Source organism: Streptomyces tyrfis (genome assembly GCF_037034285.1).
GTDB lineage: Bacteria > Actinomycetota > Actinomycetes > Streptomycetales > Streptomycetaceae > Streptomyces.
The window spans coordinates 1-47,360 of record NZ_JBAGJZ010000059.1 but is presented as its reverse complement, the minus strand read 5'-3'; the positions used below and the strand labels follow the sequence as shown (position 1 = coordinate 47,360).

At 70.9% G+C, this 47,360-nt stretch carries 40 protein-coding genes, 1 tRNA gene, 1 pseudogene and 1 riboswitch; of the genes and pseudogenes, 18 read left to right on the top strand and 24 right to left on the bottom strand.

What is annotated here, in order from left to right:
• Positions 1 to 402: 402 nt before the first annotated feature.
• Positions 403 to 1,533: a Gfo/Idh/MocA family protein gene (locus WA762_RS31530; protein WP_335940356.1), complete on the top strand. Its 1,131-nt coding sequence runs from the start codon at positions 403 to 405 to the stop codon at positions 1,531 to 1,533.
• Between the two features lie 198 nt (positions 1,534 to 1,731).
• Here WA762_RS31530 and WA762_RS31525 read toward each other — a convergent pair whose 3' ends face one another.
• The 6 genes from WA762_RS31525 to WA762_RS31500 all read right to left on the bottom strand — a co-directional run bounded on the left by WA762_RS31525 (position 1,732) and on the right by WA762_RS31500 (position 7,052).
• Positions 1,732 to 2,586 (bottom strand): fumarylacetoacetate hydrolase family protein, encoded by an 855-nt coding sequence (locus tag WA762_RS31525; protein WP_335940354.1) that lies wholly within the window; start codon positions 2,584 to 2,586, stop codon positions 1,732 to 1,734.
• 198 nt (positions 2,587 to 2,784) lie between these two features.
• Entirely contained in the window at positions 2,785 to 3,567 is a 783-nt protein-coding gene (locus WA762_RS31520; protein WP_335940352.1) for a YidC/Oxa1 family membrane protein insertase, read from the bottom strand.
• A 166-nt stretch (positions 3,568 to 3,733) separates the two neighbouring features.
• The gene (locus WA762_RS31515) at positions 3,734 to 4,087 is read right to left on the bottom strand and encodes a DUF6412 domain-containing protein (RefSeq protein WP_335940350.1); all 354 of its coding nucleotides are present in this window, start codon (positions 4,085 to 4,087) and stop codon (positions 3,734 to 3,736) included.
• Between the two features lie 163 nt (positions 4,088 to 4,250).
• A complete protein-coding gene (locus WA762_RS31510) occupies positions 4,251 to 5,852 on the bottom strand; it encodes a sodium:solute symporter family protein (RefSeq protein ID WP_335940361.1) in 1,602 nt (533 codons plus the stop codon).
• Positions 5,849 to 6,046: a DUF3311 domain-containing protein gene (locus WA762_RS31505; RefSeq protein ID WP_335940348.1), complete on the bottom strand. Its 198-nt coding sequence runs from the start codon at positions 6,044 to 6,046 to the stop codon at positions 5,849 to 5,851. The genes WA762_RS31510 and WA762_RS31505 overlap by 4 nt, the downstream gene beginning before the upstream one ends.
• A 202-nt stretch (positions 6,047 to 6,248) precedes the next feature.
• Complete coding sequence (locus WA762_RS31500; protein WP_443080724.1) at positions 6,249 to 7,052, bottom strand: class E sortase; 804 nt, start codon at positions 7,050 to 7,052, stop codon at positions 6,249 to 6,251.
• Positions 7,053 to 7,130: 78 nt separating this feature from the next.
• Between WA762_RS31500 and WA762_RS31495 the strand changes: the two genes are divergently transcribed.
• The 3 genes from WA762_RS31495 (at position 7,131) to WA762_RS31485 (ending at position 12,112) form a co-directional block, all read left to right on the top strand.
• Entirely contained in the window at positions 7,131 to 8,132 is a 1,002-nt protein-coding gene (locus WA762_RS31495; RefSeq protein ID WP_335940344.1) for an SEC-C domain-containing protein, read from the top strand.
• 213 nt (positions 8,133 to 8,345) lie between these two features.
• Positions 8,346 to 8,879: a GNAT family N-acetyltransferase gene (locus tag WA762_RS31490; protein ID WP_335940342.1), complete on the top strand. Its 534-nt coding sequence runs from the start codon at positions 8,346 to 8,348 to the stop codon at positions 8,877 to 8,879.
• 92 nt (positions 8,880 to 8,971) lie between these two features.
• Positions 8,972 to 12,112: a DEAD/DEAH box helicase gene (locus WA762_RS31485; RefSeq protein ID WP_335940340.1), complete on the top strand. Its 3,141-nt coding sequence runs from the start codon at positions 8,972 to 8,974 to the stop codon at positions 12,110 to 12,112.
• Between the two features lie 39 nt (positions 12,113 to 12,151).
• Here the strand turns inward: WA762_RS31485 and WA762_RS31480 are convergent, their stop codons facing one another.
• From WA762_RS31480 to WA762_RS31470, 3 genes and pseudogenes are all read right to left on the bottom strand, one after another.
• Complete coding sequence (locus WA762_RS31480; RefSeq protein ID WP_335940338.1) at positions 12,152 to 13,075, bottom strand: YDG/SRA domain-containing protein; 924 nt, start codon at positions 13,073 to 13,075, stop codon at positions 12,152 to 12,154.
• A 646-nt stretch (positions 13,076 to 13,721) separates the two neighbouring features.
• Positions 13,722 to 15,161, bottom strand: a pseudogene (locus WA762_RS31475) (NF041680 family putative transposase); the annotation flags it as partial.
• 956 nt (positions 15,162 to 16,117) lie between these two features.
• Positions 16,118 to 16,900 carry an LPXTG cell wall anchor domain-containing protein gene (locus tag WA762_RS31470; RefSeq protein ID WP_335940336.1) on the bottom strand — a complete coding sequence of 261 codons (783 nt, stop codon included), beginning with the start codon at positions 16,898 to 16,900 and terminating at the stop codon, positions 16,118 to 16,120.
• Positions 16,901 to 17,140: 240 nt separating this feature from the next.
• Here WA762_RS31470 and WA762_RS31465 point away from each other — a divergent pair, with 240 nt between their 5' ends.
• The 5 genes from WA762_RS31465 (at position 17,141) to WA762_RS31445 (ending at position 23,554) form a co-directional block, all read left to right on the top strand.
• On the top strand, positions 17,141 to 17,452 hold the full coding sequence (locus WA762_RS31465) for an ArsR/SmtB family transcription factor (protein WP_335940334.1): 312 nt from the start codon (positions 17,141 to 17,143) through the stop codon (positions 17,450 to 17,452).
• 130 nt (positions 17,453 to 17,582) lie between these two features.
• Positions 17,583 to 18,794 carry an MFS transporter gene (locus tag WA762_RS31460; protein ID WP_335940332.1) on the top strand — a complete coding sequence of 404 codons (1,212 nt, stop codon included), beginning with the start codon at positions 17,583 to 17,585 and terminating at the stop codon, positions 18,792 to 18,794.
• Between the two features lie 308 nt (positions 18,795 to 19,102).
• Positions 19,103 to 20,287, top strand: coding sequence for a hypothetical protein (locus WA762_RS31455; protein WP_335940330.1), 1,185 nt, complete (start codon positions 19,103 to 19,105; stop codon positions 20,285 to 20,287).
• Between the two features lie 444 nt (positions 20,288 to 20,731).
• Positions 20,732 to 22,693, top strand: coding sequence for an NHL repeat-containing protein (locus tag WA762_RS31450; RefSeq protein WP_335940328.1), 1,962 nt, complete (start codon positions 20,732 to 20,734; stop codon positions 22,691 to 22,693).
• Positions 22,694 to 22,921: 228 nt separating this feature from the next.
• Positions 22,922 to 23,554 (top strand): hypothetical protein, encoded by a 633-nt coding sequence (locus tag WA762_RS31445; RefSeq protein WP_335940326.1) that lies wholly within the window; start codon positions 22,922 to 22,924, stop codon positions 23,552 to 23,554.
• A 104-nt stretch (positions 23,555 to 23,658) separates the two neighbouring features.
• Here the strand turns inward: WA762_RS31445 and WA762_RS31440 are convergent, their stop codons facing one another.
• On the bottom strand, positions 23,659 to 24,294 hold the full coding sequence (locus WA762_RS31440; RefSeq protein WP_335940323.1) for a TetR/AcrR family transcriptional regulator: 636 nt from the start codon (positions 24,292 to 24,294) through the stop codon (positions 23,659 to 23,661).
• A 66-nt stretch (positions 24,295 to 24,360) separates the two neighbouring features.
• Positions 24,361 to 25,890 carry an MFS transporter gene (locus WA762_RS31435; RefSeq protein WP_335940321.1) on the bottom strand — a complete coding sequence of 510 codons (1,530 nt, stop codon included), beginning with the start codon at positions 25,888 to 25,890 and terminating at the stop codon, positions 24,361 to 24,363.
• Between the two features lie 201 nt (positions 25,891 to 26,091).
• Between WA762_RS31435 and WA762_RS31430 the strand changes: the two genes are divergently transcribed.
• Positions 26,092 to 26,442: a hypothetical protein gene (locus tag WA762_RS31430; RefSeq protein WP_335940319.1), complete on the top strand. Its 351-nt coding sequence runs from the start codon at positions 26,092 to 26,094 to the stop codon at positions 26,440 to 26,442.
• A 243-nt stretch (positions 26,443 to 26,685) separates the two neighbouring features.
• Here the strand turns inward: WA762_RS31430 and WA762_RS31425 are convergent, their stop codons facing one another.
• On the bottom strand, positions 26,686 to 28,068 hold the full coding sequence (locus WA762_RS31425) for a DUF445 domain-containing protein (RefSeq protein WP_335940318.1): 1,383 nt from the start codon (positions 28,066 to 28,068) through the stop codon (positions 26,686 to 26,688).
• A gap of 145 nt (positions 28,069 to 28,213) precedes the next feature.
• Between WA762_RS31425 and WA762_RS31420 the strand changes: the two genes are divergently transcribed.
• Positions 28,214 to 29,479 (top strand): SGNH/GDSL hydrolase family protein, encoded by a 1,266-nt coding sequence (locus tag WA762_RS31420; RefSeq protein WP_335940316.1) that lies wholly within the window; start codon positions 28,214 to 28,216, stop codon positions 29,477 to 29,479.
• A gap of 142 nt (positions 29,480 to 29,621) precedes the next feature.
• Here WA762_RS31420 and WA762_RS31415 read toward each other — a convergent pair whose 3' ends face one another.
• The 4 genes from WA762_RS31415 to WA762_RS31400 all read right to left on the bottom strand — a co-directional run bounded on the left by WA762_RS31415 (position 29,622) and on the right by WA762_RS31400 (position 33,555).
• Positions 29,622 to 30,329, bottom strand: a complete 708-nt coding sequence (locus tag WA762_RS31415; protein ID WP_335940360.1) for a DUF1707 SHOCT-like domain-containing protein — start codon at positions 30,327 to 30,329, stop codon at positions 29,622 to 29,624.
• Between the two features lie 237 nt (positions 30,330 to 30,566).
• Entirely contained in the window at positions 30,567 to 31,703 is a 1,137-nt protein-coding gene (locus WA762_RS31410; RefSeq protein ID WP_335940315.1) for an ABC transporter ATP-binding protein, read from the bottom strand.
• 108 nt (positions 31,704 to 31,811) lie between these two features.
• The gene (locus WA762_RS31405; RefSeq protein WP_335940358.1) at positions 31,812 to 32,657 is read right to left on the bottom strand and encodes an ABC transporter permease; all 846 of its coding nucleotides are present in this window, start codon (positions 32,655 to 32,657) and stop codon (positions 31,812 to 31,814) included.
• Positions 32,658 to 32,754: 97 nt separating this feature from the next.
• Positions 32,755 to 33,555: an ABC transporter permease gene (locus WA762_RS31400; RefSeq protein WP_335940313.1), complete on the bottom strand. Its 801-nt coding sequence runs from the start codon at positions 33,553 to 33,555 to the stop codon at positions 32,755 to 32,757.
• A gap of 170 nt (positions 33,556 to 33,725) precedes the next feature.
• Here WA762_RS31400 and WA762_RS31395 point away from each other — a divergent pair, with 170 nt between their 5' ends.
• Complete coding sequence (locus WA762_RS31395; protein ID WP_335940312.1) at positions 33,726 to 36,194, top strand: transglycosylase domain-containing protein; 2,469 nt, start codon at positions 33,726 to 33,728, stop codon at positions 36,192 to 36,194.
• Here WA762_RS31395 and WA762_RS31390 read toward each other — a convergent pair.
• The 3 genes from WA762_RS31390 to WA762_RS31380 all read right to left on the bottom strand — a co-directional run bounded on the left by WA762_RS31390 (position 36,188) and on the right by WA762_RS31380 (position 37,503).
• Complete coding sequence (locus WA762_RS31390) at positions 36,188 to 36,508, bottom strand: DMT family transporter (RefSeq protein ID WP_335940310.1); 321 nt, start codon at positions 36,506 to 36,508, stop codon at positions 36,188 to 36,190. The genes WA762_RS31395 and WA762_RS31390 overlap by 7 nt on opposite strands.
• Positions 36,509 to 36,547: 39 nt before the next feature.
• Positions 36,548 to 36,618, bottom strand: a riboswitch (guanidine-III (ykkC-III) riboswitch).
• A gap of 162 nt (positions 36,619 to 36,780) precedes the next feature.
• Complete coding sequence (locus WA762_RS31385; protein ID WP_335940308.1) at positions 36,781 to 37,119, bottom strand: GroES family chaperonin; 339 nt, start codon at positions 37,117 to 37,119, stop codon at positions 36,781 to 36,783.
• 63 nt (positions 37,120 to 37,182) lie between these two features.
• Positions 37,183 to 37,503 (bottom strand): DUF3618 domain-containing protein, encoded by a 321-nt coding sequence (locus WA762_RS31380; RefSeq protein WP_335940306.1) that lies wholly within the window; start codon positions 37,501 to 37,503, stop codon positions 37,183 to 37,185.
• Positions 37,504 to 37,631: 128 nt separating this feature from the next.
• Here WA762_RS31380 and bcp point away from each other — a divergent pair, with 128 nt between their 5' ends.
• The 3 genes from bcp (at position 37,632) to WA762_RS31365 (ending at position 40,054) form a co-directional block, all read left to right on the top strand.
• A complete protein-coding gene (gene bcp / locus WA762_RS31375; protein WP_335940304.1) occupies positions 37,632 to 38,099 on the top strand; it encodes a thioredoxin-dependent thiol peroxidase in 468 nt (155 codons plus the stop codon).
• A gap of 225 nt (positions 38,100 to 38,324) precedes the next feature.
• Positions 38,325 to 39,821 (top strand): glycine betaine/L-proline transporter ProP, encoded by a 1,497-nt coding sequence (proP, locus tag WA762_RS31370; protein ID WP_335940302.1) that lies wholly within the window; start codon positions 38,325 to 38,327, stop codon positions 39,819 to 39,821.
• A 150-nt stretch (positions 39,822 to 39,971) separates the two neighbouring features.
• Positions 39,972 to 40,054: transfer RNA gene (locus WA762_RS31365), tRNA-Leu, on the top strand.
• 56 nt (positions 40,055 to 40,110) lie between these two features.
• Here WA762_RS31365 and rdgB read toward each other — a convergent pair.
• The 4 genes from rdgB to WA762_RS31345 all read right to left on the bottom strand — a co-directional run bounded on the left by rdgB (position 40,111) and on the right by WA762_RS31345 (position 42,701).
• Positions 40,111 to 40,713, bottom strand: coding sequence for an RdgB/HAM1 family non-canonical purine NTP pyrophosphatase (gene rdgB / locus WA762_RS31360; protein ID WP_335940300.1), 603 nt, complete (start codon positions 40,711 to 40,713; stop codon positions 40,111 to 40,113).
• A 34-nt stretch (positions 40,714 to 40,747) separates the two neighbouring features.
• Positions 40,748 to 41,149, bottom strand: coding sequence for a hypothetical protein (locus WA762_RS31355; RefSeq protein ID WP_335940298.1), 402 nt, complete (start codon positions 41,147 to 41,149; stop codon positions 40,748 to 40,750).
• Between the two features lie 242 nt (positions 41,150 to 41,391).
• Positions 41,392 to 42,129 carry a ribonuclease PH gene (gene rph, locus WA762_RS31350; protein ID WP_335940296.1) on the bottom strand — a complete coding sequence of 246 codons (738 nt, stop codon included), beginning with the start codon at positions 42,127 to 42,129 and terminating at the stop codon, positions 41,392 to 41,394.
• 338 nt (positions 42,130 to 42,467) lie between these two features.
• A complete protein-coding gene (locus tag WA762_RS31345; RefSeq protein WP_014046255.1) occupies positions 42,468 to 42,701 on the bottom strand; it encodes a PTS sugar transporter subunit IIB in 234 nt (77 codons plus the stop codon).
• Positions 42,702 to 42,924: 223 nt separating this feature from the next.
• Here WA762_RS31345 and WA762_RS31340 point away from each other — a divergent pair, with 223 nt between their 5' ends.
• Together WA762_RS31340 and WA762_RS31335 are read left to right on the top strand one after the other, a co-directional pair.
• A complete protein-coding gene (locus WA762_RS31340; protein WP_335940290.1) occupies positions 42,925 to 44,235 on the top strand; it encodes a PTS transporter subunit EIIC in 1,311 nt (436 codons plus the stop codon).
• Positions 44,236 to 44,497: 262 nt separating this feature from the next.
• Positions 44,498 to 45,763 (top strand): PTS transporter subunit EIIC, encoded by a 1,266-nt coding sequence (locus tag WA762_RS31335; RefSeq protein ID WP_335940288.1) that lies wholly within the window; start codon positions 44,498 to 44,500, stop codon positions 45,761 to 45,763.
• A gap of 54 nt (positions 45,764 to 45,817) precedes the next feature.
• On the opposite strand, the gene WA762_RS31330 is transcribed toward WA762_RS31335, so the two are convergent.
• Positions 45,818 to 46,567, bottom strand: a complete 750-nt coding sequence (locus WA762_RS31330; protein WP_335940287.1) for an MBL fold metallo-hydrolase — start codon at positions 46,565 to 46,567, stop codon at positions 45,818 to 45,820.
• Between the two features lie 178 nt (positions 46,568 to 46,745).
• On the opposite strand from WA762_RS31330, the gene WA762_RS31325 reads away from it, so the two are divergent.
• The gene (locus WA762_RS31325) at positions 46,746 to 47,258 is read left to right on the top strand and encodes a type II toxin-antitoxin system PemK/MazF family toxin (RefSeq protein ID WP_335940285.1); all 513 of its coding nucleotides are present in this window, start codon (positions 46,746 to 46,748) and stop codon (positions 47,256 to 47,258) included.
• Positions 47,259 to 47,360 lie beyond the last annotated feature (102 nt).

The following is a 47,360-nucleotide window of genomic DNA, read 5'->3' as shown; positions in this document are numbered from 1 at the left end:
CGCCGCGCGCCGGGGGGGGCGCGCGGCGGCCGGGCGAGCGTTGAAGACCTTGGCAGGGCCCGGAGCGGCGGCCGACGCGTACACCTACAAGGCGCCGGAGATGTGCGCGTCGACTGCCGCGGGGCCCGGCCAAGATCCTCAGCACCCGCCCGGCCTGAGTGCCGGAGTTCACCGGTTCTGGACACGCGACACTGCCACGCACGCGCGAGGCGGCCGGTGCCGACGTGCCGGGACGCCGCCCGGCCGGACGCCGTGAACCGCTCGTTCGGCCCAGCGCCGCCCGCCCCGCCCCGTACACCGCCGTCCCCCACCGTCCTCCGTCATCCCCGTGGACCGACCGATGCCCGCCGCGCACCCGCCCGGCTCTCGCGCATCGGCGACGGCGTTGCTTAAGTGGCGTGCATGACTGGCAACGCGACTCACAAGACGCCTGGGGCGTACGAGACCTCCCGGTCCGCCCTGCGCGTCGGACTCGTCGGCTACGGTCTGGCGGGCTCCGTGTTCCACGCCCCGCTGATCGCGGCGACCGACGGCCTCGTCCTGGACACGATCGTCACCTCGGACGAGGAGCGGCGGGGGCGGGCGCGCGCGGAGTTCCCCGATGTGCGGTTCGCCGCGTCGCCGCAGGAGCTGTGGGCGCGGGCCGACGAACTCGACCTGGTCGTGCTCGCCTCCCCGAACCGGACCCATGTCCCGCTCGCCGCCGAGGCGATCGAGGCCGGTCTGCCGGTCGTCGTGGACAAGCCGATCGCCGGCACGGCCGCCGAGGCGCGGGAGCTCGCGGCGCTCGCGCGGGAGCGCGGCCTGCTGCTCTCGGTCTTCCAGAACCGCCGCTGGGACAACGACTTCCGCACCATCGCCCGGCTTCTCGCGGACGGCGAACTCGGCGCCGTCCAGCGTTTCGAGTCCCGTTTCGAGCGGTGGCGTCCGCAGCTGAAGGGCGGCTGGCGGGAGTCGGGCGATCCCCGGGAGATCGGCGGGCTGCTGTACGACCTTGGCAGCCATGTCGTCGACCAGGCGCTGGTGCTGTTCGGGCCGGTGGTGCGGGTCTACGCGGAGTCCGACGTACGCCGTCCGGGGGCCGCCGCCGACGACGACACGTTCCTCGCGCTCACCCATGCGAACGGGGTCCGCTCGCATCTGTACGTCAGCGCCACCGCCGCCCAGCTCGGTCCGCGTTTTCGGGTGCTCGGCTCGACCGCCGGCTATGTGAAGTACGGCCTGGACCCGCAGGAGGCCGACCTGCGCGCGGGCCTGCGCCCGGCGAACGGCAGTCCCTGGGGCGAGGAGCCGGAGGCGCTGTGGGGCAGGATCGGTTCGGGCGAATCCCCGGCGACGGGCGGCGGCGCCCCGGTCCCCACCGTGCCGGGCGACTACCGCGCGTACTACGCGGCGGTCCACAAGGCGCTGCGCGGCAGGGGCGACAACCCGGTGACCGCCCTCCAGGCCGCCGCGGCCCTGGACGTGCTGGAGGCCGCCCGCCGCTCGGCCCGTGAAGGCGTCGTCGTGCCCCTGCCCGTGCCGCCCGCCTGACCGGCCCGTGGGCGGGGTCGGGTTCGGGTTCGGGTTCGGGCGAGCGGGCGGCGGGGCGCCGGAGGCAACGGGAAGGGGCGAGGAGGGACGAGGCGCCCATGGTGACGTCCCGCCCCTCTGGAGCCCGCGGCGGATCAGTGGTGCCCCGCCGCGCCCGACACTCCGCGGCGGATCAACGGCCACCGCGGGCCCGCACCGCTACGCGTCCTTCAGCTCCTGCCGTTGCCGGCCCAGTCCCTCGATCTCCAGCTCCACGACGTCCCCCGCCCGCAGATACGGCCTGGGCTCGGGTTGCCCGAGGGCGACCCCGGCGGGCGTCCCGGTGTTGATCACGTCGCCCGGGTGGAGCGTCATGAAGTGGCTGATGTAGCGGACCACCTCGCCCACCGGGAAGATCTGGTCGGCCGTCGTGCCGTCCTGCTTCAGCTCGCCGTTGACCCGCAGCCGCAGCCGCAGCGCCTGCGGGTCGGGGATCTCGTCGGCGGTCACCAGCCACGGCCCCAGTGGGTTGAACGTCTCGCAGTTCTTGCCCTTGTCCCAGGTGCCGCCGCGCTCCAGCTGGAACTCCCGCTCGGAGACGTCGTGCGACACCGCGTACCCGGCGACATGGGCGAGCCCTTCCGCCGCGGACTCCAGGCACCGGGCGGTGCGCCCGATGACGACGGCGAGTTCGGCCTCCCAGTCGGTCTTCACACTGCCGCGCGGCACCAGGACCGTGTCGTCGGGGCCGACGACGGTGTCCGGCGCCTTGAGGAACAGGATCGGCTCGGCGGGGATCTCCGCGCCGGTCTCGGCGGCGTGGTCGTGGTAGTTCAGCCCGACGCACACGATCTTGCCGATGCGGGCGAGCGGCGGCCCGGTCCGCAGGCCCTCGGCGTCGAGCACGGGCAGCCCACCGGCCGCGGCGGCCCGTACCCGGGCCCGCGCGGACGGGTCGGCGAGCAGCGCGCCGTCGATGTCGTCGACGACTCCGGACAGGTCACGCAGGGTTCCGTCCTCGTCCAGCAGGGCCGGGCGTTCCGCACCGGCCGTGCCCACACGAAGCAGCTTCAACGGTCTCTCCCCTGGGTCGAGATCGGGCCCGACGGATGGGTTGCGGCCATCGTGGGCTCGGCCCGATCGTCCAAGGCGACCGACCGCCCCGCAAGACCCCGTTCACACCCCGGACCGGGGTGTCGCGTGCACACCCCGGACCGGTGTGTCCGCGTCCACACCCTGGGCCAGTGTGTCCGCCGCCGCGCCCCGGGCCGGTCATGCCGCGCCGGACACGTCGGCCGCACCCGGCGCGACGGCGGTGGGCAGGTCGCGGTAGAGAACGGCCCGCTCGACCGCGGTCCAGGTGGTGCTGGTGACGACGTAGAGAGCGGCGGCGAGCGGCACGACGGCCACGGTGAAGAGGGTGGCGAACGACAGCAGCGGCATCAGCCTGGTCATGGCGCCCATGCCCGGAACCGGCTGCCCGTCGGGCCCGGTCGTCGGAGCGACGGGGTTGGCGGCCATCTGCCGCTTCGTCCGCCGGTAGTTGAACGCGGCCACGACGGCGACGATCGCGAACAGCCCGATGTACACCAGGCCCTGCGCCCCGAACGGCCCGCCGTGCGACAGCGCGTCGTGCCAGCGCCCGCCGAGGGGGGCGTCGAACAGCTGGTGGCCGAGCAGTTCGTTGGGGCCGTCGCCGATGCTCCGGCTGGAGAACAGGTGGTAGAGGAGGAAGAAGGCGGGCATCTGGAGCAGGCTCGGCAGACAGCCGGACAGCGGCGAGACCTGCTCCTCCCGGTGCAGGTCCATGAGCGCCTTCTGCATGCGCTCGGGGTCCTTGCCGTGCTTGCGGCGCAGTTCGGCGATCTGCGGCTGGAGCCTGGTGCGGGCCTTCTGCCCGCGCGCCGCGGCCCGCGACAGGGGATGCACGGCGAGCCGTACGAGGGCGGTGAACAGCACGATGGCGGCGGCGGTGGAAGCGGTCTGGAAGAACGGGTGCAGCACATCGGCCAGCGCGCCGACCAGGGCGGCGAACGCGGACATGATGACGGACATCGGTGAGCCCTCCGAGGGTTCTCGTCGTGCCGGGAGTGAGAAACGAAGTCGGCATGACGAACCGCGAGGGGACCCCGCCCCGCCCGCCCGGCCCCCGTGTGACAGAGACGGAGGAGCGACAGGAGAACGAGCGAGCAGGCGATACGAAACGAACGGAAGAAAGCCCCTACACGGCCGTCGGCAGGGCGCGGCCGGGGGCTCGGGGCCGTCTGCGCCCCTTGGCGTCCGGATCCCGCTGGGGCAGGAACGCGGTGCGTTGCTCCCGGTCCCGTATCGCCGTACGGACGCGGGTGCGGGGGACGGGGACGGCGCAACGGGCGCTGATGACCGAGGCGACGACGAGCGCCGACCCCGCTGCGGCGGTGGCGGCGAGCGCGACGGCGGCGGAGAGGCCGCCGCCCTCGACGAGCAGGAGCCCGGCGAAGAACTCGGCGACGAGGAAGAGCAACAGGGCCGCAGGGCGGGGCAGCCGGGCGAGCACCCCGCGCGGGCGGCCGGCGTCGCCGTTCACACCGCTCATCGGCCCCTCCCCCCGTCGTCCCTCGTCGTCTCGTCGCGGTCGCACCGTTCGCGCTCTTCGCGCTCTTCGCGCACCCGTGCGTGTCACTCTCCTGCCGTTATACACGACGGGCCCGACAGAGCCCCCCGCCTCCCGGCGCATCCGTTCCCGGGCGCCGAGGAGATCAGGCCGGGTCCGCGCCCCCGCGGCCCGGCACCGCGACGGCCTCCCCATCCCCGGAGACGTACCCAGAGACGTCCCCGGAGACGTCCCCGGAAGGCAGGGGTTCCCGCTCCGGAGCGCCGACCTCGTCCCGCGCGAGCACCACGTCGTCCGGCCGGTCGTCGCGCTCGCGCGGACCCGCGTACGTCACGGCCAGCGCGACCACCAGGTTGGCGGCCAGCGCCACGATGCCCGCGTTCACCCCCCACACCGGATCGTTCTCCGTGAACACGAACCCGCACACCGTGCCCACGCCGACGACCAGCCCGCTCAGCGCTCCCAGCAGCGTCAGCCGCCGCCACACCAGCCCCAGCAGCACCATCGGCAGCAGCTGGGCCATGCCCTCGTAGGAGATGAGGGAGAGCCGCACCAGGGTGTTGGGCGCGGTGTAGGTGAGCACCAGCGCCAGCGTCCCCGCTGCCACGACCACCACCTGCGCGGCGGTCTTCTGCCGCCGTTCCCACCGAGGCACCAGGGAGAGCACGCTGCGCCCCCACATCGTGCCGATGACCAGCATGAACACGGCCATCGGCACGATCGACGACAGCGCCGCGGCGACGCCGACGAGCCCGACCACCCAGGCCGGCAGCGAGTCCACGACCAGCTTGAAGAGCGCCAGGTTGGACTCGGCGCCGACGAGCCCCGGCACCACGAAGAGGGCGGCCATGCCCAGCAGCATCGGCACGAACAGCAGCACGTTGTACGCGGGCAGCAGCATCGCGTTGCGGCGCAGCACATCGGCGTTCCTCGCGCCCAGGTACCCGGCGACGGTGGTCGGGAAGATCACCACAGTGAGGGAGTTGAGGAACGAGGTGGTGATGAACCACGCCTGCCCGAGCCCGCTGTCCCCGTGCCCGGGGAAGGTCAGCCACTCGCTCTTCTCGGCGACGATCCGGTCGAGGAAGGGCCCGTACCCGTCGAAGTAGTGCAGCGGCACGTAGACGGCGAGGAACCCGAGGGTGGCGATCACGAGGACGTCCTTGAGCACCGACACCCAGGCGCTGCCGCGCAGCCCGCTCACCACCACGAAGCCCGTGGTGACGGCGAAGGCGATGAAGTAGGCCCAGTTCAGGCTGATGGCACCGTAGGAGATGGTGGAGACGACCACTCCCATGCCGGTGATCTGGAGCTGGATGTACGGCAGCAGGAAGACGGTCGCGAGGACGGCGACCAGCACGCCGAGCCAGGGGCGGCCGAACCGGTGCGCCACCATGTCGGTGATCCCGACGAGCCCGTGCCTGCGCGCGTACGCCCAGAGCGTCGGCCCGACGACGTAGCCGAGGGCGTAGCCGCACGACATGTACGCCACCACGTAGAGCACGGGCGCGCCGTAGTTGTACCCCCATCCGGCGGCGCCCAGATAACTGAAGCTGGTGTAGCCCTCGCCGGCCATCAGCACCCAGATGAAAACGGTCCCGAGGCTGCGCCCGCCCACGGACCACTCCGCGAGCCCGCCGCCGTCCGCGCCGCGCCCCTTCCGGCGACCGCGCCCCGCGAGCAGCCCGAGGGCGACGGTGAGGACCATGAAGACCCCGAGGACACTGGTCGCGACCGCGGCGTTCACCGACGGTCCCCCCGCCTGGTCAGCCATGCGGCGACGGGGGTCAGCAGGGTCGCCCCGAGCAGCCACACGAAGAGGAACGGCAGCCCGAGAACCACCGGCTCGACCCGGTTCACCCACGGCAGCGCCCCCAGGTACAGCACATAGGGGACCAGCAACCACAACAACTGCGGACGTCGTCTCAGCACGTCGGACAACCCTACGGCCAGTTCAGCGATCTGTAAGGGGCGCGATGCACACGACGCGAGGGGCTTCAGATCGAGGGGCTTCGCGTGAAGCGGTTCGCGTCGTCGGCTCACGTCATCTGAAGCGGCTCACGTCATCGGCTCACGTCGTCGGCCCGCGTGATCGGCCCCTTCCCCGGCTCCGTGGAGCGGGCACGGCGGCGGCGCGCCCCGTTCACCGCGCCCGGAACCCGGTGAGCCGGCCCCACACGACGAGCCGGTACCGGGAGGTGAACTCGGGCGTGCAGGTGGTGAGCGTGACATAGGAACCGGCGGCGGTGTACCCGGCGCCCGGCTTCACCTCGCTGCGCGGGACGGCCGCGATGACGCCGGCGTCGCGGGCGGTGGTCCGCGCGAGCGTCCGGTCCACGGTGTACGTGTACACGGCGTCCCGGGTCTCGACGCCGATCAGGTCCCCCTGACGCAGCCGGTTGAGGTACCGGAAGGGCTCGCCGTGCGTGTTGCGGTGCCCGGCGAGCGCGAAGTTGCCGGTCTCGCCGGGCTGCGCGGTGTGCGGGTAGTGGCCGACGTACCCCTTGTCGAGGACGTCGTGCTTGCCGACACCCTGGGCGACGGGGGCGGCGAGCCCGATCCGGGGAATCCGGATGACGGCGTACGCCTGGTCCCGCCGGGGTGCGGCGCGGCCCTCGGAGCCGGGGCCCTCGCCGCTTCCCGTACCGGCCCCGCTCCCCGCCCCCGCCGTTCCCTCCCCCTGCCGCGCTCCCCCTCCCCGTTGTGTTCCCCCTCCCCCTTGCGGGGCCTCTTCCCGCCAGGTCCTCCGCAGGGCCCGTACCTCGTCCTCCGCGTCGGCGCGGGCCTGCCGGTTGGTCCACCACAACTGATGAACAACGAGCAACAACAGGACGACGCCGAGTGTCACCACCGCCTCGGCCACCGTCCACAGACCGCGCGCGACGGCCCTGCGTCCGCGCACGTCACGCTGCACCACCACCGGTATCCGCTTCCGCACGGCCCGCACGATAGGGCCCGTCCCCGTAACTCTCCAGGGCCGGAACAACTCTCCGTGCACGAGGCGCACGGCAGTACGGTGTGATTCATGCGCCCCGACACGCCTGCCGAGCACACCACCGAAGCCGAACGTCTGCTGCGCACCGCGGAGCGGTACCCCGAGGACCGTGAGCCGCTCCTCCTCCGGGCCGCGGCCCATCTGGAACTCGCCGGCGACCGCGCCCGTGCCACCACCCTCTACGAAAGCCTGCTCGGCTCCCCCGCCCTCGACCGCCCGCACCTGGTCAAGGCGCTGAACGCGGCCAATCTGTGGGAGTACGGCCACGAGGCGGAGGCCCGGGCGATCCTCGACGGAGTCCGTGCGGCGAACCCGCTGGACCCGGCGCCCTGGGAGGTCGCGGCGGAGACGTTCGAGTCCCACGACGAGCTGGAGACGGCCCACGACTGGTTCACGAACGCGCTGACGCTTCTGCTGACGCCGGGCGAGGAGGTCCCGTACGCCACCCGGTCGCTGCTGGTCGGCCGCCACCGCGTGCGCAGGCTGATGGGCTCCGACCACGACGCCTGGGACGAGCTGGCGGACACCCTCCACACGGCCTCCGTTCCGCTGGACGAGCTGCACGACCCGAAGCGGCTGTGGGCCCTGGGCTCCTCGGACCCGGGCGAGCTCCGGGCCGAGATCACCCGTCTCCGCGCCGAGCTGGGCACCTACCGCACCGCGCTGTCCCGCCCGTTCCCGGTGGCGCTGCTGCACTGGCCGGCTCCCGAACTCGACGAGCTCCTCGCCGCGTACCCGACACTGCGCACCGAGTACCCCTCCCACGCCGACCACCTGGCCCGCCTGGAGGCCGCCCTCCGCGACCTCCACCAGGCCGGCACCCCGAACCTGGGCATCGTGACGGGCACGGTCCCGTCGTACGAGGCGTTCGCCGCGTCCGAGGCCGCCTCCCCGGCCGACCCGGACCTCCTCCCCCAGTACGCCACCACCCTCGCCGCCCGCGGCCGCGCCGTCCCCTGGCCCCCGGCCCGCAACGCCCCCTGCTGGTGCGGCTCCGACCTCCCCTACCGGAAGTGCCACGGGACCGGGTGACGGAACGCTCCGGGCCCCGCCGCCCACCGCGACGGAGCCCGGAGCCCCCCGTTCCCAACGACTCCCGAGGACTCCCGACGATCCCGAACGACTCCCGAGAATCCCGGACAGCTCCCGAGGATCCCGGACGACTCCGGACGGCTCCAGGCGACTCCCGAGGATTTCGAAGGTTTTCTGAAGGCTCCCGGGCTGCGGGCCGCGTACCCTCCGCCCATGCCCGAACTCCAGCGCCTCCGCCCCGACCACGCCCCCGCCCTGCTCGCCTTCGAACGCGAGAACCGCGCCTACTTCGCCGCCTCGGTCCCCGATCGCGGCGACGACTACTTCACCCACTTCGAAGCCCGCCACGCCGCCCTGCTCGCCGAACAGGCCACCGGAACCTGCCACTTCCACGTCCTGGTCGACACCGATCCCCACGGCGAGGGCCAGGGCCAGGGCCGGATCCTGGGCCGCTTCAACCTGGTCGACGCGACGGACGGCTCCGCCGAACTCGGCTACCGCGTCGCCGAGAAGGCCACCGGCCGCGGCCTGGCCACCACCGCTCTCCGCCACCTGTGCGCCCTGGCCGCCGAGGAGTACGGCCTGACCACCCTGCGGGCCACGACCACCCTCGACAACCCCGCCTCCCGGACCGTCCTCACCCGCGCCGGCTTCACCCCGACCGGCGGGGAACTCCAGCTGGACGGACGACCGGGGCTGGGGTATGTGCGCGACTTGGATAGGGGCTCCCGGGCCAGGAATCGATAGCAAAAGCCCCCGGAGGACAGACAGCATCCATTGCCTGTCAGTCCCCCTTGATACAACTGCATGCAAAGCAGCGAGATGAGGGGGACTCGGTCATGCCCAACGACTTTGCAGACGACGCAGCTCCGGTTGCTGGGCTTTACGAGACGCTGATCACCCATCGTCTCGAAGAACGGATGAAGCAGCTCGACTCGACAACTTGGCGATCCATCGAAGGGGTGGTCGGCGCTGAGTCCGCGCCTCACGTGCTGTCACGGCACATCGGAAACGTCGTACGACAAGCCCTTCAGAGGCTCTCGCCTGCGGAGCAAGTGGTCGCCACTAACCGCATCCTGGATTCGCTCAACGCCATCGAAGGCGCGAATGAGTGGGTTGACCTCGTCACCGAAGGTCCCAGACAGTTGCTTGCGGTGGCAGAGCGCGAAGCCTCTGGCGTCTACTCGATCCGACCGGCGACTCCCCTCTCCGAGACGGCTCTCATCACCAACTCGCCCGACGATCCAAGCCTAGGGTTCGAGTTGCGCGCCGAGCTGGCCACAGCAGATCGCGTTGACCTGCTCTGCGCGTTCGTGAAGTGGCACGGACTACGAGTCCTGGAACAGTCACTCTTCTCCGCGCGCGATCGGGGCGTGCCCATCCGCGTACTGACAACGACCTACATAGGGGCCACGGAGCGTCGAGCACTGGATCGCCTGATTCAGGATTTCGGAGCCGAGGTAAAGGTCAATTACGAACTCCGCTCAACACGACTGCATGCCAAAGCTTGGCTCTTCCGTCGTGAAAGCGGCTTCGACACGGCATATGTAGGCAGCTCCAACCTGTCGCGGGCTGCGCTTCTCGATGGGCTCGAATGGAACGTTCGACTTTCATCCGTTGCCACACCGTCCGTTCTCCGCAAGTTCGAGGCGACCTTCGACGCGTACTGGAGTGAGCGCTCCTTCGAACCGTACAACCCCGAAAACGACGCACAGCGACTCGATGACGCACTGTCCCAGGCAAGCGGATCCAACCGGAATGCTGGCACCACCATCACCCTCTCTGGTCTTGAGGTACGCCCCTATCCGCATCAGCGCGACATGTTGGAACGACTCGAAGTGGAACGCACTGTTCACGGCCGAAACCGCAACCTCCTTGTTGCGGCGACTGGCACAGGAAAGACGGTGATGGCCGCACTGGACTTCAAGCGTCTGCGCCAGAAATTTGACCGCGATCCTCGACTGCTCTTCGTCGCGCATCGCAAAGAGATCCTGGAACAGTCTCTACGTGTCTACCAGAACGTTCTGATTGACGCGAACTTCGGTGAGCTCTTCGTCGATGGAGAAATCCCCGACAGCTGGACGCATGTATTCGCTAGCGTTCAATCGCTCAACTCGCGCACGCTGGACCACCTCACTCCAGAGCATTTCGATGTGATCGTAATCGATGAATTTCATCACGGCACGTCTCCCACGTACCGCAAGATTCTGGATCACTTCGACCCGAAGGAACTGCTAGGACTCACCGCCACCCCTGAACGCATGGACGGACTCAACATCCAGGACGAGTTCTTTGACGGTCGGATCGCAGCAGAAATGCGCCTCTGGGAGGCCCTGGAGAACGATCTACTCAGCCCCTTCCATTACTTCGGTGTCACTGACAACACTGACATGAGCGCCATCACTTGGAAGCGGGGGGCATACGACACCACAGCCCTCAGCAACCTCTTCACTGGCAATGATGCGCGAGCCAGGCTTGTCGTGCAGGCGGTGAGGGACAAGGTTGCGGACCCAGGCTCAATGCGTGCGCTGGGCTTCTGCGTGTCGGTTGCACACGCAGCCTTCATGGCCGACTTCTTCCGTCGAGTGGGCCTCAACGCCGTTGCCCTATCGGGTGATACCGCACGCCGTGAACGCAAAGATGCCCTGGATCAGCTCAAAGCAGGCACGCTCCAGATCATCTTCTCTGTCGACCTGTTCAATGAGGGGCTCGATATCCCGGATGTCGACACCCTGCTCCTGCTGCGCCCCACCTCCAGCGCCACCGTCTTCCTCCAACAACTAGGACGAGGCCTGCGCCGAACCGAGGACAAAGCCGTTCTCACCGTCCTCGACTTCATCGGCCAGCATCGCAAGGAGTTCCGATTCGAGGAGCAGTTCCGAGCGCTGACCAACCTCACTCGCAATCGCCTACTCGCCAACATCGAGCAGGACTTCCCTCAGTTGCCGTCGGGCTGCCAGATCATCCTTGAGTCAAAGGCCAAGGAACTGATCATTGATAACATTCGAAGCCAGATCAGCGTCAATGTCACCCAACTCGCTCGCGAGGTTGCCGCATATGCCGAACCTCGTCTCGCTGGTTACCTGAAGGAAAGCGGTCGAGAGCTCAAGGAGCTCTATCGAGGCAACGGAAACTCTTGGACCGGGCTACTCCGCCGAGCGAAGCTGCTTCCCGAGACGGGACCCGAAGGGGAAGGGCCGTTGCTCAAGCGCATCTCGGCTTTTCTTCATGTCGACGACCCAGCCCGAGTCGCCGCGTACAGCCGGCTCCTCTCCGATGACGTCCCCGCATACGACAAGCTTAGCGAGCAAGAGCAAGCGTACGCCCGCATGTTCTTCTTCTCCTTGTGGCCGCTGGGTGGCGGCTTCAGCAGTTACCAGGAGGGATTCGAAACCCTTCGCCCACAACATGCCTTCCGCGACGAACTTCGCCAGGTCCTTGCCCACGTTCTGGAGCAGGCCGACCACATCCCCGTCCCGCTACTCGGCAAGCACGCAGACCTGCCCCTGACGGTTCACGCCTCATACAGCCGAGAAGAGATCCTCCCCGCCCTAGGACAGTCCTACATCCAAGGCTTTATGCCGGGACACTTCCGCGAAGGGGTGAAGTGGTGCGAGAACATCCAAACCGACGCCCTGCTCATCACTCTCGAAAAGAACGAGAAGGACTTTTCTCCTGAGACTCGCTATAAGGACTACGCACTGAACGAGTCTTTGTTCCACTGGGAATCCCAGAATCAGACGTCAGAGACTTCCTCTACCGGCATGCGATACCAGACCCACAAAGAGGGGGGCAGCCATGTCCTCCTCTTCGTTCGCCGCTATAAGAAGACGGACATCGGCAGCCCCCAGCCGTGGATTCTTCTCGGCCCCGCCGACTACGTAAAACACGAGGGCAGCAAGCCCATGGGAGTCGTATGGAAGCTCCACCATGAGATGCCAGCTGATGTGTGGACCTACTCAGCAATCGCTGCCAGCTAAGGCTGCTTCCTGCCTTCGCTTCACCAGACCGGGAGGCAGTTAGACTCCGCCTGAACGATCTGCCCACCGAGAGCGATTCTGGTGCACACACGCGGGGTCGATCTGGTGCTCGGGAGCCACATAAAGCTCTCCGAGCACCCGGCGACTGAGGGCGTCTACGATCTTGAGGTCGTCAGTGATGAGGCGCGCTCCGTTATCAAAGAGCACGTGGCAGTTCGGACATAGACACAGAATGTTGCTACGAACGTCACGACCACCGTGCGGCCTGCCAAGTGCGTGTATGTGCGCACCCTCGCTGTACCGTGCACCATTGGCGTCCACCACAACCGGGACGCGGCACATCTGACAGGTGTTGTTGTAGAGGGCCTTTATGGCGCGGGCCTCCGGGGTGTTCCGCACCCGGCGCTGGGTACTGACGTACCTTGCCACCACTTGTTGATTCGAGGCTTCCTCTTCATCCACTACCGCACAACTCTCCTCGCCAGAATCCCACCGCTCCCCAGTTGCAACCTTCGCAAGACGGAACTGCCACATGACGTGCCTGCGAGGAGTTAGCACACTCCAGTAAGCCTCTACGAGATACAGGCCTCGATATCGATACCCTTCAGTCGCCTTGCGGCGCTTGATCCCCAGACCACGTACGTATCGGATGGGCAGACCCTCCCGATAGTTGATCAACATTCCCTCGTTGACGCCCGTCAGGGACTGATCCTCCGTGATGTGGCCATCATTGTCCGGCGACCCACCTTGCGCCGTATAGATGATGACGTCGCCCAGGTCCTGATCACCGGCATAGCCGCCGCTGGCAACAATCGAGTCGACGCCTTCATGCGATGTTCCCGAGATCCCTTGCCCTCGAAACCGGTGCACATCTGCCGCATACAGGTCATCATGCGTTCGAAACCACTGCCCCTCGTTCACATCGGGAGGAGGACCAAAATAGATGGGCTTCGATCGCGACATACGAACATGCTGTCGAACACCGGCGCTCGATCAAGCTTTCGGGTCGATCATGGCCGCTTCCCATCGGTGCGTGACTCAAAGGCGACCACGTCGCCAGCACCTCTCAGCGGGATGAGCGCCGGCACGAGCACCCAGCCCGCCACCGTGCCCACCGAGGGCAGCCGCTGCACGCTGCGCGCGGCCACCGCCCACGCTCGCGCTCGCGCCCGCGCCCGCGCTACTGAGAGTTCAGTTTCGCACCGCCGGGCGGGAGCCATGACTCACTCCAGCACTCACGGTCAGCTCGTTCTTTATGGTCCGAGCCGTTTTGAGAGTGGGTTACCCGACCCGATCAGACGCTGAGTAGGGTTGTGGCCATGGCCAAGGGGATGGGGCGGCGGCCCAAGGTGGACCTGGACAGCGGCGTCGAGGACGTGACGCTGTCCATCCTGGAGTGGCTTGGCGAGCAGGGGGTCGGTGCCATGATTCGGGTCGACGCGGAGCGCATGCGCGACGGTCAGCCGGCGTGGACATTTGCCGCTTCTGGTGGACCGCTGGACGGTGGGATGAGGGCCGACGGGGCCTCGGTCGCCGAGTGCATGGGCAGGGCACTGCTTCGATTGCGCGAGGCCGGGCTGGCCGTTCCATTCTGAAGTCGTGATCCGCCTCTGAGCTGATCGCGTTCGGTGATGCTTTCGGGGCGTCTGGTGGTCTTGCCCACGTCGTAGCGGGTGGCAGGGTGCCGGTTCTTCGAGCCGAGTGGCCTGCCGGGGCCCGGCCGGTTGGGTTTGGGTGCACGCGCCGGGCAGGACAGGTTCGGGCGCAGGTTTCTGAACCCCCGGCGGACCCGGGCGGGGGTGAGCCGGCCGGGTTCGGCCGGTTTCTCCCAGGGACGGCGGAGGTCCGCGGCCAGCGGCCGGGCGAGGCGTAGTTGCGTGTGTGCCGCGACGATGAGCCATGCCCACCGGTCCGCCGCCTCGGGGGTGCGGAGCTTCGGGCGGGTCCAGCCCAGCGTCTGCTTGATCATCCGGAAGGTGTGTTCCAGGTCGAATCTGCGTAGGAACGCCTGCCAGCGCAGGTCGACGCACTCGCCCGGCAGGCCGGTGGCAGACGTCCACAGCCAGACGGGGAGCGGATCGTGGCCGCCGGGTAGGCGGTCGACCTCCAGGCGGATCAACGTGCCCTCGATGACGGGCAGTTCGCCGGTATGGTCGATCCACGCGGAGCGGGTGGTCAGACGAGGATGGATACGGTCCCAGGCCGTCGCGCGAACGGTGCCGTAGCGGTCGGTGACCTGCACGGTCGCGGCGTCGGGCTCGCCCCAGGTGTCGGCTTTGGCGAAGCGGAACTCCTTGCCGTGCTTGGGCGGGCGTCCGCCCTGCGGCGGTGAGATCCACGGCACCGGGACCGGCTTGCGCATCACACGGTCCGTGCGCATCCGCCCCAGGACCTCCACTGGTAGTCCTTCCAGCAGATAGGCCATGCGCGGGGCGTCATAGCCGGCGTCGAAGACGATCAGAATGTCTCGGTCACCCGCCTGCCAGCGGCCCATGTCGATGAGGTCCTCGACCACACGGCGGACCTGGGCAGCGGTGACCTCGGCGACATCGTCGGCTGGCCCCAGCCGCAGCGCGTCCAGGATCTGACACCACGAGGTCCGGCCTGACTCCAGCGCGGCAACGAACGAGTACGGCCAGCCGGGCACGAACTGGTCCGAGGAGCGTCCGCTGCGGCCGTAGACGTGGCAGAACAAACGATCCGCACTGGTCAGCGCGTCCGGCCGGAGCCAGTGGGTGACATCCACCGCCAGGACCAGACGCCCGTCGGCAGCCTCGGGCTGCGGCAGCCCAGCCAGCACCTGCCGCAGCCGCGGCACATCCACGTGCCCGTGGTTCAGCGCGTCGTACATCGCGCCGTGCCCACGCCGGTGTTCGGCCGTCAGCGTCAGATCCACCGGCGTGGTCACCGGGCCGTCCGCGCACAGCACCGCGTCGGTCAGCTCGAACAGCGTGTCCCCGCGCACGGTCAGACAGTCGAAGAAGTCGTCCCGGAAGTGTGACGCCACCGCGAACGCTTCGCGCCGGACATCGTGATGCAGCACACTCATTCCCCCACGGCCTTCGTACTGGTCAAGTGCCTCTTTGGTCGGAGCACAGGATCAGGCGGAGGCCGTGTTCACGTCCCTGGAATCCCCGTATGAGCGACCGCGTTCGGGGCATCGTTCGAGGTCAGACCATAAAGAACAAGCGGGGAAGAAAGACACCCCGCCGACCGAGGTGCACTTCACGCCGCACCAGCCGCCTGGTCCGCGAACTGCGTTTGAACACAATCGAGCGCCGGGCCCGGATCGTAACCCGTGGGCGTGGAACCAGCAGAAAAGATCAACGATAGGTCCGATCGCAGCCCCTCCCTCAAGGCCAGACTCAGTCGTTCAGGATGGGCATCCCACCTTCGGGCACCTGCGCGCACAGGTATTGGACACCGATCTGCCTGCCGCGCTCCTGAGCCAAGCCTGCGGGGAGCTGCGATGGATCACGAACGGGCAACATTGGTTTGGGCAAGCTCGTCGCACAGCGGCGGTAAGGGCTGTCCCGTAATCCGTATCCGTGGTGGATCAGCGCGCGGCGTCGGATGTGGTGCATCGCAAGGCGGAGGGGTGCCCGCATACGGGACGTATGTGGGCGTTCCGACAACGCGGCGAGGTGCCGCAGCCGTCGTCGCGCGCCCGTCAGGGATTACGGCACAGCCCTTAGCAGCACCGAGTGTGTCGGGTGTCGAGGCGGCCGGTCTTGCACGCATCATTGGCGTACGCGATTGGAAGCGCCCAGCAGGATCCCGCGTCACCGTCCGGAGGAGCACCTGGACCGAGTTCGTTCAGCTCCTGCAACAGCCTGAGTGAAGGAGACTTCCCAGGCAGTTGAAGGTGGTCAACGCTTCACGGCGCAGGCATTCGGCGCCGCCCCCGTGAACACCGCAAAGCCCGTGGCCGGCATGGAGCCGACCACGGGCAGAGGGTGAGAAAACAGGCTCGGCAACCACGTGGCGCGGGGCCACGCAGGCGCGTCAGTGCTGCTGCTGGGCCTTGCGGCGGCGGATCACCAGGAAGCCGCCGGCCGCGACGAGCGCGGCGGCCGCCGCGGACAGCAGGCCGACCGGCGCGCCGGTGCCGGTCTCGGCGAGGTCGCCCTCGGCCCCGGCCCCGGCGGACGGGTTGGCGGAGGGCTTCGCGGCGGAGTCCTCGGCGTCGGACGGGGTGGGCGACGCGGACGGCTGCGTCGAGCCGGACGGGGTGGACGGAGTGGACGGGGTGGGCGACGCGGGCGAGGCCTCGGGGCCCGGCGCACCGGGGACACCGGGCTCGTTGCCGCCGGGCTCATTGCTGCCCGGCTCATTGCCGCCGGGCTCGTTGCCGCCCGGCTTGTTGCCGCCGGGCTTGCCTTCGCCGCAGTCGACCCAGAAGACCTTCTGCTTGGCCTTGCCGTGCTCGCCGTCGAAGTTCCAGAACAGCTTGTAGTGGCCGTCGGACAGGGCCTGGTCCTGCGAACGGCCGTGGCCCTTGGCGTCGAGCGCCAGGGACCCGGTCTTCACGACCTCGCCCTTGACCTTGGCGGTGGGGGGCCATGCCTCGATCCGCCAGTCGACGGCCTGGCCGGCGTCGAACCCGAAGGCGTCGAGGTAGAAGGTGCACACGTGAGGCTCGTTCTTGCGGAGCTCCTCACCCGTGGCGGCATCGTGGATCTTCACGGTGCCGTTGTCACCGGGGGCGGTGGCGTACGCCGTGGGGGCAAGCAGCAGGGCGGCCGTCGCGGCGGCCGTGAGCGTGCATGCGGAAGGAAGTGTGCGCATGGGAAATCCAACGGTTGAAAGAGATGGCTACCGGTGGTGGGGGGCTGCTCAGCCTCCTTCGGCAGAACACGCCCGTCAACGACCTTCTGGACGCATTTGCCGCATGCGATGCCATTCGTTCGACCAGTCCGCCATAACGATTGAGGGCACCCCGCGTGATCGGCCCCAGTATTTGACCGTCCTCCCACATATCGAGAAAGATGGATACGATCGATGAGGCGTACGGAGAGGCGAACAGCGATGGACCCCCTGACCGTGCACAAGGCGCTCGCGAACCCCGCGCGCCTGCGGTTCATGCAGTGGCTGAAGGAGCCGGAGAAGTACTTCGACGAGGCTTCGTATCGGCAGCAGGGGCTGGGCTTCCACATCGGGGTGTGCGTCGGGGACATCCAGAAGCGCGCCGGGCTGGCGCAGTCGGTGGTGTCCGGGTATCTGCAGACGCTCAAGGACGCGGGGCTGCTCACCTCGGAGCGCATCGGCAAGTGGACGTACTACCGGCGCGACGAGGCCGTGATCGCGGAGTTCGCCGCGCACGTCCGGGACTCCCTGTAGGGATCGCCGCCGGGCCCTGACCCCGGGCGCGAGTCCGGCCGGGGGGCGGCAGGTCGCTCAGGGGGCGCGGAGTGGAGTCGTGATCCGCGAACGGATATATCTAGTTTTCTCGATTTGACGAAAGGTAGCGATGAAGAGGACTTCTCTCACCGTGCTGGTGCTGGCCCTGGGCGTGTTCGGGATCATCACCACGGAGATGGGCATGGTCGGGGTGCTGCCCCAGGTGTCGGCCGAGCTGGGCGTCGGGCCGTCCGCGGCGGGGTGGCTGGTGGGGGTGTTCGCCCTGGTCATCGCGGTGTCGGGGCCGTTCACGACGCTGCTCGCCTCCGGCATCGACCGCAGGACGGTGCTCGCCGCGGCGATCGCGGTGTTCGCCGTGTCGAACGCCGCGTACGCGCTCACCACGCAGTACGAGGTGATGCTGGCCTTCCGTGTCCTTCCCGCGCTGTTCCATCCGGTGTTCTTCGCCGTCGCGCTCGCGACCGCCGCGCGGCTGGTGCCGGCCGGGGACGCGACCCGGGCCACGACGACCGTGTTCGGCGGGGTCACCGTCGGGTTCGCCTTCGGCGTGCCGCTGAGTTCGTATCTGGCCGAGCATGTGTCGCTCGCGTCGGCGTTCTGGTTCGCCGCGCTCGTCAATCTGGTCGCGTTCCTCGGCATCCTGCGGTTCGTGCCGGCCATGCCCGTCGGCCGGCGCCTTTCGTACGGGGCCCAGTTGGGCATCCTCGGGCGCTCGCGGACGTGGTTGACGATCGTGTCGGTCGTCCTGGTCTTCGCCGCCATGTTCTCCGTCTACGGCTACTTCGCCGAGTACCTGGGCCGGGTCACGCACATGGACGGCACCTGGGTCAGCGCCATGCTGATGGCGTTCGGCGTCGTGATGATCGTCGGCAACTTCGCCTTCGGCGGTCTGCTGCGGCGCAGCCTCGTGGGCACCGCGGTCGCCTATCCGGTGTTGTGCCTGCTGGTCTATGTGCTCGTGTACGCCGTCGGACCGCTGTTCGCGCCCATGGTCGTGGCCGTGCTCGTCTGGGGCGCGGTGCATTCGGGCGGGCTCGTGGTGAGCCAGAGCTGGCTGGGACGGGATTCCGCCGACGCCCCGGAGTTCGGCAACAGCCTCTTCATCTCGTTCTCGAACCTCGGCATCACCGTCGGAACCGCCGTCGGGGGGTGGGTGCTGAGCGACTACGGTCCCCGTCGGCTCCCCTGGGCCGGGGTCGCGTTCGCGGTGGCCGCCCTGCTGGTCATGGCGCTGCGGCTGAGCCTGGACCGGGCCGGTGCGCGCCAGGAGTCGATACAGGAGGCCGACGGCGTACGGGAGTTGGGGGACGCTCGGGGGTGAGGTGGTCGTGTCGCCCCACGGTGAGGGCCGTTGGGCGACTGCCGGGCTCGGCGGCCCGCGTCACAACACAACGTGACGCGGGCCGCCGGGCCCGTACGGCGTCCGGGCGAGCGCGCCGCATGCGGCCGAACGAGTGGCTCATCGCCGGGTACGAGGCGCGCGGCGGCTAATTTCAGGAGACTGTCCGTCAACGCGAAGGGGGGCGACTGGCAGTTCGCACCGAACATCGATTTCCGGCCACAACACAACGCCCCTTACGCTGCACCACATCAGTCACCAACGGTCGGCCGGGAGAGAAGGGCGACAACATGACCTCCGAGACCAGCACTCTGGGCTCCATCGATGCCACAACCACACTGCTGCAGGCGGAACTTCCCCGCCTGGAACAGCGCAAGCAAGTCCTGGAGAAGGAACTTGAGGCCGTCACCGAGCGCCTGGATTCGGTGCGGACCGCGCTGACGGCGCTGCGTGCGCTGTCCACCACCGCCGTCGCGGCCTCGGACGCGGAGTCGCGTGCCGGCGAGCCGGAAGCCGCCGAGGAGCAGGCGAGCCCGGAGACCCCGGAGAACCCGGAGAGCTCGAAGGGCGCGGCGAGCACGACGAGCACGGAGAGCGTGCGGCCGGAAGGCGCGGAGAGCGGGGCGAGCGTCGTCGGCTCGCTGATTCCGCAGCAGGCTCAGGGATCCGTCGACTCCGCCGCCCCGGCCCCGGCCCCCGCCCCGGCTCCGCACGAGAAGGCGGAGGCCGCGCAGGAGCAGGCCGATGCCCCGGTCGAGCGGGTCGCGGACGCGCAGGAGGAGACGCCGGAAGCGACGGAGAAGGCGGAAGCCGCGCCGGAGAAGACGGAGACGGAGGCGGCGCCGGAGAAGGCGGCGTCCGCGCGCCGTACCGCTCGTAAGGCGGCCGCGCCCAAGGGCCGCAAGCAGGCGGCGGCCAAGCCGAAGACCGAGCGCGCGGGGGCGGCCGGAAAGTCCACCGGCTCCAAGGCCGCCAAGGCGGTGAAGACCGCCAAGGCGGTGAAGACCGCCAAGCCGGCGAAGGCCACCAGCGCGACGGGGGCCACCAGGGCGACGGGGGCGGCCAAGGCCACCAAGTCGGCCGCGGTCACGAAGGCCGCGGATTCCGCGCGGGCCGGCAGTTCCGCGAAGGACAACGGTTCCGTGAAGGGCAGCAGTTCCGCGAAGAGCAACGGTCCCGCGAAGAACAGCGGCTCGGCCAAGGACGCCAGGCCCGCGCGGGCCAAGGCGTCGAAGAAGACGGCTCCGGCCGCCTCGCCGGCGGTCGACGAGAGCGGCAGCCTCACCGAGTTGGTCATCAAGGTGCTGTCCGAGTCCGGCGGCGCGCCCGTACGAGCGCGTGAGGTCACCGAGGCCCTGGGCCGCGAGCTCACACCGGGCGGCATCAACACCGTGCGCAGCACCCTGGACCGGCTCGTCGCCACCTCCCGGGCCCACCGCGCCGGCCGCGGCCTCTACCAGGCGCCCGCCGGCTGACGCCTTCCGCAAGGGAGGAGCAGAAGAAAGGCGGTCGTCACCCGCCCCGTCGCGATGCGTGGACGGCACTCCGCGGACGAAGCTCCGCAGCGCGTGCTCCGCAGTACGCCTTCGCGGCCGGCGCTCCGCGCTCCGTGGTACGGGCCTCGTGCCCCGTGGCACGCGACCGCGTCGGGGCGGGTGACGTCGCCTCCGAAACCGCGTCAGGCATCGCGCGAGCGGGGGGCACCCCCCTGGTGCCGTGGCCGGAATCGGACGTCGGACGTCGGACGTCGGACGTCGGACGTGAGACCGGTTCGTCGAGGGCGCTCGTCGTGTTGTCGGTGGCATGACTTATCCTTCGCTCACTCGCCACACGCGCAGCACGGATCGCACACATATCGGTCGTCGTCGACCGGCTGCTCGCAGTGGCCCCACACTCGTTCCGGGGGGTTCGAAACGACCGTGCGCATACGCGCTCTCCCGGCCGCCATCGCACTGGCGGTCCTCTGCAGCTCGGCGGTGCTCACCGCCGCACCGGCGTCCGCCGACTCCACCAGGCCCGTCGCGATCTCCGACGTCGAGGACACCGTCGTCGACGGCCTCCACCAGCGGCTGTACTTCAGCGACCGGTACGCGAACAAGATCGTCGTCACGGACCACACCGGCAGGGTCGTCACCGCCATCACCGGCCTGGCCGGGGTCCGCGACCTCGAACTGAGCCCGGACTCGGGCACGTTGTACGCGGCGGTCCAGGACGCGGACCGGATCGTCGCCATCGACACCGCGACGCTCACGCGGACCGCCGAGTACCCGACCGGCGAGAAGACCCGCCCCTCCCGTCTCGCCTACGCCGACGGCAGGCTGTGGTTCGGGTACGGCGAGCAGTGGGCCGCCGGGCTCGGTTCGGTCGACGTGACCGCCGAGACCCCCGCGGTGACGCTGGACCTGGCGGCCGGTCATCGCTTCTCGGGCCCGCCCGACCTCTACGCGAGCCCTAACAACCCGGGCACCCTGCTCGCCCTCGATCCCCACATCAGCTCCGCCCCGATCGTCGTCTACGACATCTCCTCGGGCACCCCGGCGATCCGGGTGTCCGCCCAGAAGGGCGGCTTCTACCACGACGCCGCGCTCACCCCCGACGGTCGCTCGGTCGTCGTGGCCGGGCCCGGTTCACGGGCGCTCACCGAGTACCGGCTCTCGGACCTGGAAGAGGTACGCACCTACCCCGTACGCGACCAGCCGGAGACGGTCAGCGTCGCTCCGGACGGCACGGTCGCGGCGACCGTGCTCGACACCGGCGACCTCGGCGACACATACGTCTTCCCCCGGGGCGGCGACGGGCCCGCCAGCGTCCGCAACCTGTCACACGCGTGGATGCCCTGGCCCGGACACGCGATGAACTGGTCGGCCGACGGCGCGAAGTTGTTCGTGCTGACCGGGTACGGCAGCGACACCCGGTTCCACGTCGTCGACGAGCCCCGCAAGTACGTCGGCACGCTCACGGTCGACGCCCCCGCCACCGCCGCCCGCGCGAAGCCGCTCACCGTCAAGGGCTCGCTCACCACCGGCCTGCCGCTGCCCGCCGGGACCCCGCTGGCCGTCACCCGCACCGACATGGAGTCGCCGAAGGGTAAGTCGCTCGGCACCAAGCCCCTCGGCGCGAAGGGCGCGTTCTCCTTCACGGACACCCCGCCGGCCGGCGGCAAGGTCACGTACAAGGTGACGTACGCCGGTGACGCCGCGCACACCCCGGTGACCGCCTCGGACACCGTGGACGTCTCCCGCGCCACGCCCGCGCTGACGTTGAACAACAACGGCAAGGCGTACGACTACGGCAAGTCCGTCGCGTTCACGGCGCACCTCGGCACGACGTACAAGAACCGCGACGTCGAGATCTGGGCCGACCCGTTCGGCGCGGACAAGCCGAAGAAGCTGGTGAAGTCCGGCAAGGTCAACTCCAGCGGCAACCTGTCGGTCACCCTGAGCATGACCCGGGACACCGCGGTCACCGCCGTGTTCAAGGGCGACTCCCGCTATGCCGCGCGGTCGGTCAAGTCCACGGCGTACGCCCGGGTGAAGGTCTCGACGGCGCTGTCCAAGCACTACAAAACGGGCAGGATCGGCTCCGTGAAGTACCACTACTTCCGCAAGAACACCGACGTCATCGCCACGACGACGATGAGCTACGTCAAGGGCCGCAAGCAGCGGCTCCAGCTCCAGGTGTACTACCGGGGCAAGTGGTACGACGGCGGCACCGAGTACTTCAGGCTCGGCGGCAACGGGAAGTCGGCCGTCAACCTGGGGCACTCCGGCAAGTCGGGCGTCCGTGCCCGGGTTCGCTCCTCGTACATCGACCCCGGTTCCGGAGACTCCGTGAACACGACGACGCACGGGGCCTGGAAGTACTTCGTCTTCACGGGCTGACGGGCGCCGGCTCCATCGGCCCGGACGGCGCCGCCCGGCGGGCGGGCAGCCGTCAGGGGCGGCTTCCGAAGCCGTCGCGTTCTCCCTGCGGGCCGCCGCCCTTCGCCGGGGCGGCGGCCGTCCTGTCCGGATACAGCTCATAAAACCTGGACTCGCGGCGGGAAAACATGAGTCCATGGGATCCGCGCGGGCCGGGTCGGCGTGTCGGGGAAGCGGAGGAGGTCGTCCATGTCCAGGCGTCGCATACGGGTTCCGAGTGGCCGGCTGTGCGCGGGCGTGGTGGTCGGGGTCGCTGTCGGGCTGCTGACGCTGTGGCTGCTCATGCTCCTCGGGCGCGCCCTCTACACCAGGAGCGGCGCGTGGGGGTTCCTCCTGATCGCGGGGGCCGGCATCGTCGTGGGCTGTGCCGTCGCGTTCGCGCGCAGGGGCGCCGAGATCGGGGCCTCGTGGGGACTGCTCGCCGCGATCGCGGCCATGTTCTTCTGCGCGACGCACATGGAGTACCTCTCCTCCAACGCCCTGCACGACCGGGGCCGCGAGGTCTACGGCCTCATACAGAAGGAGACCGGCTCCGCCATGCCCAACCCGAGAGACGGCAGCCCCGGCGTGTACTCCTACGCCGTCTCCTGCCCGGGAATCCCCCCACAGCTTGATCTGTCCATCACGGGAAGAGAGTTGGAGGTCGGCAAGGTGTACCTGATGACCATCGACCCGCAGAGCAGAGTGCGCCCCGCCCTCGGCCCGAGGCCCGGAACGGACGTCGTTCACCTCGTCTGGCAGATCATCTGCGCGGTCTTCATCATGTTCTTCTGGCTCGCCGCCGTCGTCGTGGGCTTCGATCCGGACGAAGTCGCCTGGTGACGCGCATGGGCACGGACGGCGGGCCGTGGACGGTCACCCCGGTCGGCCACCCGGTCGCCCAGTCGCCCAGTCGCCCGGTCGCCCCCAGCCGGTCGCCCGGTCGGTCACCCGGTCGCCCCGGCGGAGTCGGCCGTCCGGCCCGTGATCAGCGCCTGCAGCGCCGGTGCGTAGAGGTCCGCGAGGTGTTCGGGGGTGGCCCGGGAGCCGGCGCCGTCGCGGTGGAGACTGAGGGTGGCGCCGAGGCCGAGGAGGTGACCGGCGATCAGCTCCGCGCGCAGCGCGGACTCGGGACCGTGCAGGCGTGCGGTCAGGACGTCGGTGACCTGTTCGTGGAAGCGGTCGCGCAGCAGGGAGCGTTCGTCGCGGTTGCCGAGTGAGAAGACGACCCGCAGCAGGGGGTCGGACTGCTGCTCCCGGCGACGGTTCACCAGCGTCACCACCAGGTGCCGGCCCAGTACGCCGAGCGGCGCGTCGAAGAGCTCCGCGGCGGCGGGCCCGAAGTCGGCGACCGTGTTGAAGAGCTCCTCCTTGCGGCCGAAGTGCTTGACGACCAGGGACGGGCTCACTCCGGCGTCGGCCGCGATCCCCCTGATGGTCACATCGGCGTACGGGCGCTGGGTGAACGCCCGGCGGGCGGCCCGCAGGATCGCGTCCCGCCCCGTGCCCGGATCGGCGGAGGCGGGAGCGGAGGCCGGGGCCGGTGCTGGTGCCGCGGCGGCGGCGGCCTGGCCGCTGATCATGCGTCCTCCTGGATCTCACCGGCCCTGCGGGGCCCGCGGTTCACTGGTCCTGCCGGGCCCTCGGTCTCACTGGCCCGACCGGGCCCGCCGGTCCTCCTGGGCCGTAGGGCCCGGCGTCGGCCGCGCCGCGTGCGCCCGGGTGGCCGGGGCCTCGGCGCTCCCCTCGACCGTACCCGTCGTGACGCCGCGGCCGCCCGGCAGGCACAGGGTGACCAGCAGCGCCGCGAGGGCCGCGCCCGCCGCGATCAGGAAGACGAGCTGGTACGCGTGGAGCGTCGGGGCCGCCCGGCCTGCCACCCGGAACGTGAGGCCGGAGAGGACCGCGGCCACCGTCGCGCTGCAGCAGGCCTGCCCGATCGACCGCATCAGGGTGTTGAGACCGTTGGCCGCGCCCGTCTCGCCGACCGGGACACCGCGCATGACCAGCGCGGGCAGCGCCGAGTACGCGAGAGCCGTACCCGAGGCGACGACCGTCGCCCCGGCGATGATCAGCCAGAGGCTGTGGCTGGTGAAGTACCGCACCACATAGCCGGCCGCGATCACCGCGCCGGCCAGCGCCAGGCTGACCTTCGGGCCGTACTTCCCGGAGATCCGGGCCGAGACCGGGGAGAGCGCCACCATCATCACGCCGCCCGGCAGCAGGCACAGCCCGCTGACGACGAGCGAGGCGCCGAGCCCGTATCCCGTCTCCTTCGGCTCCTGCACCATCTGGGCGGTGACCAGGGAGTTCGCGTAGAAGGCGAAGCCGATCAGCAGGGCCGCGACGTTGGTGAGCAGCACGGCCGGGCGGGCGGAGAGCCGCAGGTCGACCATCGGGGCCGGGACGCGGAGCTCGTACGCGCCCCAGGCGAGCGCCACCACGACGGCGGCCGCCAGCAGACCGACCGTCCGGGCCGAGGTCCAGCCCCAGCCGGCGCCCTGGGTGACGGCGAGCAGCAGGCAGACCAGGGCGGCGGACAGGCCCAGCCCGCCGACGGCGTCGAAGCGCCCCCGGGTGCGGACCGGGGACTCCGGCACGCAGCGGAGCACCAGCAGGATGTCGAGGGCCCCGATCGCCCCGGAGACCCAGAACATGGTGTGCCAGTCGAAGTTCTCCACGACGAGCGCGGCGACCGGCAGACCGATCGCCGCGCCGATGCCGAGCGTGGAACTCATCAGCGCCACGGCGGACAGCACCCGCTCGGGCGGGAGTTCGTCGCGCAGGATGCTGATGCCCAGCGGGGCGACGGCGAGCGCCGCGCCCTGCAGGGCGCGGCCGGCGATCAGGACGCCGATGTGGGAGCTGACCGCGCACAGCACCGAGCCCAGCACCAGGACCAGGAGCGAGGCGACGAGCACCCGCCGTTTGCCGTACATGTCGCCGACCCGGCCCAGGACGGGCGTGAAGACGGCGCCGGTGAGCAGAGTGACGGTGACCAGCCAGCTGGCGGCGGCCGGGGTGGCGCCGGTGAGGCGCGGGATGTGCGGCAACAGCGGCACGACGATCGTCTGCATGACCGCGACCACCACGCCGCAGAAGGCCAGCACGCCGACGGCGAGACGGGGGTGGGGGGCGGGGTTCCTGGTGGTGCTCGGGGCGGATATGTCCGCGGGCATGGCTCTCCGTACGGTGCGTCGGCGACGGGTGTGCGTGCTGGGCCGCATGCCGCCCCACGACAGGGGTGCACGCCTGTTCACCCCCTTCAGGGTAAACGCCTGTGCACCCCCTCGGCGACGGGGAGTACGGGGATCGCGTTAGCCTCGGAGTGCCGGGCCGCCGGGCCCGGACAGACGGAAGAGAAGGCGAGGGTGGCTGCGATGGCGAAGGTTCCGGCAGCGGCGGTGGCGGCGAGCGGACTGGTCGGCGGGTACGCGGTCGCCCGGTGGACGGGGAAGCGCCCGCTGGGCGGGGTCGCTCTCGCCGTGGCGGGCGGCATCGCCGCGTACGAGTGGAACCGGCAGGCCGGACCGCGCGCGGCGGCCGCGCTGACCGGCGCGTATGTCGCCGCGTTCATCGGTTCGCACCCGCTGGCCAAGAGGATCGGCGCCTGGCCGTCCGTCTTCGCCGTGGCGGGCGGGATGGCCGCGGCGTCGTGCGCGGTCACCAGCTGCTCCGGCTCCGCCTGCGCCGGACGGGGCCGGTGCGGCCAGGGTACGGGCACGGACTGACCGGACGCGGGGTGGCGAGCGGGGCGTGAGCGAGGGGTGAGCGGGGCGCGACGGCGGGCGGAAGCGGAGTGACGCCCGGCGTCCGGCGCCCTGGGACCATGACCCGCCACACCTGGCGGCCGACGCCCCGGGACCATGACCTGCCACGCCCGGCGGCCGACGCCCCGGAGCCGTGAGTGGCCCGCGACGCCCGGTGCCCTGCGCGGGCTCGCGCCCCGCCCCGCCCGGGTCCGCCGCCGTCGGCTATGCCCCCAGCGCCCAGGTCACCGTGTGGATCAGGAGCCCGGCCAGCGCGCCGACCACCGTGCCGTTGATCCGGATGAACTGCAGGTCGCGGCCGATGTGCGCCTCGATCTTCTTCGAGGTCTGGTCCGCGTCCCAGCTCGCGACCGTGTCGCTGATGAGCGAGGTGATCTCCGCGCGGTACGTCGTGACCACGTACACCGCCGCGTCCTCCAGCCAGCCCTCCAGCTTGGCCTGCATCCGGCCGTCCGTCGCCAGCCGCGCGCCGAACGCCAGCAGTGAGGCCCGCGCCCGCACCCGCAGCTGGCTCCGCTCGTCCTCCGCCGCCGCGATGACCATCGAGCGCACCGCCGACCAGGCGGACGCGATGACCTCCTGGACCTCCTCGCGCCCCAGGATCTCCGACTTGAGCCGCTCCACCCGGGCCCGGGTCTCCGGGTCCGTCCGGAGGTCGGCCGCGAAGTCGGCGAGGAAGGTGTCGATGGAGGCGCGCGCCGGGTGCCCCGGCATGTCGCGCATCTCCGTGACGAAACGCAGCAGCTCCTTGTAGACCCGCTCCCCCACGCGCTTGTCGACGAACCTCGGCGTCCAGCCCGGGGCCCCGCCCTGCACCGCCTCCATCACCGAGTCGCCGTGCAGCACCAGCCAGTCGTGGGCGCGCACGCAGATCAGGTCCACCATCCTGCGATGGCCGCCGTCGGCGACGACCTTCTCCAGCATCCGGCCCAGCCCGGGCGCGATCTCCACCGCGTCGGCCCGCCGGGTGATCGCCTCGCCCACCACGGCCTGCACATCGGAGTCCCGCAGCACCGTCAACGCGCCGCGCAGCGCGGTCGCCATTTCGGCGGTGACCCGGTCGGCGTGGGCGGGCTCGGCCAGCCAGGACCCGAGCCGGCCGCCGATGGCGAGGGCGTGTATACGGCCGCGCACCACGTCGCCGGAGAGGAAGTTCTCACCGACGAAGGACCCCAGGGACTGTCCGAGCTGGTCCTTCTTGGTGGGGATGATGGCGGTGTGCGGGATCGGCAGGCCGAGCGGGCGCTTGAACAGGGCCGTGACCGCGAACCAGTCGGCCAGCGCGCCCACCATGCCCGCCTCGGCGGCCGCCGCGACGAAGCCCGGCCAGCCGCCCACCCCGGCGTTCCCCGCCCAGGTGGCGAGCGCGTACACGAGCGCGACCAGCAGCAGCAGGCCCGTGGCGGTGGCCTTCATCCGGCGCACCCCGCGCCGCTTCTCCTCGTCCGCCGCCGTGTACGCGAACGCGGCGAGCGGGGCGGGCCGGCCACCGGGCCCGGGACGGGCCTCGCCCGTCCTCCGCTCCGGGGCGCGCTCCGGCCGCCCCGGTCCCGGTTCGCCGAGGCCGGTCCTGTCCATCCGTTCCATCGCTCCACCCGTCCGCGTACGCCTCACCCCCCTGGTGTTCCGTACGCATTGTGCCTACCTGTCCTACTCCTGCGGCGCACGTCGAGTTCCCGGCGCCTGCCCCATCATGGGACCAGTCCGACCAGCACGAGGAGAAACCCCGTCCATGCCCAGGCGTCAGGGATACGGCCTGCTCACCGCCCTCGTGGCGGCCACCGCCGCGCTCGCCGCCGGGGCGGCATCCGCCGGCTCCCCGTTCTTCTCCGCGCCCCCGCCGCGCCCCGGACACGGCTCCGGCGCGGGCGCCGCGGCCCCGGCGGCCGTGCCCGCCGACGCCGACGGCTCCTGGTTCGGGACCTGGTCGGCGGCACCCGTGGCCGGGGCGACCGGGGCCCGGCGCGGCGGGGCCCGGTCGTCGCGTACCGTCCACAACGTCGTGCACACCAGCGTCGGCGGGGACGCGGCGCGCATCACCCTGTCCAATCTCTTCGGGACGCGTCCGCTGCTCGTGGACCGCGCGGCGGTCGACGCCCGGCCGGTGACGTTCCACGGCGCCGCCTCCGTGGCGATCGCCGCGGGCGGGCAGGTCGTCAGCGACCCGGTCGCCGTCCCGGTCGCCGCCGACTCCGATCTCGTCGTCACCGTGCGCGCGCCGACCGCCGAGGGTCCCGTGACCGCGCACCCGCGCAGCCACCAGACGTCGTACGTGGAGGAGGACGGCCGGCGCGTCCGGCGCACCGGCGACTGGCTCCACCTCACCGCCGTCGACGTGCACAACGCGACCGCGGCCGGGACGATCGCGGTGATCGGCGACTCCCTGACCGCCGGCACCGGCTCCACGACGGACGCGAACAGCCGCTGGCCCGATGTGCTCGCCGACCGGCTGCACGGCCGGTACGGGGTGGTCAACGCGGGCATCGCGGGCAACCGCCTGCTGCGCGACGGCACCGGCGTACGGGCGACCGCCCGGTTCGACCGCGACGTCCTCGGCGTCGCCGGGGTGCGCACCGTCGTCGTCGCCCTCGGCATCAACGACGTGCAGAAGTACCCGCAGGAGGCCGACCCCCGGCGGATCGCGGACGCCCTGCGTTCCCTGACCCTGCGCGCCCACGCGCGCGGACTGCGGGTCGTCGGGGCCACGCTGATGCCGTACGGCGGGTACCCCACCTGGACGCCCGCGCGGGACGCCGTACGGGAACGCGTCAACCGGCTCATCCGGGCGGGCGGGATCTTCGACGCGGTCGTCGACTTCGACGCGGCGGCCCGCGATCCGCACGACCCGGCCCGGCTCCGCCCCGGCTACGACTCCGGCGACCACCTCCACCTGAACGACGCCGGCTACCGGCGGCTGGGCTCGTCGGCGACCTGGCCGGATCCGGCGGCCATGACGGCGACGCCGGAACACCGGCAGCCCGTCGGCGGCCGGTTCTGACACGCGGCACTCGGCGCGCGGCACGGCACGCGGCACTCGGCACAGGGCACAGGGCGCACGACCAAAGTGCTCACGTCCACGGCCGAGGGTGCTTACGGGACGTCCCCGCTCACGGACGTCCCCGCACGCGGGACGCCCCGTCTCACCGGGCGTCCCGCTCCTCGCCCTTCTCCAGCCGCCCGCGCTCGCGCCCGCTCCCCTCCTCCAGCCTCCGCGCCCGCTCCGCCTCCTTGAGCCGCTGTCTCTCCGCCTTGCTCCGCTTGCGCTCCACGCCGACGCCGCCCATCAGCGCGAACCCGGTGATCCGCACCCGGGGCGAGTCCGGCGAGGGAACGCCCTCGTCCTTCGTGCTCTCCCCGAAACCGCCCATGATGCCGACGCCTCTGACCTCGACGTTCAGCTCGGGCGGAACCGTCACATGCATGCCGCCCATGATCGTGAAGCAGCGGATGACCACTTCACGGTCCTCGAAGTTGGCCTCGCGCAGGTCGATTTCACCGCCGCCCCACATCGCGAAGCCGGTGAACTTCCGGCCCACCGTCCAGTTGCCCCGACGACTGAACCCGCCCCAGAACGCGAACGCGCCGCCCGACGTGGCCGGCTTGCCGATCCGGTCCGCCCAGCGCAGCCCCGAACCGGTCCGCGCGGGAGCCGATGCGGGGCCCACCGGGTCCAACTGCGTTCCGGGCCCGGGGAGGTCACGGACGAGCGGTTCCAACTCCCTGTGTGTACGCGCCTTGTAGGCCGCTTCGAGCCGCTGCTCGAACTCGTCCATCTCCAGCCGTCCCTCGGCCAACGCCTCGCGCAGGGTCTCGGCGATGCGCTCCCGCTCGGCATCGGAGGCGCGCATTTCAGGAAGGTCACTTGTCATACCGCGAAGCCTATTGAACGGGGTCGCCCCTCGTCACCGCTCGCCCCACCGACGGCCGCCGCCGCCCCACCGACGGCCGCCGACCGCCCGAAGCGCAGCGCGCCGCCTCCCCGCGCGTCCCGCCGCGCCCCCTCCCGCCGCGCCTCCCCCGCCCCTGCGCCTCCCCCGACCCCGCGCGCCCCCTCCCGACCGGCGCGCCTCGACCCGCGCGTCCCGCTACGCGCCGTCGGCCGACGCGTACATCTTGGCGATCACCGCCTCGATGTCGGGCTCCCGCACCGACAGATCGACCAGCGGATAGTCCGCGGCGATCCGGGCGACCAGCGGCGCGGCCGACTCCGAGGCCGGGAAGGCCAGCCACTGGCGGGGCCCCTCCACCTTGACCGTACGGACGGACGGCGCCGACTCCAGCCGGATGGGCGGGAGCGGGCGCTCCAGGTCGACCACCAGCGTCCGCTCGCTCCGCCCCACCTCGTGCAGCCCGGCGAGCGGTCCGTCATACATCAGCCGGCCGTGGTCGATCACCATCACACGCTTGCAGAGCTGCTCGATGTCCGTGAGGTCGTGGGTGGTCAGCAGCACCGTCGTGCCGCGTTCGGCGTTCAAGTCCCGCAGGAATCCACGGACCTTGGCCTTGGAGATCACGTCGAGCCCGATCGTCGGCTCGTCCAGGTACAGCACCTCGGGATCGTGCAGCAGCGCTGCGGCGATGTCGCCGCGCATCCGCTGTCCCAGCGACAGCTGCCGCACGGGAACGTCCAACAGCTCGCCCAGTTCGAGGAGTTCGACGCACCGCTCCAGATTCTCCCGGTAACGGGCGTCGGGGATCCGGTACATCCGGTGCATCAGCCGGTACGAGTCGCGCAGCGGCAGGTCCCACCACAGCGTGGTGCGCTGCCCGAACACCACGCCGATCCGCTGCGCCAGCCTCGTACGCTCCCGGGACGGGTCGATGCCCGCGACCCGCAGTCGGCCGCCGCTCGGTGTGAGGATGCCGGTCAGCATCTTGATCGTGGTCGACTTCCCGGCGCCGTTGGGGCCGATGTATCCGACCATCTCGCCGCGCGGCACCCGGAAACTGATCGAGTCGACCGCCCGCACCCGCCGGCGCTCCGCGCGCAGGAACCCGGTCCTGCGCCGCACGTCGAAGACCTTCTCCACGTTGTCCAGCACGATGAAGTCGGCGTCGGGGCCCACGCCGGAATCCACGCCGGGCCCCGCATCGGAGACCGTGTCGGCGGCGGTCCGGACACGCTCCCCCGGGCGGGCGCCGGTCCCGGCCTCCACCGCTCCTCCCGCGGCCCCTGTCCTCGCCGCCGCCGCAGCGCCGTCCGTCTGTGCGTCCATGTCCATCTCCGAAGTCCTCCGCCCGCTCCGTACGTCTCGCCCCGCCCCCGCCCCGTCCGGCCCGCCCTGCGGGCCCCGCGCCGTACCCTCGGTCGCCCGGCCCCGGTCGCCCGGTCAGTTGCCCGTGCTGCGGTACGCGCGCAGGCCCTTGCGCCAGGCCAGGCCCGCGCCCACCCAGCACAGGGCGGCCACCGCCGGGGGCAGGAACGCCACCCACTCCGGCAGCCTCAGCGGATACTCCCGGCCCAGCACGTACAGCGCGGGCAGCCAGTTCACGAACGCCAGCGGCACCACGAACGTCACCCCGCGCACCAGATCCTTCGCGAAGATCGACGGCGGGTACTGGAGCAGTGTGTTCCCGCCGTACGTGAAGGAGTTCTGCACCTCGGAGGCGTCCTGCGCGACGAACTGGAACGCCGCCCCGGCCACGAACACCGCCCCGTAGATCGCCGCCCCGCTCAGCAGCATCAGCGGGATCATCGCCGCCTTCAGCGGGGTCCAGGCGATGTCCAGCGTCACCAGCGCGTACCCGAGGACCAGCACGCCCTGGCTGGTCCGCCCCAGCCTGTGCAGCGCGAACCGGTCCGCCGCCACCTGGGCCAGCACCGGCGCCGGCCGCACCAGCAGCGTGTCCAGCGTGCCGTCGCGCACCCGCCGCCCCAGCCGGCCCATCGAGCCCATCACCATGTCCGTGATGCCGAACGCGGTGCCCGAGGCCCCGTACAGCAGGGCGATCTCCGGCAGCGAATAGCCGCCCAGCGCGTCGACGTGCGCGAACATCAGCACGATCGCGACGAAGTCGAAGGCCGTCGCGGTGAAGTTCCCGAACGCCGTCATCACGAACGAGGCCCGGTACGCCATCGTCGAGCGCAGCCACATCATCGCGATCAGCCCGTAGGCCCGGACGCCCTCGACGAGCCGGGACCGCTCGGCGAACACCGCCTCCGGCCAGTCCGCCACCGCCGTCCTCCCGGGTGCCGCGACCGTTCCCTCCGCCACCACCGCCCCCTTCCCGTCCCGGCCCGCCGGCCCGGCCGTGTCCGGTGTCCCGTGCGCCTCAGCCACCCTGGACCACCACCCTCCGCGTCGCCGCCGACTGCAGCAGCCGCCCCGTCAGCAGCAGCGCCAACGCCCAGCCGCCCTGGAACGCGTACGCCTCCACCAGCCCCCATCCCGTGTGCCTGCCGAGGAACACATCGGCCGGCACCTGGAGCAACGAGGACCAGGGCATCAGCCGCGCCGCCTCGCCCAGGATCCCCGGGAACAGCGTCAGCGGCAGCAGCATCCCGGAGAAGAACAGTCCGGCCAGGGACGTCACCAGCGACACCCCCGCCCCGTCCATCAGCCAGAACGCCGAGAGCGCCACCAGATAGCGGATCGCGAAACTGACCACCACTCCCAGCGCCACCGAGACGAGGAAGGCCGCCCACACCCCCACCGAGCCGGGCAGGGCCAGCTCGAAGGCGAGCGAACCGATCACCATCGGCACCACGCCACGCCCCAGCAGATGAAACGCGGCCCGCCCCAAGTCGCTCGCCAGCCACCAGAGCTGAAGGTCGACCGGGCGGTAGAGGTCGACCGCCACATCACCCGTGCGGATGCGTTCGATCAGCTCGTCCTCGAAACCGCCGCCCATCATCGAGCAGGTCATCAGCAGCGCCTGCCCCAGCCACACATAGGCGAGCGCCTGCGGCATGTCGTAGCCGCCGAGGTGCGGGCGCGCGTCCCACAGCGCCACATACGCGTAGGTCATGATGAAGCCGAAGACGGTGTTGGTGAACACTCCCGCCGCCGTCGCGATCCGGTACGTGGCGTAACGGCGGAAGCCTCCCGCCGCCACCATCGCGTACAACCGCACAGCACCGCTCCCGTCACCCGGCTGCCGAACCACCGTCAGTCGCCAAAGCGCATGACGCTAGTCCGGTCCCGGCGACCGCCGCCACCGCTTTTCCGTAGTCGATCCGGTGCTTATGTCCAAGAAAAGTGCACTATGGGGGAAGTGACCGCTGCCGAGGAGTCTGCACCGACATGAGCGACGAGCCACAGCAGCCGGGCGGAGGGCGCCGCCCCGGCAACCGGCCCCCCGGGCAACCGTCCCCCCGCACCGACCAGGGCACCGGCGGCACCGCCACCGACAGCACCGGCCACCCGGGCGACGCCGGCGGCAGCGCCGCCCCGCACGCCGACGGCGGCCCCGGAGGCCCGGACACCGCGCCCGACGCGCCCGACGCACCCGGACGGCCCAAGCGGGCCCGCCGGAGCCGGACCGCGTCCGTGCTGCGGACCGTCACCGGGACCGTGCTCCTCCTCGCGCTGCTCCTGCTCGGCGGCCTCGTCGCCGGGTACGAACTCGTCGACATCCCGGCCGCCAACTCCAGCGCCACCGCGCAGTCCAACGTCTACCTCTACCGGGACGGCGGAGTCATCGCCCGCTCCGGCAAGGTCAACCGGGAGAACGTCAAGCTCTCCCAGGTCCCGCTCACCGTCCAGCGCGCGGTCCTCGCCGCCGAGGACCGCGACTTCTACTCCGAACGGGCCATCGACCTCAAGGCCATGGCCCGCGCCGCCTGGAACACCGTCAGCGGCAAGGGCACCCAGGGCGGATCGACCATCACCCAGCAGTACGTCAAGAACTACTACCTCGGCCAGGAACAGACCGTCGTCCGCAAGGTCAAGGAACTGTTCATCTCGGTCAAGCTCAACCGCGAACAGCCCAAGAGCGCGATCCTGGAGGGCTACCTCAACACCAGTTACTTCGGCCGCAACGCCTACGGCATCCAGGCCGCCGCCCAGGCGTACTACGCCAAGGACATCGGGCAGATCACCACCGCCCAGGGCGCCTACCTCGCCTCCCTGCTCAACGCCCCCAGCGCGTACGACGTCGTCGTGCACCCCGGGAACCGGGCCGCCGCCGTCGCCCGCTGGAACTACGTCCTCGACGGCATGGTCAAGGAGAAGTGGATCAGCCCCGCCGCACGAGCCGCCATGACGTTCCCCGTCCCCGGCAAGGTCAGGCCGCACACCGGACTCTCCGGGCAGCGCGGCTACATCGTCCAGGCCATCGACGACTACCTCACCGACCACGGCGTCGTCGACGAGAACACCCTGGCCGCCGGCGGCTACCGGATCACCACCACACTGGAGCGCAAGAAGCAGGAGGCGCTCGTCAAGGCCGTCACCGACCACGTCACCTCCCGGACCAGCGCCCAGCGCCCCGTCGACCGCCACGTCCGCGTCGGCGGCGCCTCCATCGACCCCGCCACCGGCCGGGTCGTCGCCATGTACGGCGGCGTCGACTACACCAAGCAGTACGTCAACAACGCGACCCGGCGCGACTACCAGGTCGGCTCCACCTTCAAGCCCTTCGTCTTCGCCTCCGCCGTCGCCAACGGCTCCACCACCCAGGACGGCCGGCGCATCACCCCCGCCACCGTCTACGACGGCGCCAACAAGCGCATGGTCCAGGGCCCCCGCGGATCCACCGGCTACGCCCCCTCCAACGAGGACGACCGGAGCTACGGCCGCATCACCGTCAGCACCGCCACCGACCGGTCCGTCAACGCCGTCTACGCCCAGATGGCCCAGGACGTCGGCCCCGCGAAGGTCGGACAGACCGCCGTCGCCCTCGGCATCCCCAAGAACACCCCCGACCTCACCCCGACCCCGTCCGTCGCGCTCGGCGTCGCCACCCCGAGCGTCCTGGACATGACCGAGGCGTACGCCACCCTCGCCAACCACGGCGAGCACCACACCCGCTTCCTCGTCGACAAGGTCAGCAAGGCCGACGAGGACCTGCCGCTCCCCGGCCGCAGCACCACCCGGGCCGTGCCGCGCGAGGCCGCCGACACCACCACCTGGATGCTCCAGAACGTCGTCGAGGACGGCACCGGCACCGCCGCCCAGTCCGCCGGCCGCCCCGCCGCGGGCAAGACCGGCACCACCGAGGAGGACCGGTCCGCCTGGTTCGCCGGCTACACCCCCGACCTCGCCACCGTCATCTCGGTCATGGGCCAGGACCCCGCCACCGGCGCCCAGAAGTCGCTCTACGGGGCGCTCGGCCTGTCCCGCATGAGCGGCGGCGGCCCGCCCGCCCAGATCTGGGGCCAGTACACCGGGGCGGCACTGCTCGGCAGCACGGCCAAGAACTTCGACCTCCACCTCGAAAGCGGCTTCGACGAATCCGACGTGTACGCCGAGTGGGAGACCGGACCCGACGACCCCGGACGGCGGTTCGACGACTTCTACGGCGCGCCGCACCGCCGCGGCTCCTTCCCGCCCGGCCGGACGGAGAACGGCGGCTACGGCGACGGCCGGTACGACGGCCCGCGCGGCGAGGGCCGCCACGACTACCGCCCCGGCGCCCAGGGCACGCCCGCGCCCCGGGAGACCGGCACGCACCCGGTCACGCCGCCGCCCCCGAGCGCCTTCCCGCACACGGCGGGCCCGCCGCCCGCGACCGCTCCCGCGCCCCCGGCGGCGACGACGCCGCGTCAGTGACCGGAGGTCGCCTTCAGGCCCACCACGGCCACCAGCAGCAGACAGACGAAGAAGATCCGGGCGGCGGTCACCGGCTCGTTCAGCACCACCATGCCGAGCACCGCCGCCCCGGCGGCGCCGATGCCGACCCACACCCCGTACGCCGTGCCGATCGGCAGGGTCTTCGCCGCGTGGGACAGCATCATCATGCTCGCCACGATCCCGAGGCCGGTGAACACGCTCGGCCACAGCCGGGTGAACCCCTCGGTGTACTTCATCCCGATCGACCAGGCCACTTCCAGCAGACCCGCGACGACCAGCAGAACCCACGCCATGACGGCACCTCCGACGAAACAGAACACGTGAACGGATCGGATGCGTCGTCTTTGCGAATCCCGGTACGGCGCGTCTCGTCGGGTCGGTCCACCGTAGCAAAGGACATGCGATGGGCCTGGTGACACCGGTCACCAGGCCCATCGGCGGCCTATGGCCACGGCTGCGGGGCGCGGGCCGCGGCTGCACCTGCGGCCACGGCTACGTCCCGCGGCGCGCGCCGCGGGACGAAGTCACGGACTACAGACACGGACTACAGACACGGACTACAGGACTACAGATACAGGCCGGTCGAATCCACCGAACCCTCGAACCGGTCCGCCGCCACCGCGTGCAGATCCCGTTCGCGCATCAGCACGTACGCCACACCGCGCACCTCGACCTCCGCGCGGTCCTCCGGGTCGAACAGCACCCGGTCCCCCGGCTCCACCGTGCGCACGTTCTGGCCCACGGCGACCACCACCGCCCAGGACAGCCGACGGCCGACCGCGGCCGTCGCCGGAATCAGGATGCCGCCGCCCGAGCGCCGCTCGCCCTCCGGCGTATCGGACCGGACCAGCACACGGTCGTGCAACATGCGGATGGGCAGCTTGTCGTCGGTGTTCTCGCTCACGACCCGCAACCTACCTGCCCGGCACCGCTCCGCACGCCTCCGGGGGCACGGAACGCCGCCGCATCAGTCCTTCCGGCGCTTCCGCGACGTCGCGAGCAGCCCCACGACGCCGACCGCCAGCAGCGCCACCGGGATCACGCGCTGCAGGCGCGGGGCCCCGTCCTCGGCCACGAACTGCGCCCGCACGTCCGACACGGTCCGGTTCACCGCGACGAAAGCCCGCCCGGCCGTACGGTCCACGGCCTCGGCGGCCTTGGCCTTCACATCACCCATGATCGTCTGCGGGTGCACCCGCACCCCGATCTCGTCGAGCACCACGGCAAGCTGTTCACGCCTGCTGATGATGTCCGCCTCGATCTGCGCAGGGGTCCTGGCATCCGACACCGCGCCGCCTCCGTGGTCCTCGTCCGGTAGATCTTCATCGACAGTCTGTCAGCTCGACCGCCCACGCACCCGGCGGCACCCCCATTACGCTCGGTCCCGTACACCGCACGCGCCACCTGAGGAGAACCATGAGCGAGCGACTCCAGCCCGGCGACACCGCCCCGGCCTTCACCCTCCCCGACGCCGACGGGAACGAGATCTCGCTCGCCGACCACAAGGGCCGCAAGGTCGTCGTCTACTTCTACCCGGCCGCCCTCACCCCCGGCTGCACCAAGCAGGCCTGCGACTTCACCGACAACCTGGAGCTGCTCGCCGGCGCCGGATACGACGTCATCGGCGTCTCCCCGGACAAGCCCGAGAAGCTCGCCAAGTTCCGCGAGAAGGAGAACCTCCGGGTCACCCTGGTGAGCGACCCCGCCAAGGAGACCCTCACGGCCTACGGCGCCTTCGGCGAGAAGAAGCTCTACGGCAAGACGGTGACGGGCGTCATCCGCTCCACGGTCGTCGTGGACGAGGAGGGCAAGGTCGAGCGGGCCCTCTACAACGTCAAGGCCACCGGCCACGTCGCCAAGATCATCAAGGACCTCGGCATCTGACCGGCGCCCGGGTCGCCACCGGCCCCGCGCCCGCGTCGCTCGCGCCCGGCCCCGTACGCGGGGCCGGGCGCGGGCCGTACGCGGGGCCGGGCGCGGGCCGTACGCGGGGCCGCGTGTGAGTGGGCCATGTGAGGGACGTCTCATTCGGCCGCCGGACCGGTTTGCAGCCGCCATGACCGCGCAGAAGCCCTTCCTGGAAGCCCCACCCGAGGAAAGGACCCGGCCATGGCGGCCCCCGACCCCTATCAGGTGGCCGATCCGGAAGCGGTCAGACGCCATCCCACCCTCTTCCGCGCGATCCGGCAGCGGAGGAACCCGAGACTGCGCCGGTCCGACATCACCGTCACCGACGACCGGGCGGTCCGGCGCGCGGTGAAGGCCGCCTCGCTGGGCAACGCCATGGAGTGGTTCGACTTCGGTATCTACTCCTATCTGGCCGTCACCCTGGGCCATGTCTTCTTCCCGTCCGGGAACGGCACGACCCAGCTGCTCTCCTCCTTCGCCACCTTCGCCGTCGCCTTCCTCGTACGGCCCCTCGGCGGCCTCTTCTTCGGCCCCATGGGCGACCGGATCGGCCGCAAGAAGGTCCTCGCCCTCACCATGATCATGATGGCCGTCGGCACCTTCGCGATCGGCCTGATCCCCTCGCACGCCTCGATCGGCCTCTGGGCCCCGGTCCTGCTGATCTTCTTCCGCCTGGTCCAGGGGTTCTCCACCGGCGGCGAGTACGGCGGCGCGTCCACCTTCATCGCCGAGTACGCCCCGGACAAGCGGCGCGGCTACTTCGGCAGCTTCCTCGAATTCGGCACCCTGGCCGGCTACGTCGGCGCCGCGGGCCTCGTCACCGCGCTCACCGCGCTGCTCGGCCCCGACCGGATGACGGACTGGGGCTGGCGCGTCCCGTTCCTCGTCGCGGGCCCGCTCGGCCTGGTCGGGCTCTATCTGCGGCTGCGCCTGGACGAGACGCCCGCCTTCCAGAAGCTGGAGGGCGGCGCCGTCCACGCCACGGACGCCGCCGACGGGGTCGAGACCACCGCCAAGGGCGACCTCGCCGTGATCTTCCGGCGGTACTGGCCGACGCTGATCCTCTGTGTCTGCCTGGTCGGCGCGTACAACATCACCGACTACATGCTGCTGTCGTACATGCCGACCTACCTCTCCGACGAGCTCGGCTACAGCGAGACCCACGGCCTGCTCGTCCTGCTCGCGGTCATGGTCCTCCTGATGCTGGTCATCAGCCGGGTCGGGCGGCTGTCGGACCGCTTCGGGCGCAAGCCGCTCCTGATGACCGGCATGCTCGGCTTCTTCCTCCTCTCCCTCCCCGCGTTCCTGCTCATCCGCCAGGGCGGCGTCCCCGCCATCACGGCCGGCATGCTGATGCTGGGCCTCTCGCTGGTCTGCATGCTCGGCACCATGTCCGCCGCCCTCCCGGCCCTCTTCCCGACCCGGGTCCGCTACGGCTCCCTCTCGGTGGGCTACAACCTCTCGGCCTCCCTGTTCGGCGGCACGACCCCGTTGGTGATCACGGCCCTGATCAGCTGGAGCGGCAGCGAACTGATGCCCGCCTTCTACGCGATGGCCGCCGCCCTGGTCGGCGCGATCGCCGTGGCCTGCATGAAGGAGACCGCCCGCAAACCCCTGGCCGGCTCGCCGCCCTCGGTGGAGACCCCCGAGGAGGCGGCGGAACTGGCCGCCTCCCAGACCCCGGACCCGAAGTTCTGACCCGGGAGGGCCGGTTGGAAGACCTGCGGCCGCTGTGCCCGAACCGCCGCGCCGTCACGGACACCTGGTGCCGCGGAGGCCGCCGCCGATGCGCGCGTCGACAAACCCGCTCCCGTACTCGGCGCCATGCCGGATACGATGATGCGGCGGGCGGCCGTGGCGGAATGGCAGACGCGCGCCGGTTTAGGTCCGGGTGAGCTTCGCTCGTGTGGGTTCGAATCCCACCGGCCGCACCGAAGTCCGAGGGGCCGCCTCGCAGGAGGCGGCCCCTCGGCGTGTCAGCGGGCGGTCACCCCACCAATTCCCGCACGACCGGCATCAGGGCGCGGAACGCCTTGCCGCGGTGGCTGATGGCGTTCTTCTCCGCCGGGGTCAGTTCCGCGCAGGTGCGGGTCTCGCCGTCGGGCTGGAGGATCGGGTCGTAGCCGAAGCCGTTGGCGCCGGACGGGGTGTGGCGGAGGGTGCCGGTGAGGCGGCCCTCGACCACGCGTTCCGTGCCGTCGGGGAGGGCCAGGGCCGCCGCGCAGGTGAAGTGGGCGGCGCGGTGGGGGGCGTCGATGTCGGAGAGCTGGGCCAGGAGCAGGTTCAGGTTGGCCAGGTCGTCGCCGTGGGCGCCGGCCCAGCGGGCGGAGAAGATGCCGGGCGCGCCGCCGAGCACGTCGACGCAGAGGCCGGAGTCGTCCGCGATGGCGGGGTGACCGGTGGCCTCGGCGAGGGCGTGGGCCTTGAGGAGCGCGTTCTCGGCGAAGGTGACGCCGGTCTCCTTGACGTCGGGGACGTGGGGGTACGCGTCCGCGCCGACCAGTTCGTGGTCGAGGCCGGCGTCCGCGAGGATCGCGTGCAGTTCGGTGATCTTCCCGGCGTTGCGGGTGGCGAGGATGAGACGGGTCATGTCACCCAGTATCGGGGGCCGGGTCGGAGCCCTTTCAGGGTGTGCAGACCTTGCCGATCTCCTTGGCCGCGTCCGCGACCGGTGTGACGTCGGCGCTGGTGTCGCCCCGGTCGATGGCGTCGCGGACGTTGCGGACGGCGGTCTCCAGGTGGTCGACGGCCTTGCCGAGGTCGGCGTCGCCGGTGCTGTCGCCGAGGTCGCCCAGTCCCTTCTCGATGTCGTCGAGGGCTTCGGACGCCTGGGTGGGGTCGTCGGACGCCCGGGAGGCGGCCTCCTGGAGATCGCCGACGGAGGTGGCGATGGCGTCGGCGGTCCGGACGCAGTCGAGCGCGGTGTCGACGGCCCCGCAGCCGGTCGCCGCGGTGAGCGCGAGGCCCAGGGCGAGGGCGGCCGGGATCGAGGCGAGGGCGGTGCGGCGGCGGGTGGGCTCGGCCATGGTGCGGGTCCTCCCTGACGCGACGGCGATGCGGCGCGGACGGCGGGTTCGGCGTACACGACGGGCGCGGGTGCGGTGCGGCGTGTACGGCGCGGATACGTGGACGGGCGCACGGGGTCGAGCCGTGCGCCCGTGTCCGTAACGACGCGTCGCGGGGGCGCCTGGTTGCCTCGTCACCCGCCGGGGCCCCGCTTCGTCACTCGCCGCGGTGCTGCCTCGTCATTCGCCGGGGCGTCGCTTCGTCACTCGCCGAGCACGCGGGCGAGGGCCTCGTTCTGGAGGGCGGTGAGGTCGGCGCAGCCCTGGACGGCGAGGTCGAGGAGGCTGTTCAGCTCCGTACGGTCGAAGGGGGCGGCCTCGGCGGTGCCCTGCACCTCGACGAAGCGGCCGTCGCCGGTGCAGACGACGTTCATGTCGGTCTCGGCGCGGACGTCCTCCTCGTAGCAGAGGTCGAGGAGGGGGGTGCCGTCGACGATGCCGACGCTGACGGCGGAGACGGTGCCGGTGAGGGGCTTGCGGCCGTGCTTGACGAGCTTCTTGCGCTGGGCCCAGGCGACGGCGTCGGCGAGGGCGACGTAGGCGCCGGTGATGGACGCGGTGCGGGTGCCGCCGTCGGCCTGGAGGACGTCGCAGTCGAGGACGATGGTGTTCTCGCCGAGGGCCTTGTAGTCGACGACGGCGCGCAGGGAGCGGCCGATGAGCCGGCTGATCTCATGGGTGCGGCCGCCGATCTTGCCGCGTACGGATTCGCGGTCGCCGCGGGTGTTGGTGGAGCGGGGCAGCATGGAGTACTCGGCGGTGACCCAGCCTTCGCCGCTGCCCTTGCGCCAGCGGGGGACGCCTTCGGTGACGGAGGCGGTGCAGAAGACCTTGGTGTCGCCGAAGGAGATGAGCACGGACCCTTCGGCGTGCTTGCTCCATCCGCGTTCGATGGTGACGGGGCGGAGCTGTTCGGGGGTGCGGCCGTCGATGCGAGACATGGCCTCGACCCTATCGGGTGTGGGTGCGGCGTCCGTTCGGGTGCGCGGGAGGGCCGTACGGGTGTGGGTAGGGGGTCCGCCGCGCGGGCGACCGCGTGGCGCAGGCCCCGTCCGCGGTGCGGGGCGGGGCCTGCGGTGACGCCCGAGCCCTGTCTGCCGTCGGACAGGGCCTGGGGGCGGCTCGGCCGAGGGGGGCCGGTGGCGGGCTCGGCGCGTGCGGCGGGAGGCGCCTCAAGCGGTCCGGGTCATCCGGGTGATCGGGGCGGTCCGGGAGATCCGGACGGTCCGGATGGCCCGGCGGGTCCGGGCGGTCCAGACGGTCCGGGAGATCCGGGCGGTCACATCATGTCTTCGATGTCGGCGGCGATGGGATCGGCGTCGGTGCCGATGACGACCTGGATCGCGGTGCCCATCTTGACGACGCCGTGGGCTCCGGCGGCCTTGAGCGCGGCCTCGTCGACCTTGCTGGGGTCGTGGACCTCGGTGCGGAGGCGCGTGATGCAGCCCTCGATCTCGTCGATGTTGTCGATGCCGCCGAGCCCGGCGACGATCTTCTCGGCCTTGCTGGCCATGGCGTTCTCCCTGCTTGTTCCCATGCGTACGACGGCCCACCCTGGGTCCGTTTCGTCACCGTAACGCACGTTTGGCCCAGCTTCGCGGGCGAGGGACCGGACCGTCCTCAATGATGACGATCACCGGCGCTCTGCCCGCCAGGCGGGTTACGCACCGTACCTCAAGTGGTCTACACCAGTTTGCACCGCGCGCCCGGCGCACCGCTTACCGGGGAGGAAACCGATGAGCTCCAGCAGTGCCGCACCACCGCGGAAGACGGGGTGGAACACCTTCTTCCAGGGCCTTCAGAAGATGGGCCGCAGCCTCCAGCTCCCGATCGCCGTCCTGCCGGCGGCGGGCATCCTCAACCGTCTGGGCCAGCCGGACGTGTTCGGGGACGAGGGGCTGGGCTGGAACGACGTCGCCAAGGTGTTCGCGGCGGCGGGCGGGGCGCTGCTGGACTCGGGGCTGGGGCTGCCGCTGCTCTTCTGCATCGGTGTGGCGATCGGCATGGCGAAGAAGGCGGACGGGTCGACGGCGCTGGCCGCGGTGGCCGGCTTCCTCGTCTACTACGCGGTGCTGCACGCGTTCCCGGTGGACTGCGCGCCGGGTTCGACGTTCAACCCGGGCGGCGTCTGGTCGGGCGTCTGTGTGACGAAGGACGCCCGGGTCACGGCGGCGGAGTACCAGAATCCGGGGGTGTTCGGCGGCATCGTGATGGGGCTGCTGTCGGCCTGGTTCTGGCAGCGGTACCACCGGGTCAGACTGGTGGACTGGCTGGGCTTCTTCAACGGCCGAAGGCTCGTGCCGATCATCATGGCGTTCGTCGGCCTGCTCTTCGCGGCGCTGTGCGCCTGGCTCTGGCAGCCGGTCGGCGACGGGCTGACCGGCTTCTCCAAGTGGCTGGTGGACCTGGACTGGGTGGGGTCGGGGATCTTCGGCGTCGCCAACCGCGGGCTGCTGGTCATCGGCCTGCACCAGTTCCTGAACACCTTCACCTGGTTCCAGTTCGGCGACTTCACCAAGCCCGACGGGACGGTGGTGCACGGTGACATCAACCGGTTCCTGGCGGGCGACCCGACGGCCGGGCAGTTCACCTCGGGCTTCTTCCCGATCATGATGTTCGCCCTTCCGGCGGCGGCGCTGGCGATCTACCACTGCGCCAGGCCGGATCGCCGGAAGGCGGTCGGCGGCATGATGCTGTCGGTGGGACTGACGTCGTTCGTGACGGGCATCACCGAGCCGATCGAGTACTCGTTCCTCTTCGTCGCGCCGCTGCTGTACGGGATCCACGCCGTGCTCACCGGCGTCTCGATGGCGGTGACCTGGGCGCTGGGGGTGAAGGACGGCTTCAGTTTCTCCGCGGGACTGATCGACTACGTCATCAACTGGAGCCTGGCGACCAGACCCTGGCTGATCATTCCGATCGGCCTGGCGTTCGCCGTCGTCTATTACGCGGTCTTCCGGTTCGCGATCACTCGGTTCAACCTCCAGACACCGGGCCGGGAGCCCGTGGAGGTGGCGGAGGAGATCGAGAAGGACCTCACGAAATAGCAGGCCATACGGGCCTTTCGGCCCGGTGGAGGAAGGCCGTCGGACCCTGCCGTCCGGGGCCCTCGCCATGCGTCCGGGCACGCGGAATCGCTGTTGCGAAGTTATCCGGAATGACAGGTTCCTTATCTGGCGCACACCGTGCTACAACTGGTCTAAACCACTGAGTGGTGCAGACCACGTGGCGCTCTGCCGCGTTCTCCGAGTCGCCGTCCCTCCCCCCTCGATGTCCCGGGGCGGCGCCTTGTCCCCATGGAGGAAGTTGATGTCCACGGCAGACGCCGCATCCGCGGCACCCCGGAAGAAGGGCGCCGGCGCGATGGCCGTCATGCAGCGCATCGGCCGCAGCCTGATGCTGCCGGTCGCGGTGCTGCCCGCGGCGGCGCTGCTGGTGCGCCTCGGCAACGACGACATGCTCGGCCGGGACTCGTTCCCCGCCTTCGTCACCAAGATCGCGGGCTTCATGGCCGCGGGCGGCAACGCGATCCTCGACAACATGGCGCTGCTGTTCGCCGTCGGCATCGCGATCGGCTTCGCGAAGAAGTCGGACGGTTCGACCGCGCTCGCGGCCGTCACCGGTTATCTGGTCTTCCAGAAGGTGCTCGCCACCTTCACGGACAGCAATCTGCCGCAGGTCGCGGAGGTCGTCGACGGCAAGATCGTGATGACGGACGCCCCGGTGGACGCCAAGGTCCTGGGCGGTGTGGTGATGGGCATCGTGGTCGCGCTGCTCTACCAGCGGTTCTACCGGACGAAGCTGCCGGCCTGGGCGGGCTTCTTCGGCGGGCGCCGCCTGGTCCCGATCCTGTCCGCGTTCGCGGGCCTGGCCATCGGCATCGTCTTCGGCTACATCTGGCCGGTGCTCGGCACCGGGCTGCACAACCTCGGTGAGTGGCTGGTCGGTTCGGGCGCGGTCGGCGCGGGCGTCTTCGGCGTCGCCAACCGTGCGCTGATCCCGGTGGGCATGCACCACCTGCTGAACTCGTTCCCGTGGTTCCAGGCCGGCGAGTTCCACGGCAAGAGCGGCGACATCAACCGCTTCCTGGCGGGCGACCCGACGGCCGGGCAGTTCATGACCGGCTTCTTCCCGATCATGATGTTCGCCCTCCCGGCGGCCTGCCTCGCGATCGTCCACTGCGCCCGTCCAGAGCGGCGCAAGGTCGTCGGCGGCATGATGTTCTCGCTCGCGCTCACCGCGTTCGTGACCGGTGTCACAGAGCCCATCGAGTTCACGTTCATGTTCATCGCCCCGGCGCTGTACGCGGTGCACGCGGTGCTGACCGGTGTCTCGATGGCCCTGACCTGGGCGCTCGGCATCAAGGACGGCTTCGGCTTCTCGGCGGGCGCGGTGGACTTCCTGCTGAACCTGGGGATCGCGAGCAAGCCGTGGCTGCTGGTGCTGATCGGCCTCTGTTTCGCGGTGGTCTACTACGCGGTCTTCCGCTTCGCGATCACCAGGTTCAACCTGCCGACGCCGGGCCGGGAGTCCGACGAGGAGCTGGCCGAGATCCTCAAGGCCGAGGCGAAGTAGGCCGGGGCCCCGGGCCGCACGCCCGCACGGTCCCCGCGCGGGCCGAGCCCCGGTTCAGATCTCGTAGACCGCGCCCGCCGCCGCCACTTCCGCCGGGCCCTTGAAGACCGCGCGGGCGTCGGCCAGGTTGCGGGCGGCGTCGGTCCACGGCGGGATGTGGGTGAGGACCAGCCGCCCCACCCCGGCACGGGCGGCGATCTCGCCGGCCTCGCGGCCGTTGAGGTGGAGGTCCGGGATGTTCTCCTTGCCGTGGAGGAACGACGCCTCGCAGAGGAACAGATCGGCTCCCTCGGCCAGCTCGTCGAGCGCCTCGCAGGCCCCCGTGTCGCCGGAGTAGGTGAGCGAGCGGCCGCCGTGCTCGATCCGGATGGCGTAGGAGTCGACGGGGTGGCAGACCTTCTCGACGCGTACGGAGAAGGGGCCGATCCCGAACCAGCCCGGCTTCAGCGTGTGGAAGTCGAAGACCTCGCCCATCGCCCGCTCGGACGGTGTGTCGCCATGGGCCGTGGTCAGCCGCTGCTCGGTGCCTTCGGGGCCGTGGACCGGGAGGGGGGCGGGGCGGCCCCCGTACCGGTAGTAGCGGACGACGAAGTACGCGCACATGTCGATGCAGTGATCGGCGTGGAGATGGCTGAGGAAGACGGCGTCGAGGTCGTAGAGACCGATGTGGCGCTGCAGCTCGCCGAGGGCGCCGTTGCCCATGTCGAGGAGCAGCCTGAAGCCGTCGGCCTCGACGAGGTAGCTCGAACACGGTGAAACCGCGGACGGGAACGAGCCGGAGCAGCCGACGACGGTGAGCTTCATGGAGCGTGAACCTCCGGGACGTGGGAACGGGGAGGGTTCGTGCGGTCTGTTTGAGCGGTTCGTCGAGCCTAAGGCGCGGAACAGCCGGTCGCGCCGTTGCCGCCGTCCGTTGTGGGGGAACTCACCTGTGCTGTCACCGGTTCGACGGAAGAGGCCGGGACGCCGGTACCGTCGGGGCATGAACATGTCGTGGTGGTGGCCCGCGTTCGGCGTCGTCGTGCTGCTCGCACTGGTGGCGGCCGTCGCCGACGGGCGGGGCCGGGGCGGCCGGCGGCCGGGCGGACGTCCCGGCGCGCGGCCGGGCGGACGGACGCGTCCGGGTGCGGGACCAGGCGGACGGACGCGTCCGGGTGCGGGACCGGGGCGGGCGCCGGAGCCGGGGCGGGCGCCGCGGCCGGGTGAGATCTGGTGGGCCGAGGTGCCGTTCGAGGACGGGCCGGGCGCGAAGGACCGGCCCTGTCTGGTGCTGCGGGTGCGGGGCGGCTCGGCGCTGGTCGCGAAGATCACCAGCAAGTACCACGCTGACCGGCCCGGGGTGATCCCGCTGCCGGACGGGGCGGTGGGGGACGCGCGGGGGCGGGCGAGCTATCTGGAGACGGACGAGCTGCGGGAGGTCGCCGTGCGGGTGTTCCGGCGGCGGGTGGGAGCGGTGGCCCCGGAGGTGTGGGAGCGGGTGCGGAAGCTGGGGTGAGTCCGGCGGGGCCGCGCCCGGCCGCGGGGGGGGGCGGGGACAGGGGGATGGGGCCGCCCCCCCGCCGGGGTGCGGCCCCTTCGGCGGCCCGGTCCGGGCCGT

What these genes read in the sequence shown, in the direction of transcription:
- WA762_RS31520 (WP_335940352.1), bottom strand. Translation starts at nt 3,567, where the DNA reads ATGTCCGTCATCATGTCCGCGTTCGCCGCCCTGGTCGGCGCGCTGGCC.
- bcp (WP_335940304.1), top strand. Translation starts at nt 37,632, where the DNA reads ATGAGCGAGCGACTCCAGCCCGGCGACACCGCCCCGGCCTTCACCCTC.
- WA762_RS31495 (WP_335940344.1), top strand. Translation starts at nt 7,131, where the DNA reads ATGCGCCCCGACACGCCTGCCGAGCACACCACCGAAGCCGAACGTCTG.
- WA762_RS31335 (WP_335940288.1), top strand. Translation starts at nt 44,498, where the DNA reads ATGTCCACGGCAGACGCCGCATCCGCGGCACCCCGGAAGAAGGGCGCC.
- WA762_RS31410 (WP_335940315.1), bottom strand. Translation starts at nt 31,703, where the DNA reads ATGGACATGGACGCACAGACGGACGGCGCTGCGGCGGCGGCGAGGACA.
- rph (WP_335940296.1), bottom strand. Translation starts at nt 42,129, where the DNA reads ATGTCTCGCATCGACGGCCGCACCCCCGAACAGCTCCGCCCCGTCACC.
- WA762_RS31480 (WP_335940338.1), bottom strand. Translation starts at nt 13,075, where the DNA reads ATGTCGCGATCGAAGCCCATCTATTTTGGTCCTCCTCCCGATGTGAAC.
- WA762_RS31470 (WP_335940336.1), bottom strand. Translation starts at nt 16,900, where the DNA reads ATGCGCACACTTCCTTCCGCATGCACGCTCACGGCCGCCGCGACGGCC.
- WA762_RS31440 (WP_335940323.1), bottom strand. Translation starts at nt 24,294, where the DNA reads ATGATCAGCGGCCAGGCCGCCGCCGCCGCGGCACCAGCACCGGCCCCG.
- WA762_RS31390 (WP_335940310.1), bottom strand. Translation starts at nt 36,508, where the DNA reads ATGGCGTGGGTTCTGCTGGTCGTCGCGGGTCTGCTGGAAGTGGCCTGG.
- WA762_RS31485 (WP_335940340.1), top strand. Translation starts at nt 8,972, where the DNA reads ATGCCCAACGACTTTGCAGACGACGCAGCTCCGGTTGCTGGGCTTTAC.
- rdgB (WP_335940300.1), bottom strand. Translation starts at nt 40,713, where the DNA reads ATGACCCGTCTCATCCTCGCCACCCGCAACGCCGGGAAGATCACCGAA.
- WA762_RS31355 (WP_335940298.1), bottom strand. Translation starts at nt 41,149, where the DNA reads ATGGCCGAGCCCACCCGCCGCCGCACCGCCCTCGCCTCGATCCCGGCC.
- WA762_RS31340 (WP_335940290.1), top strand. Translation starts at nt 42,925, where the DNA reads ATGAGCTCCAGCAGTGCCGCACCACCGCGGAAGACGGGGTGGAACACC.
- WA762_RS31395 (WP_335940312.1), top strand. Translation starts at nt 33,726, where the DNA reads ATGAGCGACGAGCCACAGCAGCCGGGCGGAGGGCGCCGCCCCGGCAAC.
- WA762_RS31325 (WP_335940285.1), top strand. Translation starts at nt 46,746, where the DNA reads ATGAACATGTCGTGGTGGTGGCCCGCGTTCGGCGTCGTCGTGCTGCTC.
- WA762_RS31330 (WP_335940287.1), bottom strand. Translation starts at nt 46,567, where the DNA reads ATGAAGCTCACCGTCGTCGGCTGCTCCGGCTCGTTCCCGTCCGCGGTT.
- WA762_RS31515 (WP_335940350.1), bottom strand. Translation starts at nt 4,087, where the DNA reads ATGAGCGGTGTGAACGGCGACGCCGGCCGCCCGCGCGGGGTGCTCGCC.
- WA762_RS31420 (WP_335940316.1), top strand. Translation starts at nt 28,214, where the DNA reads ATGCCCAGGCGTCAGGGATACGGCCTGCTCACCGCCCTCGTGGCGGCC.
- WA762_RS31445 (WP_335940326.1), top strand. Translation starts at nt 22,922, where the DNA reads ATGTCCAGGCGTCGCATACGGGTTCCGAGTGGCCGGCTGTGCGCGGGC.
- proP (WP_335940302.1), top strand. Translation starts at nt 38,325, where the DNA reads ATGGCGGCCCCCGACCCCTATCAGGTGGCCGATCCGGAAGCGGTCAGA.
- WA762_RS31415 (WP_335940360.1), bottom strand. Translation starts at nt 30,329, where the DNA reads ATGCGCGCCTCCGATGCCGAGCGGGAGCGCATCGCCGAGACCCTGCGC.
- WA762_RS31425 (WP_335940318.1), bottom strand. Translation starts at nt 28,068, where the DNA reads ATGGAACGGATGGACAGGACCGGCCTCGGCGAACCGGGACCGGGGCGG.
- WA762_RS31345 (WP_014046255.1), bottom strand. Translation starts at nt 42,701, where the DNA reads ATGGCCAGCAAGGCCGAGAAGATCGTCGCCGGGCTCGGCGGCATCGAC.
- WA762_RS31490 (WP_335940342.1), top strand. Translation starts at nt 8,346, where the DNA reads ATGCCCGAACTCCAGCGCCTCCGCCCCGACCACGCCCCCGCCCTGCTC.
- WA762_RS31530 (WP_335940356.1), top strand. Translation starts at nt 403, where the DNA reads ATGACTGGCAACGCGACTCACAAGACGCCTGGGGCGTACGAGACCTCC.
- WA762_RS31435 (WP_335940321.1), bottom strand. Translation starts at nt 25,890, where the DNA reads ATGCCCGCGGACATATCCGCCCCGAGCACCACCAGGAACCCCGCCCCC.
- WA762_RS31455 (WP_335940330.1), top strand. Translation starts at nt 19,103, where the DNA reads ATGACCTCCGAGACCAGCACTCTGGGCTCCATCGATGCCACAACCACA.
- WA762_RS31465 (WP_335940334.1), top strand. Translation starts at nt 17,141, where the DNA reads ATGGACCCCCTGACCGTGCACAAGGCGCTCGCGAACCCCGCGCGCCTG.
- WA762_RS31460 (WP_335940332.1), top strand. Translation starts at nt 17,583, where the DNA reads ATGAAGAGGACTTCTCTCACCGTGCTGGTGCTGGCCCTGGGCGTGTTC.
- WA762_RS31430 (WP_335940319.1), top strand. Translation starts at nt 26,092, where the DNA reads ATGGCGAAGGTTCCGGCAGCGGCGGTGGCGGCGAGCGGACTGGTCGGC.